Below are 45,802 nucleotides of genomic sequence, written 5' to 3' on the forward strand. Positions count from 1 at the left end.
CCGGCATCCGCGAGCTACTTTCAGTATTGAATGAGAAAAATACAAGAACAGGTGGCGAAAAACGATTCGTTTTTCGCCACCTGTTCTATTTTAGGGACTTATTGGACAGCCGCATCCGAATAGAAGGTGAGATTGATTTGATTACAAACGTAAAGTCTTTTTTAGGATTTCTGGGCGAAGGTTTCGAACGTTATTTTCTCCGGCCAATCCCATCGTTAAATCAAAGTCTGCTAACATGTTTTGCAATACTTCCTTAACTCCAGCTTGTCCAGCTACTGCTAAACCGTACATTGCTGGACGGCCAATGAGCACTGCTTTTGCCCCTAATGCGATTGCTTTCATAATATTTGAACCACGTCTAATTCCGCTATCCATCAAAACAGGGATTCGATCGTCGATGACTTCACAAATTTGAGGCAAAACATCGAGTGCTCCAACAGCGCCATCCACTTGCCGGCCGCCATGATTGGATACAATAATGCCATCGACTTCTCTTTCAAGCGCCAATTTTGCATCGTCTGGGTGCATAATGCCTTTTAAAAAAATTGGTAGCTTTGTATGCTTTTTTAGAGACTCGATGTCCTCCCATGTGAGTCCCGTGTTCCCGAAAATTTTCGTCCATTGCATAATTGCCGCTGTTGGATCTTCTTCGGGAGGAGTTGCTATTTTGGAACGGAAGGCTGGGCCTGAAAAGTAATTTCCCAACCCTTCACAGATAAGGAAAGGCAAATATGCATTTTTCAGGTTGTATTCTCGCCAGGCCATCATCGCTGTATCTAACGTAACAACGATAGCTGAATAGCCTGCTGCTTCAGCACGCTTTAAAAAGCTAACTGTAATATCTTTATCACGGCCCCAGTATAATTGAAATCAACGCGGGGAATCACCTGTCGCTTCAGCTATTTTCTCCATTGGCAAGGTGGAGGCGGAACTGGCGATGAAAGGAATGCCCATCTTGGCAGCTGCTTTAGCGGACGCAGTCTCTCCATGCTTATGGATGATCGACTGAACGCCAATTGGAGCAAGCAGAACAGGGAACGGATAAGTTTGTCCGTAAAGTTCAATGGACAAATTCCGCTCATCTACATTTCGCAACATACGGGGAATAATGCCCCATTTGTTGAAGGCGATTTGGTTGTTTTCCATCGCCTTTCCGCTCCCGGCTGCTCCGGCAATGTAATAAAAAGGACTGTCTTGTAGCTTTTTTCGTGCCGCTTCTTCCTACTCTTCAAAATGGACGGTCAGGCGATTTGGATTCGGGTTGATCATGTTCATATAAATTTGATACTGCACTTCGCTACCGATATTTCTCTTTCCCCTTTCTTATACGTTATCTGATAGAAAAGTGGATTCTGAGATGAACAGACCTCATCATTTAACAGTCGATCACGTTCAAATGATAGTCGTCTTATTAAATGTATTGCAACACTTGTCGGAATGTTGAGTAATAAAAAGCAATTCAAGTTCTATGCAAATCGCGGATGTAGTTGGCAGCAAGATGTTTATTAAAGAGATAATGGAGATGGTTTCGTATAAAGCTCTACGATTGCTCGATTTTACTTCAAAAAATCCCCCTCCATGAAAAATGAAAGGAGGGGGAGGTACATTTATTATCATGCCATTTCCAACATCTGCTTTTCAGATTCTTGCTCCAACAAATCAATTGTCGTTTCGCGGATTAGTTCTGGAAGTATGCCAAAGGAATATGGCTTATACACTCGCTCTGTCCATTTGTGGCCGTCTTTACCGTATACGCCCATATTGATGGAAGGGATGTTGAGGTTTTTAATCGTGTTGAACGGGATCGTGTAAATATTGTCCCATTCCGGCAAGTTGTTCAGAAGCGGCGCCAATTGTTCATCCGTCTCATGGATGGAAAGGAAACTGCCATCTGCCAAGTACGGGAAGAATTTTTTGATTTCAAATTGCTCGCCTGTCGCTTCGCCCATTTTTTTCAGCACTTTCGCCAAAGCTGATTGAATTTTCACGTCCCTCGCATCATCAGCTTTCAAATAGTTGTGCGGCAAAAATGGGGGAGCGAAAAACAGAATGACGCGTGCCTTCTTCTCGGGATCAGCTTCTTGCAGTGCGTTGACGATAGAGAAACAGACTTCTCGCAAATCGCCAGAGCCTTTTTCCGCCAATGTTTTTTGAATAATTGATTCGACATGGACACCATGCTTGTTTAAATACAAAATATAATCTTCATAGGAAGTCACTTCGATGTCCCAAGACAGTTTCCGCTTCGGTAAGTTCGTGAATTCGATATATTCCTCAAATTGCTTTTGCAAATAAATTTCCGCTTCTTCGCAAACAGTTTTTGCCTCTTGCAACATCATTTCCAACACTTGCTCAGGTGTTTTTTCATAAATGAAGAAGTTAAAATACAAATGGCTGCTAATTGCTGTCTGCACCGTGTATAGCTCCTTTGTGTCACGTTGGTACAGGCAAGTTGGGGGCAGCACTAATTCATTTGGTATTTTCTCTGCCAAAGCATATCGATTATGAATTCGTTCCGTTAATTTTGCCGCAATAAAGTTCGGATCGATGCCGGCAAGCGTATCACCGACATGCACTTCCTTCCCGTATATATGGAAACAAGGAAGAATTTTTCCTGCGGCACCCGTGTAAATATATCGATGTGGATCTCCGTCATACAATGGTGTAATAAAATCGGTATTGATCGCGGTAATAAACTTTAAGCCATGCTCAAATTGTAGCCGGTTCAGTTCAGACAGAGCACCAATCATGCCACGGTGTTCACTTTCTTCATCCCCATTGCAAAGAAGCAGCACATTGCCTTCAAGCTGTTCTCGATGTTCCGAAAAATATAGGATATTTACTATGTGAACAGCAGCCCCGCTTTTCATATCAACCGAGCCTCTTCCGAACATCCATTCACCGGAAAGTGCCTCTTTTTGAATTTCAGGATCACTGTCATAATCGCAGAAAAATGCTTCCATCGCGTCTGGAGAAAAAGCATGTTCTTTTAATGGGCCGAAGTCTTCAACGGCGACCGTATCGATATGCGAATGATACAAAACCGTTTGATTCGACTGGCGTCCGCCTTCAACGAAAGCAAAAACATTTTGCCTGCCAATCGGATCCCCTTCAATCTTTTGGAGATAGAGATGGTCCGGATGTTGCTTAAAGTAAGGGAATGAACTGAGAATTTGGTAAATCTCCTGTACAATCCTGACCTCACCTATTGTCCCATTGATGCTGTTCATACTAACCAAATGGCGAGTCAACAACTCGACCTGCTCATACGTTTTCATTGTTTTCAGTTGATTGTACATATCTCTTGCCTCCTTAATAGATTCATTTTTTACGTTCGACTGGGTACAGATTTGTAAAATAATCATTCGTTATTTCTTTCACTTTTCCGCTTAAGAACAAGACGGCAATTACGTTCGGAATGACGACGGCAGCTAAGAGCAAATCAAGGAATTGCCAAATGAATTGAAGCCCTCCAATTGCTCCGACGATGATAGCCGCAATATAAATGAAACGGACTACTTTGCATACCGCCGTTCCAAATAAAAATTCAGCTTGCTTTTCACCGTAAAAAACGATAACCACAATGGTTGTAATGACAAATAGAAAAAGTGTTGCAGATACAATCATGCCAGCTATCGTTGAACCGAAAATAGGGACAAATGCTTCTGTTACCATCATGGACGCATTATCCGGTGAAATCGTTTTCCATACGCCTGACGTCAATACTACAAGTGCTGTAATCGTACAAACGACTAATGTATCGACAATTACTTCAAACACACCCCAGAACCCTTGTTTTGCCGGGTGATTTGTTATGGCCGCAGAGTGGGCGATCGGGGCAGTTCCCATTCCTGCCTCATTGGAATAAAGACCTCTTGCCAGCCCCCAACGGATAGCAGCTGCCACACCAGCTCCCGCGAAACCGCCAGCAGCAGAAATCGGTCGGAAAGCATGTTCAAAAATGAGCATAAATGCATTCGGCACTTCTTTGAAATTCACAGTGACGACAATTAATGCAGCTACAATATAAATGACAACCATGAACGGGATCAGCCTCTCAGAAACTTTACCAATTGATTTGATGCCTCCGTATGTAATTAAAATGACGAGGAGGGCAACGATTAAGCCCGTCACAACAGGCGGCAGACCGAATGAGCCTTTCATTGTCATAGCAATGGAATTGGATTGCACCATCATACTGGCAGCAACCTCGACCATTAGTGCAAAAGATAGGAATACAGCAACCTTTTTCCAGCCAAGCCCTTTCTTAATGTAATACATCGGGCCGCCGACATATTCGCCTTGATGATTCTTCTCCCGATAATGAATCCCCAACACAACTTCCGAATATTTCGTTCCGATGCCAATTAAGGCGACGAGCCACATCCAAAAAATTGCCCCTGGACCTCCTAATGCAATTGCAACCGGAACACCTACAATGTTTGCGGCTCCCATCGTGGACGCAAGTGCGCTTGTCGTTGCCTGAAAGGGCGTTAATGTTCCATCTCCCTCAGTTTTCGAAAAAATCTTTCCGAATGTTTGCTTCAAAATATGTGGAAAGTACCGAAATTGAAAAAAACTAAGACGAATTGTTAAAAAGACTCCACCGCCGATCAAAATCGCAATGATCGGTATTCCCCAAATGAAGTCAGATGCTTCTGCAATAAATTTCGTGAACCCATCCATTTCCCCTCGCAACCTTTCTACTTTCTATTTCTATAGAGAAAGCGCTTTCACTACATTCAATATTATTCCGTATAGTGGAATAAATTCTACATAGTGAAATACTATATTTCTCATTTTAATTCTGAACATTAGTTACTGTCAATCACTTTTTCTTTTGAAGCATCAGATAATTGAGAGTAGGGGAGAGGTTCGGTATCTGATACAATATAAAGAGACAGGAGGAGAAACGAAATGATTCAATCGATAGATCGGGCTATGCTTATTATAGAAGCCATGTCGGATTCAAAAAAGGAGAAATGGCTCGTTGCCGAACTGGCGGAGAAAACGGGATTGCCAATCAGTACGGTGTATCGATTGCTGCAATCATTGGAAGCACATGATCTTGTCACACAGCACCAACATACAAAACATTATGAGTTAGGTTATAAGTGGGTAGAGATCGGCTTGAAAAAATACGAGAAGCTTGACGTGCGCCAGGTTGCAAAGCCGATTTTAGAAGCGCTGGCCCGAGAAGTGGAAGAAACCGTTTACTTGAATGCGCCAAAAGATGAAGCATCAATCATTATTGATCGCATCGACAGTCCACGCAATGTCCGCATTATCGATAGCATTGGAGAACGCATACCGATGCATATCGGAGCTGCAAATAAATCGATGTTGGCCTATACACCGTTGAGGGAAACAGAGGCGTTGCTGCAGCAATTGATTCAGGACGATGAAGAACGGACTGCACTGTTGCAACAGCTGCGAGGCATTAAACGAAAAGGTTTTGCAATTAGCAGAGGGGAAAAGACGAAAGGGACTCTAGCAGTTGGGGCTCCGATCATCGACTTTGAAGGAAAAGTGTTAGCCGCTATTAGTATTGAGGCATTGGAAACACAAACGACTGAAGACCAACTAAATTTGTTTATCGACAAAGTGACGGCAGCGGCAGATCAAATTTCTTCTGCTATGGGACAAACTCATGAAGAAGATGCTCATTGAATGTAGAATGTAGGAAGAGTTCGATTACTATATTCAGCTTGTTGACAAACGCTCGCATACTGCGTTGGGGCCAGCAGGACGCTGGTCATGCAACCGTTGCTGCAGGATGCAGCGGACTTAGGTTGCCTTTCCTTCGCTCGTCCCCTCATGAACCTAAATTCTATTCGGGTCTTCGCTCGACTTCACGCGGGCCTGCACGATGCAGGTCATGCAGTCGTTGCGACAGGACGTCGCGCACTTAGTCTGCCTTCCACGTGACAAGCGTTTTCAAGCCAAGCTGGGCAAACACTTATCTCATGACTACAAACCTTAAAAGGACTGTAGTCAAAGAAAAGATACTTTGTCTACAGTCTGTACTATATTTTGCACTTCGTAGGTTGTCTTCCAAATGGCAATTCATTTCAATCAAAGCTAAAGAAATTGTTTGTTACGCTAACATAAATAGACTGTGAGCAATTCCAAAAATGCCTAAGAATTTCCTGCAGACTGAGACGACTATCAAAAGGGAACACAATAATAACGCAACCTCTTTGCAAAAGGATTGCTGCATGTTCTCGACTATTTATAGATTCATCTTAAAAAGCTTGTCTTTTTTAGATGATGTGTGATAGCGGGAGCGAACTTCGGAAAAGGTTCGTTCCTTTTTTCATTTTTTCTTTATTGGTTTTAACGGAATACCGTATTTTTTACTATTCTCAATTCCTTGTTTAGCCAACTTCTTTGCTTCGTCTTTTCTCATGATAGATTCTCCTTCTACTGTTTTTTTATAAATGCATGGGCAATTCTCAAAGAATCTAAACATACCGGTTCTCTCTTCCTCATATACATAGATTAATCAATAGTTAGAAGTTATTGAATAATTCGATTCCTTATGATAGGTTAGTTTGGGAGGGATATTGAATGCAAAAAGGACTGTTACTATTGTTATTGTTTGCTTTTTTGTCGGGTTGTCAATCCAATCAAACATTTTCAACATATGAAGAAGCTCTGGAGTTTGGTTTAACAGAAGAAGGCATTACAAAAAATGAAATTGTTGATGAATTTAAACTTAATGAGGAAAAATTTATTATTTATGTTGTTCCCAATGCTGAAGGCGATGCAATTAGAATTGCGAATATTAGCCTGGAAAATAATGATTATATATGGAAGCCAGCAGGGTCTAAGGTTAGCTTGGTAATTAGAAATTCCAATCCTACGGAAACACTTTCTGTAGAGGGGGAGATTGAATCTATATCTGGAAAGAACTTCATTGTTAACCTTGGCACTTATAAAGATAAAAACGAAATTATTAAGAACGAAGACGGAGAAGTAGTTAATCCGAAATTCGATGAAAACAGAAAAATATACTACCAAATTAAAGAATACTAAAGAAACAGTCAAAAAAAGTATTCAATACTCGTTCTTTCTAAGGTTAAATATGTAACAATCAATAAAAATATTTTCAAAAAGGGAGGAAGGTTTAGTGAGTAAGTTTTTCAGTATTATTACCGCTTCAATACTTGGGGTTATTCTCATTTTAATGCCTTTCGAAACTATATCTAATGCAACATCATTGGGAAATGACGTTGTTTTGGATAGAAACGAAGCATTCGTTGATCCAGCTTCCGGTGATTTGATAATTCCATTAAAACTAACAGACAGTGGATTTGTTGTTATGTCACAAGAAGAATATTTAGCGGAGCGGGATAATCAGCCAAGGGAAGAAGTCGTTGAGGATATTGAAACTACTTCAGAAATTAATCCTATGGATTATAGGGAATATTGGAGATATAGTCCTTCTTCCAAAAGTGTAGTAACAGGTGCTAGAAAAAAAGTTAGTGCTGATATTAACTGTACAACTGTCACATGTAGTGTTGGAAAAGGGATAAATACAACTGTATCTCACAGTTTCAATGTTACAGCTACGGCAGAGAAAGACGCGATTAAAGCTGGCGCTGGGTATACTTGGGTTTCGTCTGCTGGCCAAGTTAATACTTATGCGTTTAACCTTAAAAAAGGTGATAAAGGATATATAGCTTTTGATCCAAAATACAATAAAACAACCGGAACTTTAAGGAAATATTCAAATTGGGATGGCAATACCGTATTAGCAAGTAAAACTGGTATTGGTTATTCAGTAAAAAAAGTTGGAAGCGAGGCTGACGGTACTTACCTTTTTGTATATACTAAATAACTTTTTAAAAGTAAGCCTGTAAACGTAGATTATAAGCGTTTACAGGCTTTTTAATTTGTAATAGTATAGAGAATTACTATGTTACCGGTACTTATATTTGTCTAAGAGCTAACGGTAGCAGATACTGCAAATAGGATAGTCGTTTTTAGTGTTCTTAAATCAGTTTGTCAATTGCTTCATTAAATTTGCCATTTCGATAGCCGAAGTGCCGGCATCCCATCCTTTATTGCCTGCTTTTGTGCCCGCCCTTTCGACAGCTTGTTCAATTGAATCAGTCGTCAGTACGCCAAATATGACAGGAATACCTTCTGTCATATTAATGGCGGAAATCCCTTTGGATACTTCATTGCAAACGTAATCGAAATGAGGTGTTGATCCTCTAATGACCGTTCCTAATGTAATGACCGCGTCATACTTTTTAGAGGCTGCCATCTGTTTTGCGACGAGCGGTATTTCAAACGCTCCGGGCACCCATGCGGTTTCGATGTCTTGTTCATTGACACCGTGACGGCGCAATGCATCTTCAGCACCGCTCAACAGTTTTCCAGTGATGAACTCATTGAAACGTGATACAACGATACCTATTTTCAAATCACTTCCGATTAAATGTCCTTCATACGTGATTGCCATGTCAATTTTCCTCCTCATATCGTCAAAAGATGTCCTAATTTCTCTTTTTTCGTTTCCATATACTTTCGATTTTCATTGCCAGCAGGCAATTCAATAGGCACTCGTTTTGTGACGGTGATGCCATAGGCGGCAAGCTCATCAATTTTTCGGGGATTGTTTGTCAATAAATGAATGGCAGACACTTGTAAATCCCGCAAAATATGTGCGCTAATGAAATACTCCCGTAAATCGTCTTTGAATCCTAACGCTTCGTTGGCTTCCACTGTGTCCAAACCTGTTTCTTGCAGTTTGTAGGCTTTTAATTTATTCACAAGCCCGATGCCACGGCCTTCTTGCCTCATATATAGCAAAATTCCTTCTCCTGCAGTTTCGATTTCAGATAGTGCTGCGTGAAGTTGCGGACCGCAATCGCATCTACAGGAACCGAATACATCTCCAGTCATGCATTCGGAATGGATTCTGACGAGAGGGGAATCCGCTTCAGCCGGATTGCCTTTTACAAGTGCAATATGTTCTCGACCAGTCAATTTTTCCGTGAAAGCAATCGCTTTAAAATGGCCGAATGATGTAGGCATATCAGTCTCGACAACCCGTTCTACTAACGACTCATTCTTTTTCCGGTAGGCGATTATTTCTTCGATTGTCAATATGACAAGGCCCAATCTGTTCGCGATCCCCTTTAATTGATCGCCTCGCGCCATCGTTCCATCTTCATTCATAATTTCACAAATGACGCCTGCACGTTTGGCTCCTGATAGAATAGCAAGATCTACAGCTGCTTCCGTATGGCCAGGTCGAGTTAGTACACCGCCTCGTTGAGCGATCAGCGGGAAAATATGCCCAGGCCTTCTGAAGTCAGAAGGGGATGCGTCTGACTCAAGCATTTTCAGTATCGTTTCAGATCGTTCAAATGCAGAAATCCCGGTATGTGAATGGGCGTGGTCAATGCTCACTGTAAAAGCTGTTCCATGCGTATCCGTATTATTTGCGACCATCGGAGCCAAACCAAGCTGTTTTCCTAATTCTTCTTCGATTGGAACACAAATTAGGCCACGTCCTTCACTTGCCATGAAATTAATCATTTCAGGTGTTGCAAATTCAGCGAGTGCGATAAAATCTCCTTCATTTTCCCGGTCTTCATTATCAACGACAATGATCGGCTTGCCTTTTTTTAACTCACCGATCGCTTTATCCACGGTTGTATACATATCATCTCATCCTTCCAATTCATTACGCCTCTGCGTAGTACTGTCCGGATCTTATCGTGGTTCTTTGATAGCCCGGCACATACGCCGGAGGCTTTTTGGGATTATCGTTTGTAAAAGCTATAGCATTGTAGAATCATATTAAAAAGCCACTTGAGGCAAGCTTGTCGATCGTCAATCCGTCTCCTGAATGATACTGATTCTTTTTAAAAAGCAGTTGTTCCATATACTTCACTAAGATGTCGCATTCGACATTCACTTTGGATCCCATTTGCTTTCGTGCAATGACTGAATCTTTCTGAGTAACAGGAATTAACGAGATTGAGAATCGATCATCCTTCACGTCGAATACTGTCAATGATGTACCGTCAACAGTGATGGATCCTTTGTTCATTACAAATCGCAATAAATTTTGTTCGATTTGGATATCCATATAAAGCGCGTTCGCAGATTGCCGTTTTGCAGTAATTTTGCCAGTGCCGTCAACATGTCCAGTGACGAAATGTCCGCCGAAACGACCATTCGCGGCGATTGCACGTTCCAAATTCACTTCGTTTCCTAATGTTAATTCTGAAAGAGCAGTCGCAAAGTATGTTTCGGGCATGACATCTGCGACGAAATAGGAATCAGTAAAGTAGGCGACTGTCAAGCATACGCCGTTTACCGCGATGCTGTCTCCTTTTGCTGTCTCCGTCAGCACTTCATTGCAATAGATGGACAATTGCATAGAGTTGCGTGCACGCTTAACTTCTTTCACGGTGCCGGTTTCTTCTACGATTCCTGTAAACAATAAGTAGGCACCTCCTTTGCAAAAACAGCGTGCAGACGTATGTCTTCGCCTATCTGTTTTGTATTAAAGATGTGTAGTTTTTCTGATTGTGCAATGAGTGGTCTGCTATCGTTTTCGAAGAGGGTAGGACCGTTGCCGATCAACTTCGGAGCAATATATACATAGAGCTCATTGGCAAGCTGTTGTTCTATGAAGCTTGAATGGACGTGGCTGCCGCCTTCGACTAAAAGCTTCATAATACCCATCTTCGCAAGACGTCTGAGCACCTCTTCTAAAAAATTGGCATGCTCATTGATCGTTTCTACACGAACAAGTGGGAAATCCCGAAACGATTCGATGCCTTCAGCACGATCGAGTGTAAATAATATTGTTTCCGCCGCACGATCCGTAACGACATTTGCGGTTTTCGGTGTTCTGAGACGCCGATCTAAAATAATTCGAATTGGATTCTTTCCACCATGGGGCAAACGGGTGGTGAGGAAAGGATTATCTTGAAGAATGGTTTGTACGCCAACTAAAATCGCATCATGGGTATGGCGGAGGTAATGGACATCTGTTCGCGCTTGTTCAGACGTAATCCATTTGCTATCCCCTTGTTGCGTAGCCAAACGACCATCGAGTGTGGCGGCGGCTTTCAACGTAACGTACGGTTTTTGTTGTTGAATAAAATGAAAATATGCCCTGTTTACAAAATCTGCCTCTTTAGTTTGGATCGTTGATACTTCAATACCTGCAGCTTTAAGAAGCCCGATTCCTTTGCCGCTGACGGCAGGATTCGGATCAATGGACGCAACAAATACACGGCGGATTCCACTCGCGATGATCGCATCTGTGCATGGCGGCGTTTTTCCTGTATGGGCACACGGCTCCAAGGTGACATAGAGGTCTGCGCCTTTTGCCAGTTCGCCTGCCATTCGCAGTGCGTGCACTTCGGCATGAGGGGTCCCAGCTTTCACATGCATGCCGGTTCCTACAATTTGTCCATTCTTAACACAAACAGCCCCGACAATTGGATTCGGTGATGTTTGTCCTTCTGCACTTTGAGAGAGGTCGAGTGCAAGCTTCATATAGTCATCATGGTCCATCGCATTTCCCCCTTTCAATTATGAAAGGGCAGATTATAGGCATAAGCAGCAACCGATACAAAAACTTCTCCCATCCAGACTGTAACTGTCGGTGCTGGAGTTTCACCAGCTCCACCGCCTTCTTTTGGAAGGTCGGGTCACGGACTGACGAGCTTCGTGCTCGATCACCGCCGGTAAGGAATTTCACCTTGCCCCGAAGAATTGTACAATTGTGCCGATATCAACGTAGCATAAAGAGTGAAAGTTTGTCCACCAGGAAAAACCTCGGGCGTTTCAATATTACATTTTTCAGTAATGAAAGATATTGTTTTTTCATTACAAAAGATGAACCCTTCCTCCATTGGGAAGAAGGGAACTTAATTGGGAAAGGAGTTTTTGTAAATGGTAATCCATCCCCATTATCAATTGATGACAACGCCTGCACTTGCATATCCAGCTAATGTCGTTGCTACAGCGAGTCCGCTTGCTGTGATAGAAAATACCATTAACAAACGTGTTTGAGACGTAACGGGAATATTGAGTCCAGTCGTAATTCCTCTCGCAATAGCACCAAGGGATATTAAGCCTCCGAGGGAAGGTGTCAATGTTACGGTTGCGCCTGATATTGGACTGAAAATATTATTTGTTGTTGATTGATACAATTGTGCTTGGACGGAGATGGATCCCAATGCTAATGATAAACCTACTGTAACGCTAAAATACGCTGAAATCGATGTGATGATTCCGTCTCTAGGCATCGAAAAAGCAAAGTTCGTTAAAGGCCCGGCTGCTGTACCTGTAAGATCGATCGTTGCTCCTAAAACACTCAATGTAGGAGCGGAATTGCCAAATCCAATTAACCCACCTGTGCCTGCTGCTCCACCGACAAGTGTAGTTAAAGATACCGGAATCCCGGATGCAAAAGGGATCACTGTTCCTGCAGCCGTTGCTCCGGTAGGTCCAGTCGGCCCTATTTCTCCTTGAATGCCCTGTGCTCCCGTAGCCCCGGTAGGTCCCGGTTCACCTTGTATACCTTGTGCACCAGTCGGCCCAGTCGGTCCAGTTACTCCTTGTATTCCTTGAGCTCCGGTAGGCCCAGTCGGTCCAGTTACTCCTTGTATTCCTTGAGCTCCGGTAGGCCCAGTCGGTCCAGTTACTCCTTGAATACCTTGTACTCCAGTCGGCCCAGTCGGTCCCGGTTCACCTTGAATACCTTGTGCACCGGTAGCCCCAGTAGGTCCAATCGGCCCGGGTTCACCTTGTATTCCTTGTGCACCGGTCGGCCCAGTCGGTCCCGGTTCACCTTGAATGCCTTGAGCTCCGGTAGGCCCAGTCGGTCCAGTTACTCCTTGAATACCTTGTACTCCAGTCGGCCCAGTTGGTCCCGGTTCACCTTGTATTCCTTGTGCACCAGTCGGCCCAGTCGGTCCCGGTTCACCTTGTATTCCTTGTGCACCGGTCGGCCCAGTCGGTCCAGTTACTCCTTGAATACCTTGTATTCCAGTAGGCCCAGTCGGTCCCGGTTCACCTTGAATGCCCTGTGCTCCCGTAGCCCCGGTAGGTCCCGGTTCACCTTGTATACCTTGTGCACCAGTCGGCCCAGTCGGTCCCGGTTCACCTTGTATACCTTGTGCACCGGTCGGCCCAGTTGGTCCCGGTTCGCCTTGAATACCTTGTGCACCGGTAGCCCCAGTAGGTCCAATCGGCCCGGGTTCACCTTGTATTCCTTGTGCACCGGTAGGCCCAGTTGGTCCCGGTTCGCCTTGAATGCCTTGTGCTCCGGTCGGCCCAGTCGGTCCAGTTACTCCTTGAATACCTTGTACTCCAGTCGGCCCAGTTGGTCCCGGTTCACCTTGTATTCCTTGTGCACCAGTCGGCCCAGTAGGTCCCGGTTCACCTTGTATTCCTTGTGCACCGGTAGGCCCAGTCGGTCCGGTTACTCCTTGAATACCTTGTATTCCTTGTGCTCCCGTGGCTCCAGTAGCTCCAGGTATCCCTTGAGGTCCGAGTGGTCCAGTAGCCCCGGTAGGTCCAGGTGGTCCAGGTGGGCCAGGTGGACCGGTAGGGCAAGGACTGCAAGGGTTATGCGGAGTTAAGCAACTCCTGCAAGGAAAGTTTCTATTTACCATATTCTCACTCCTTCTCTATTCATTCATAGCAGCAGTATTATTTTATTCGGAAAGTTTTTGATTGCTTGTACTGCTGTTCTATAAAGGAAAAATGCACAGAAAGAGAATAAAATAGTATCAGCTTGTTGACAAATGCTCGCATACTGTATTGAGGCCAGCAGGACGCTGGTCATGCAACCGTTGCTGTAGGATGCAGCGGACTTTGGTTGCCTTTCCTTAGAAGCAATGTTTTATCATCTAATCTAATCGTTTTTTGAAATATTCTTCGTTAAATAGCACACTTGGATGGTCGGGAGCGATTTCTCTCGCTTTTATATGGTGTGCGTATGACTTGTCAAGCTGTCCTAATTGGTCATAACAATAGCAAAGCTCGATATGCGGCACATAAGTCCAAGAAGATTCATTCACAAAGCCCATAGTCTTAGGTTTTTTTAATGAAAATATTAATTCAAGCCAGAAAATAGCGAGTGGAAGTTGAGATTGTTCAATGAAGTATCTTGCTATTTCACAACAGGTTTCCGCCCTTGGTGTATCGTATTCGAAGGTTTGGAATAAATAATGGAGTCTTCTCACTTGGTCAAGCTCTTTATAGCAATGAGATAAATGTAAGCATGCAGTAATATTGTCTTCAATCCAGCCTCCTTTTTCTAAAAGGAAGGACTCGTAATACTTGATTGCTTCTTCTGTCCTACCGTTGTACATCAATTCATTTGCAAAATAAAAAGTGTCCCTATGTGTAAACGGAGTCTTAGACTCTATCATTTTTAAATATATTTTTAAGTTCCGAGAAGAGTGTGGTTTTATTTTTTTATGCAATATTGGTATGTCGCTTTCCAATGCCTCGCCGTACACGATTAAAAACTCATGCACCTTTCCTGACCATTGGAACCGTGCGTCATTTTTGACGATCCTGTTTCTTTTTAAACTATGTGTAACCTGTCCGTTCTCATTAAATGACAAATGGTAAGGCATGGAAACTCTATTGATTGTTCCATCCAATTGCTTCTTCAAGGTTAAAAATGACTCTTTATCTTCCAATACGTCATCCGCATCCAGCCACATAATATACTCTTTTGTTGCAAGTGAAAATGAATAATTACGGGCAGCCGCAAAGTCATCCGCCCATTCATAATGAAATAGATTATCCGTGAATTTTTTAGCAATTTCTGTCGTCCGGTCTATTGAGCCGGTGTCTACAATAATAATTTCATCCACAACATCGCAAACGGAGAGCAAGCATCTTTCAAGCACATCCTCTTCGTCTCGGACGATCATGCACAAACTAATTTCCAATTTTTTATCACACCCTTCGTTAACAGTCGCCATAGTATACGGCTGGATATCAAAGGGGGAGTAGACATAGATACAATTTCGGGAATTAAAAGATAGGAAGGGAAAGGTTTTTTCTCTCCAAGGGAGAAGATGATCGTAACATCATTATTTGACTATACGGGGAAGGGGATTATTTCTTGGGAAATATATTACAGCGAATTGAGTGGAAAGAGAGAACGGAAAAATTAAATGATTTATTGCAAAAGAATGTTCTTTCCATCGAGGCGTTAGAACAAGGATTCGAAGCTGAAGTGATGAAGTTGCAAAACAGTGATGAGGAGTTTGTGATTAAGATTTGGAATAAAAGTGCTAACCCGAATATTGGCTATCAATATTTTTTATTAAAAGCACTTTTAGAAAGAGGTATACCAGTTCCTAAAGTTTTTGGATGGGGATGGAACAAAGAAGGGCAACAAGTTCTATTAACTTCGTTTGACGGAACACAGCTTACATCTTTTACTGAAAACAGTATGAAGGAAATCGGAAAAATATTATCTACTATTCACCTTATCGATGCCCAAGGGGAATTTCAGTTTCCAACACCTGACTTCATCAGACATTTCTTTCCGGACATTCATCGCCATAAGGATCTCGAAGCTATATTAAAGACAATAATGAGCGCTGTGAAAATGAGGCATGATTGTTTGATCCATGGCGACTTTCATCTTCAGAACATTGTGGAGGAAGGTGATCGGTTTACAGTCATAGATTGGACGAATGGGCAATTAGGAGATTCTCGTTATGATTTTGCATGGTCCAGGATGTTAACCAAATTGTATCTATCCGAATCACTATCTGTTAATTTCTCCATGTCATATTTAGAAAAGCATCCTATTCAAATGGAGGAAATAAAAAACTTTGAAGCAATTGCCATTTTAAGATGGTTGTTATTGCATAGAAATGGCGGTGTCCCTATTGGAAATGACACAGTCGAAAGGGTGTCAGCTCTTATTAGCGGCAATTCTATTTTGAAAGATCATTCGGTAGATGAAATACAAATTTTTTGGTAGGGGAAGTGGTCTCAAAGTTTTTGCAATTATTCTTTTATCGGCCTTTATTTTTTTGACCCCTGTTGAACACCCAATATAGTCGATGCATAGTCTATAGAGCGAGTGTTTTTTACAGGAGGTATGTGGATGAATTTTGAATCGTTTACCGGTAGAGTGATGGAAATGAATGATTTTTCGGTACAAATGAATAATACTGGGTCTGGCTGCTATAAAATGTTTACAGTAGCAGATCGGGAAGGTGCAGTCGTCAATTTTGTCATTGAGCCGGGAACGTATTTTGTTGATCATGTATTGGTGAAGGTCGGTGATATTGTAACCGGCTATTATGATGCAGATGCACCTACGCCTTTCATTTACCCGCCTCAATATCGTGCAATTGTAATGGCGAAAGAGAAATCCGGACAATTTGTGAAAGTGGATCATTTCAACCGTCAGCTAGTAAGCAGCGATGGCACATTAAAATTAAATCTGACCCGAAGTACTCCGATTCTTCTTGAGAACGGGCAGTCCTTTTCGGGCAGACCAGAAAATCGTGAGTTAGTTGTCGTGTATAGCAACACAACGCGCAGTATGCCTGCTCAAACAACACCCCATAAAGTAATTGTGCTTTGCTAACCAATCCAAGAAAATGTCCCGTTTTCTTAAAACAGGGCATTTTTTCGTTGGATGAAAATTGTCGAGTTCGTTAGTAGTGGCAGCGATATGTATGACAATGCATTTTCCTATCTTCTCCTCTGAAAGTAGCATCGCCATTTGGAACGCGCATGGTAAATCTGATATATATGGTAGCGGCAATAAAAGAGCAGGAGAAGAAACACATTAAAAGTTTCTTCTCCTGCTTATCTACTTATTTTGAAATGAATACGGTCTTTTTGGAACTGTCGTATTTTGCAATCGGGCCAAATGCTTCATTCACAAGCTGAAGGGGAACCATCGTTTGACCATTCAATAATTGTGGCGCTACTTTGAAATTACTTGCTTTGTTATTGATTGTGTAGTTGTTCTTATTCAATGTAAAGACGATGTTGTCATTGCTTTTTTTGATTGTTACTGTATTGCCTTTCTTCGCTACTTTAGTTGACGGATCGATTGTTTCAAAAACAAGACGTACAGGAACCATCACTTCGCCGTCTTTTATAGCAGGCGGTTGTTTGGTAGCGATCCACTCACCATCTACCATTATATTGATGACACCTAAATCGGGAATGAGAGCATCGAATGTAATTCCTTGCCCGAAATGGGTTGCACGTAAATCAGAAATTGCTTGCAATGACTCTGCACGTTGCTGGAGAATGCCGTTAATTTTTGATGATTTTTGTTCAAGAATTGCATTGTCGGTTTTTTCTTTTGTAGCCTCAATATCCTGTTTCGCTTTTGTAATTGTGTTTTGCAGCTTTTTTTGTTCTTTCGCAAAAATAGAATCCCATTGTTTTCTAGCTTGTTTCTGCGTTAATTTTCCTCGTCTATAATCTGCCATAACACTGCTTAAAGCAGTTGAGCTGCTTTCCATTCGTAGAGCTGACATTGGGCTGCTAAGGGCTGTTTCGCTTACCGCAATGCGATACGAATTCATTGGACTGCTTAATCCGGTTTGATTGACGGCCATCCGATAGCTGTTCATTGGGCTGCTTAATGCAGTTGGGTTTACAGCGCTTCTATATTTGGACATATGGCTGCTGAGAGCAGTTGGATTGATGCTCTGTGCATATTTGCTCATCGGGCTGCTAAGCGAAGTTGCGCTTACTGCGCTTTTATATTCCCTCAGTTTCGATGCATGTTCCTTAGAACCTGCATATTGGGCCTCCAATTTGGCGATATCTTCTTTTAGTTGCTGTTCCAACTTATTTAAATCTTGTTTCGTTTGGTTAATAAAACGGTCCAATGAAGCTTGCTCTGCATTTTTATATTTCTCATAGTCGTTGACCGTTTTTGTATGATACTTTTCGTAATTTGCCGAGGATTTCTTTTCGAAATTGACATACTCATTACGAATTTGATCCATAAAACTTTTGCTTGCGGCAAATACTTGCGTTGTAGATCCTACAAATAGAATAAAGAGCAGCATCGTGCTTACAATAAATTTTTTACCTCTCATCATCGTACCCCTTTCAATGATCAAGTTCTCCTATGCTACTAATTTAATCCAATTTCAGTAATTTTCGAATATGTAGGAAGTACTGATTATCTAAATAAGAGTTTAGTCACTGAAAAATGTGATGAATGATGAAATTTCATCTGCTAACTAAGGTATAGTCTTTACTAATGGATTATACTAAATTTACAAACAGGTTGAAGTGCATGGAAGGGGGATTTAGTTGAAAAAGAGTATAAGGGTATTATTCCTTTGTTTTATATTATTTTTTTCAAACAGCGTGTTGAACAAAGCTGCATTATCACGTGTATTAGAGATAGGTCAGGATGAAGAAAATACGTGTTACCAAATGGCACTCAATAAAAAGTATTTTGTCAACGTTGCGGTGACAACGCTTTGGTCAGAGCCCAATAAACTGAGGAAAGTGGACGGTCCATCAACGACTGATCCAGTAAATATTTTGAAATGGAAAAAAGACATGTCCCATGAGCAAAAGCTATGGCTGCTTGGCAAGATCGATTCTCAAGCATTATATGGTGATGAAGTGACAATAGTAGAGAGTAAAGGAGATTGGTATAAAATTGCTGTCAAAGATCAAGGTAGCCCTAAAAATAGCAAAGGATATCCCGGATGGGTGCCGAAATCTCATATTGCCGAGCAATCTATGAACTATGAGGGCTGTTCGATAGCGATTGTCGCTGTTCAGAAAACCAACTTATATCATACAGCTTCAGTGAAAGATCCATTTTTGGAAATAAGCTTTAATACGATATTGCCTATTACGAAAGAAGGGAAGCAATGGGTGATCGTGCAAACTCCAAAGGATGGGGAGAAATATATGAAAACGGCGGATGTGAAAGTGGCGAAGAGCTTTGAAAGCATTCCAAAGCCCGAACAACAAGACTTGCTTGAGACGGGGAAGATGTTTTTAGGGCTGTCCTACTTATGGGCGGGTACTTCTGGATATGGTTTTGATTGCTCGGGATTTACATATAGTATTTACAAACAGCATGGCATTTTACTGCCGAGAGACTCTACTGCCCAAGCGCAATCTGGAATTTCTATTAGAAAGAAGGATTTGCAGCCGGGAGATTTGCTGTTTTTTGCCTATAATAAAGGAAAAGGGAATGTGCACCATGTTGCTATGTATATTGGCGGTGGAAAAATGATCCATTCCCCAAATTATTCACGGTCAATCGAAATCATTTCAGTGAATGTCGAACCATATAAATCGGAGTTTTCGGGAGCTAAGCGGTATTTGCAGTAAAAGGAGAAGAAACGATTTTGCGTTTCTTCTCCTTTCCTATTATTTGGACTTTCCGGCAATGATGTCAAAAATGATATTTGCGTGATCCGTGTTGTCTAAAAGCCCAGCAAAAAGCTCGCTTGATGGACCGAAAGCATAGACAGGAACATCTTCTCCAGTATGGCCGCCAGTCGTCCAACCTGTGTAGGAGCGCTTGTCAATGAGACGTTTAAGTTCAGTTTCGATATCGGCAGCTTTTTCACCAGCGGCAGCTATCGCATCAATTTCTTCCGCCGTTAGAGGCATAAGGTCCTGATCGATATAACGAAGCAATGCTGTTTCCGCATCTGTTCCATTCGCAATTTCTTCAGCAATGAAGGCAGGCGTCCTTTTTACAGCCTTGATCACATTTGTATCCCAAATTCCTGAGCCGTCCGCACCGATAGAAAATCCGCCAGTTGAATGGTCCGCAGTCGCAACAACTAACGTATGCTTGTCCTCTTTTGCAAATTCGATCGCTGCGCGGAATGCTTTTTCAAAGTCTTCCATTTCACTCATAGAACCGATAACATCATTGGCATGGCCAGCCCAATCAATTTGACTGCCTTCAACCATTAGGAAAAAGCCGTTGTCGTTTTTGCTGAGTCGCTCAATTGCTGCGATCGTCATCTCTTCAAGAGAAGGCGTCACTTCTGTACGGTCAATCATTTTCGGCATGCCGCCATCTGCGAATAAGCCTACTATTTTATCATTTTCATCATTCAGAAGCTCATTTTTCGATGTGACATAGCTGTAGCCATCGTTTTTGAAAGCTTCCGCAAGATTAACGTCAGAACGTACAAAGTTTGATTTTCCTCCACCTAATAAAACGTCAATGGAGTGGTTGCCGTTTATGCGCAAATTATAGTAATCATCAGCGATGGCATCCATATTTTTACGGCTCTCGTTATGTGCGCCAAACGCTGCCGGCGTTGCATGTGTTATTTCTGATGTTGCGACAAGACCGGTAGATTTACCCGCTTCTTTCGCCGCCTCTAACACTGTTTTTACATTTTCTTTTTCTTTATTGACAGCGATGGCATTATTATAGGTTTTTATTCCAGAGGACATCGCAGTCGCTGAAGCTGCAGAATCCGTAATCGTCGATTCTGGATCATCTGGATACGTCATTTGTTGTCCTACAAGGTATTTGTCGAACTCAGTTAACTCGATTTCAGGAGTAGTTGGATCATCTTTTAAATAACGGTACGCGGACGTATAGGAAGTGCCCATTCCATCCCCAATTAGGAAAATAACGTTTTTTATTTCCTGCTCCTTATTCACCTCATCGGCTTTTACTTTCTGATAAGAACTAGTTGTTAGCGCGCCACCTATTATGACGGTCGAAGCTAATGCAATCGGCAGCACTTTTTTGAAGCCTTTCTTTTTCAATAACATTGTATAACCTCCTCTTTTTTCTACATCTACAATTGTAGAAGGAGATTATTAATCTTATATGAACGACATGTAAAGGATTGTTAATCCTTTCAGCTTGTTGACAAACGCTCGCATACGCGAATCGAACGGCGAAGGGTTTGATTTGCCGTATTGCGCTCTTAGCAGAAATTACGGCACCCCTAGGACGTGGCGTTCTGAGGTAGCCTTCCTTGGCAAGCGTTTTCAAGCCAAGATAGGCAAACACCTCTCTCATGACTACAATCCTTTCATTCAAACAAAAAACCACAATCGACTCGCTAAAGTCGATTATGGCTTTTTGTCGTTACCGCTCTTTCTTTTGTTCATTTCTCTTCTTCGCGGCATTGTCAGCACGTTTAAAGTCTTTAGCATACAGCACTTCCTGTGTATCCTTCAGTCCGTTATTTTTTTCCGTCAATCGTTCATGCGGCTCCTTTTTTTCATTCACAAATAAACACTCCTTTCCATACGTATTCTCAATTCCTTTCCTTTTCTATGGAGTTATAAACATTGAAAGAAAAGCGGAGATTGAAATTATCAGCATGATTTTGAAAAAGAACGAAGATTGTCGTGAACGAGCAGGTCGATTTATCCCATATCTTGGTTAATTCTTCAGAAACTGCAATTGTAGCCGATATTATAGTGGAATAATGAAATGAGGGGGATAAAATGGACACGATTGAGCAATTGGTTTTAAGGGATACGATGAAGAAAAATCATTTAATGGTTATTACGATGGGGATCACTTTGTTTTCTGCATTATTGTTGGCTGCTTTGACCAATAGCGTTGGTCCAACAATATTGTATGGGGTAGATTTGTTAGGCGTAGTTGGTTACTATTTTTTATTCAACCAATTTTTGAAGAAACATAGATGGTATCCGTACGCGGCGATTTTGCATGTGTACACATTAGCGTTAATAGGAAATGTCTTATATGGAGGAAATGTTAAGACGGTATTGATCATCATTTTCTTAGCTATTTTTTCCGCTGTTCAGCTAAATTTGCCTACATTTCTTTTTGGATATACTTACGGTTTTGTTTTGATGGTTGTCAATCGCATTATGAGTGTGGAGGAAATGGTAGAGTCTTTATTTAGCTATTATCTCCTTTTGTACATCCTCTTAGGTGTTATGTTTTTTGTCATTATACGGTTGACGAATGGGCAATTCAAACAAATCGTGGCCTATACAGAAGAATTTGCGGAAGATGCAAAATTGAAGGAGAAAGAAAAAGCGGATTTAGAAGCGAATGTTGCGGAAATTGTAGAGAGCATTTCTTCGATGAATGAGCGCATACAACAAAATATGTCTACACAAGATGAGATGGCGTCTGTAGTTGAAGAAATGGCTGATGGCAGTCAATCGCAGGCGAATCAAATTTCGGACATTGCACAAAATACAATTTCCATGAAAAACAGTATCACATCTTTATTCACCTTGGCGAATGAATTAAAAAAAGAATCTGAAGAAGCAAACGGCATTGCTATCGAAGGGAATCGGCAAATTGATGCTTTATCAGTAGACATGACGGTTTTGAAGAAAGATATAGCCGATTTACATGAGACGTATCTTTCTTTATCCAATAAATTGTTAGAGACAAATGAATTTGCAGCTCTCATTAAAGGAATTACAGAGCAAACGAACTTGCTGGCGCTTAATGCCTCGATAGAAGCCGCAAGAGCTGGAGAAGCAGGTAAAGGGTTTGCGGTTGTTGCAGAAGAGATCCGTAAATTAGCAGAAGTGACGAATCAAACGACAGAAAAAATTACAGCTAATTTGTCTGAATTGAACGTTAGCAATACAGCGGCATTTAAAAAGATGACAGAAAGCAGTCGGAAAATCGAACAAAACGTGCTGACAACACAAGTCGTATCCGAACAGATTATGAAAGTTGCTTGTACGCTGAAGCAGTTAGATGAAGGACTGATTAAATTTACTGCTTCTTCTAATCAGATGATTAAGGAGTCTGTCGAAGTTGAAGATTCCACAAACAATTTTGCCGCAATAGTTGAGGAAACTTCAGCGAATTTGCAAGCGATGAGCAAAATCATCGAAAACTTGAATGCGGACAGTAAATTGGTCGCTCAGGAGATGGAAATGACTGCAAACAAAGTAAATTCATTGTAGGTCATTAAAATATTAGAACGTATTTCCTGAAAGAGGGAATGCAATTGTAGGCAAATTAGATGCGCGATGAAAATTATTGTCCTATAATAATTATAGGATATGAGCCATAGGCTGAAAGGAGCAATATACTATGAGATTTAAAAATATTACTGTAGCAGGAAGTGGCGTCTTAGGAAGCCAAATTGCATATCAAACGGCATTCAAAGGATTTGAAGTTTCCGTTTACGACATTAATGATGATGCTCTGAACACGGCGAAAGAACGAATTTTGAAATTGAAAGAAAACTACAAAGCGGATTTGAACGCAACAGATGAAGATGTCGATTCAGCATTTGAACGTATGTCATTTAACAGCGATCTATCTAAGGCGGTTGAAAAAGCTGATCTCGTCATTGAAGCTATTCCAGAAGTGGTCAACATTAAGACGGATTTCTATGAAAAGTTAGGAAAAGTTGCTCCAGAAAAAACTATTTTTGCTACGAACTCTTCCACTTTATTGCCAAGCCAATTTGCAGAAGCGACTGGCCGTCCTGAGAAATTTTTAGCCCTTCATTTTGCGAATGAAATTTGGAAAAACAATACTGCCGAAGTGATGAAGCACCCGGGTACAGATGAAAGTGTGTTTACAGATGTGATCGAATTTGCAAAAGCGATCGGCATGGTTGCTTTGCCATTGCATAAAGAACAGCCTGGCTATATTTTAAATTCGCTCTTAGTGCCATTTTTAGATGCTGCCCAAACATTATTAGCGAGAGAAATAGCAGATGTCGAGACGATCGACAAAACATGGATGATCGGCACAGGAGCTCCATTAGGACCGTTTGCAATTTTGGATGTTGTAGGAATAACGACTGCTTATAATATTGTTGCGGCAAAAGCTCAAGCTACTGGCAATCCAGAAGCTCAAAAAGTGGCTGATCTTATGAAACGAGAATACATCGATCAAGGTAAATTGGGCAGAGCAACAGGAGAAGGGTTTTATAAATATCCGAACCCATCCTTTGCACAACCTGATTTCTTAAAAGGATAAATAATATTGGAAATCCCGCATGAGATATAGTCTCTATGCGGGATTTTTTTATGTAGCAAACTGTATGTTGGCATCAGCACTGGAAAGAAATGTATTGTGGAAGCTGTATTTGGGCTAGTCTCGATAATGTTTTGTCCAAGTTTTATTGACTCTATCGATGTCGGCAATTGGATGTAGCGCCTAAGGTGTAATGCGAAGGAATACAGTTTAATCTATCGTTCACGTTGTAATGCGATCAGTCTACGCTGTGTTGCGATCGGTTTATGTTGTGTTGTTCGATCTAAGTTGTGGAACATTTGTTGTTTGCTTGCTCTCCCGCGTACTACATGTATTAACCAATATTGCATTTCTTCCCATAAGTCACCTTTCCTCCATTTTTTTGTGAACAATATGTGAATTATGTCAGGAGGGCTTTTAAACTATGTGCTGTTCGACTATGATGATAGAGTAGTAATTGATAACAGTTCTCACTAAGAGTTTCGTAGATGGAGAATGATGGGGAAGGAGTATCCATGGGTAAACGGTTGGCGCCATTGATCGGTGCTGTTTTACTGTTGTGGTCCGTCGCGTTTATGCCTGTAAAGGCGGCAGAGCCATTAGATGATGGCTTGTATGCAGTGGATTATGAGCTGCTGCAGGGAGATCGGGATTCTACGTCAATTGCAAATGATTATTTTGAAAAACCTGCGTTGTTGAAGGTGGATGGCGATGAGCTAATTTTGCAAATGACACTGAATCATAGCAAGTGGGTCCAAGAATTGCAAGAAGCAAGCGGCGACAGTTTTTCTGATGTGCGAGTCGTTGCGGAGGATGACGAAGCGGATACGCGCGTTATTCAGCTGAATGTAAGTGGTGATTTGGCCGAGCCGTTTCCGTTGAAGATGCATGTGGTGATCGATGAGTTAGAGATGCCATATGACCATTCGTACACTGTACGATTGGCAGTTGACGAAAGTTCCTTGAAGGAGACTGACCAGCAATGGGTTGACTCTATTGAGGAAGGCAGTAAAATCTGGTTCTTCATTGCGGTTGCGCTATTTGTCATAGTGGCAATTTTTGTTGCTATACGATTTAGGCGGTCAAAGTAAATAGAAAAGGAGAAATATAGAATGAAGAAAACAGTAATGGTTTTATTCACGGCAATGCTGCTTGTGTTTACAGCGATGCCAGCACTTCCGTCTGCAGCAGCAGAGGCTGAGCAAGAAGCTGTATCATACGAGCTTCCATTTAAAGTATTGCAACAAGAAAGTGACGAAGTGTCAGCAGCAGGCAACTATGTACAAAATCCTGCTCAAGTGAAAGTTGAAGATGGTAAAACTTTCGTCTATATGACGTTGCTAAGCAGCCAATATTGGCAATCACTGAAAGTTCAAGAGGGCGACAAATTTGTTGATGTTGAAGTTGTTAGCGAGGATAAAGAAAAACAAACTCGCCTTGTGAAATTTGAAATAACAGATGTTGAAAAAGCATTGAATGCAAAAATACATATCATCGTGACAGGTATCCCTGGTCTTGGTGAATATGACCATACGTACGATATCCGTTTCCAATTCGACGCGAGCAATGTTCCAACTGAAGAAGAAGGAACAGAAGTTGAGGAAGAAGCACCGGAAACTCCAGAACTACCAGAAACACCAGTAACATCTATTGAAGACGGCGATTATACAATTGATTTTAAAGTATTGCATGAAGAAGAAGAAAAAGAATCATCTATGACACGCTATATCGAAACACCTGCTGCATTGTCTGTCAAAGATGGCAAACAAATCGTTTCTTTCACACTGACAAACAACGAACAAATTACTGAATTCCAAGTTGAACAAGATGGTGAATTTGTTGATGCGAGTGTAGTTAGTGTAGATGAAGAGGCGAATCAACGAACTGTATCTTTTGAAGTAGCTGATTTCTCAAAAATCATGAATGCGAAAGTGACAGTATTCGTTGCTGCAGCGAACCACACTGGCCATTATTCAGTTCGTTTATCATTTGACCAAGATAGCGTTGAACCAGTAGTAGTAGAAACGCCAGAACAACCGGAACAACCAGAACAACCAGAAACACCGGAACAACCCGAGACTCCAGAACAGCCTGAAGAAGAAGTAACTGTATCATTCAAGGATATCGACCAATCATGGGCGAAACCTTACATCGAAGCACTTGCTGAGAAGCAAATCGTGAAAGGTAAAACTGCAGATACATTTGCTCCGAACGACAAAATTACAAGGGCGCAATTCGCGTTAATCATCTCTCGTGCATTGGATCTTGAAAAGCAAGATTTCGAAGGTACATTCTCTGATGTAACAAAAGAGATGGAAGGCTTCGTTTATGAAGTAGAAGCAGCGAACCGTGCAGGAATCATCCAAGGTGATGCTGGAAAGTTCAATCCAAATGCGGCAATCACTCGTCAGCAAATGGTGACAATGATTATCCGTGCGATCGAATATAAAGATGCTTCACTATTGAAAGATGTAGAAACAACTGTTGAGTTCGCGGATGCGGCTCAAATGAACGATTACGCAAAAGAAGCTGTTCAATTGGCAGCTGGCCTGGGCATTATCGATGGTAATGTTGTAAAAGGTGAAAAAGTGTTTGAACCGAAAGCTAGCGCAACTCGTGCGCATGCAGTGAAAATGGTTTATAACATGCTTGAAGCAATCAAATAATTTTTTGCACGAATGCCGGCGTCACGACTATTGTGACAGCCGGCGTTGTGTGTAGAAACGAAGGAGATAGCAATGAAAAAAATATCTTTAAGAGCAATGGCGTTTGCAGTGGTCATGGTGCTTTTCCTTCCAGTAATGATGCCGATGAAAGCGGAAGCCGCAACGTTTGCTGATGGGGAATATTCAGTTCCGTTCACTGTGTTGAAAGATAATAGCAATGAGCAATCCACGACGGCAGACTATATGGTCAGCCCGGCGAAGGTGCAATTAGTAAACGACAAAGCTACAGTTACGGTTACTCTGAAAAATAGTTCTTGGTGGCAATATTTTAAAGTTCAAAATGGCGGCAGCTTCTCGGATGTGCAAGTAGTGAGCGAATCAGGTGATACGCGTGTAGTGCGCTTTACTGTGTCGGATTTGACAAAAGTCGTCAACGCGAAAATACATATCATCGTAACAGGCATTCCAGGTTTTGATTATGACAATAAATATGATATCCGTTTTAATTTCAACACGTCTTCCATCCCAGCTCCTCCAGTGGAAAAGCCAGTGACAACTCCACCACCGGCAAAGGAGACGAAACCGGAAACACCAAAGAAGACGGAAGAGAAACCGGTTCAAAAAACACCAGAAAAGAAATCTGAACAAACGGTTGTAAAAAAGAACGAAAATGCGACGACGAAAGAAAATCAAAAGGTAATTAAAGAATCCGAAAAGGATACAACAGAGCAATCCGATAAGAAATCTGAAGAGCAAGCAGAAGTGAAAACAGAGGCAGACAAGTCGGATGAAGCATCAGAAAGTGAACAGGCAGAAGACGAAGAAGATGCCGTTGTAACTGAAGAGTCAGAGATGTTAGAAGACGAAGCTTTAGAAGAAATTGTCGCCGAAGAAGTGAAGGATGAAGCAGAAGATTCTTCTAATCGCATGACGTTTATAATTATTTTAATCGTTACAGCGGTCGTTGTTGCTGGTATCGTATTTGCTTTTGCGAAGAAACGTGTTCGTAAATAAGGGAGTTGTACAGAAATGAGAAAAGCGATCGGCCTATTCGGATTGTTATGTAGTATTATGCTTGCAGGCTGTTCCGAAGGTCAGGAGGATGTGCAAATCGGCGAACAGGATAGCGATCGAGTCGTTGCAACGACCGTCGCTTTGACGGAAATTATGGATGCGCTTGAAATTGATTTGGTCGGTGTCCCTTCGAGCTATAAAGATTTGCCTAAACGATATGAAAATGCGAAGGAAGTAGGCAATCCGATGAGCCCTGACATGGAAATGCTGTTGTCGTTGAAGCCGACAGAAATTTATTCGGTGACGACGCTGAAATACGATTTGCAAGAAATGTTTGACGAGCGTGGAATCGACATGACGTATGCCAACTTAGAGAGCGTTGACGCGATGCTCGATGAAATATTGAAGATCGGCGAAAAATACGATCGAATGGAACAAGCGGAATTGATTGTAGCTCAATTCGAAGAGAAAGCAGCTGAAATTGAAAAGGCAGTTGAAGGGAAAGAGAAGCCTTCTGTATTGATTCTGATGGGGATTCCAGGAAGCTATTTAGTCGCGACTGAGCATTCCTATATCGGCGATCTTGTGAAGAGAGCTGGCGGGGTGAATGTCATTACAGGCGAGGATGTTGAATTTATTTCTTCCAACACGGAACATTTGCAACAAACGAATCCAGATATCATTTTACGGGCAGCACACGGTATGCCGGAGCAAGTGGTGGATATGTTCGATGAGGAGTTCCGTTCAAATGATATATGGAAGCATTTCAATGCCGTAAAAAACGGACGTGTCTATGATTTGGAAGAGGAGCTTTTCGGCACGACGGGCAACTTAGCAGCGGCAGAAGCATTGGATGTTCTTTTGACAATGCTGTATGAAGAGAATTGAAGGCGGGTAATGGCATGTTTGGAATCAATCGAAAAATGCTCAGTTTCATAGTCGTCATTCTTTTACTCGCGATTGTCTTCGTGCAATCCGCCTTGACCGGCAGCATTCAGGTGACACCAATCGAATTGATTCACGGACTGCTGACGGGAACGAATGAGGACGTTGCAATTATAAAAGACTTGCGAATACCACGAATTTTGATTGCGGTATTTGCAGGAGCCGCTCTATCTGTTGCAGGTGTACTTTTGCAGGCAGTTATGCGAAATCCATTGGCAGACCCAGGGATTATTGGCGTTTCTGCAGGCGCAAGCTTCATGTCTGTACTTATCATTGCTCTATTCCCTACGTTCTTTTTCTTCGTACCGCTATTTGCATTTATTGGCGGTGCTTTGGCGTTTTTCTTAGTCTATTCCTTATCATGGAAGTCCGGGTTGAATCCGCTTCGTATGATTTTGATCGGTATCGCGGTCAACGCGCTTTTTACCGGCTTAGGCCAAGCAATCGGATTTAGTGGCAGCGGCATTACACAGTCAATGAGCCAAGTGACGACTTCAACGTTATCCATGAAAAAATGGAGCGATGTCGAAGTAATCGCCCTTTATGGAACGATTGGCATTCTATTATCCTTTTTCGTTTATAAATGGTGCAACTATTTATCGTTGGAAGATCGAACTGCAAAAAGCCTCGGTGTCAATGTGAACTTGGCGCGATTCGTCATTTCATTGATTGCTGTTCTGTTGGCTTCTGTAGCGACGGCGATTGCTGGTATGTTCGCTTTCGTAGGATTATTAGTCCCCCATATTGGTAGAACACTTGTCGGCAATGACCATAAAGTGCTCATCCCATTTTCTGCATTGGCAGGCGCTTTATTAATACTGCTTGCAGATACACTTGGAAGGACATTCATTGCGCCGAATGAAATTCCGGCTTCCATCATTATGGCAGTAATCGGCGGGCCATTCCTCATATTTTTGCTAAGAAAGAGTGATCGTATCTATGGACATTAAAGAAGTCACATTTTCATATGACAAGAAGAGGAATACATTGCATGGCATCGATAGCTCAATTGATACTGGGAAAGTGACGACAATCATTGGACCGAACGGCTGCGGGAAATCAACCTTGTTAGGTGTTTTATCGAATCACTATAAGCCGAAAAGCGGAAACGTGCTGTTAGACGGCAAGTCATTGGCCGATTTTAAGCCGAAAGAATTAGCGAAAAAGTTGGCTGTCGTCCACCAGCAAAACAATGCACCTTCCGATATGACGGTCGAAAAGTTAACAGCTTATGGAAGAATTCCGTATAAAAATCTTTTCTCTTCCACATCAACAGATGACGAAGAAGCAATCGAATGGGCTTTGGCAAGCACTAACTTGCTTGAGAAGCGCCACATACCGATAGATAGCCTATCCGGCGGACAAATGCAACGCGTCTGGATCGCCATGGCGCTAACCCAGCAAACCCCATACTTATTCTTAGACGAACCAACGACATACTTGGATATATTTTACCAATACGAATTGTTGGAGCTCGTCCGCAATTTGAATAAACAACATGGCATCTCCATCGTCATGGTACTTCACGATATTAACCAAGCGATTAAATATAGCGATGTCATCATCGCTATGAAAGACGGCAGAATCGCCGCCAAAGGAAAACCGCAAGACGTTATAACAGCAGAAATGATTAAAGAAATTTACGGTGTAAACGTCGTTGTTAAACACGACCCCGAAGCCGGCATGTATATCGTGCCAGTCGGAATTTAACCATGCGAAAGCCTCCCATTGTGGAGGTTTTTTTATTTTGTTGGAAAACAGTGCCTGTGTTTTCTACATTGCGTTGCGAATGGACTATGTTGTGATATGGCGGGCGCCATTACGTTTCGTTGCAAGCCGTTTATATAGCGTTTTTACATACATGGTTGCCACTGGTTTGCGGCTTCCTTCCCTTACGTTATTTACCGTTTGCACAGATCCGATCTAGTCATAATTCCTATTTTCTCAATATAATCCCAAAATAATACATACTTATCGGTCTATTTAGTATTGATAAATAATATTGACAACTCAAAATAGATGGTTTAATGTGTTTGAAGAATACTGTATACAGTAGACGAAAATTGGGGTGGAAGATTTGGCGGAAATTATCGTTAAGCGAACGACTTTAAAAGAACAAGTTTATGAGTATTTAAAGAATGCGATAACATTGGGGGAAATTAAGCCGGGGGAGCGCCTGATCGAAGAGAAAATATCTGAAACATTGAATGTCAGTCGCAGTCCGATCCGAGAAGCGGTTCGGTTATTGGAAAAGGATGGTCTGTTAGAGGTAAATGCTTCGGGTGGTGTTACAGTTGCGAATCCAACGATTGAGGATTATCGAAATTTATATGAAATTCGGGTAGAAATGGAGTCCCTATCCGCTTTTTATGCCGCAAGACGTCGGAAAATTGATGAAATTGTACTGATGGAAAAATCCATCAGGGACATGGAAAAGGAGATTTCCGCAAATAATGTAAAGGGATTGCTTAGCGTTAACCTTAATTTTCATGAGATGGTTGTAAGAGCAAGCCATAATCCATTTTTAGTATCGATGACTTTACAACTGAGAGGAATAAACAGCTTTTATAGAAAAGCAATTTTAGAAGGCAATCCTCAATATATGCGTGGTGCATTACAAGACCATAAAAAAATTTACATGGCAATTGTAAACCAAGATGAACAAGAAGCGAAAAATTGCATGAAAGCGCATATTGAACATGATTACCAATCCTTTATGAAAGTGGTTGCGAATCAGTAAGGGGGAATGAAAATGAGCAATAGAAAGCCGTTGGAAGGCGTTAGGGTGTTAGAGTTAGGGAATTTAGTTGCCGCCCCATTTGCAGGAAAGCTTTTTTCGGAATTTGGGGCAGAAGTAATTAAAGTGGAGGAACCGAAAAATGGGGATCCTTTACGAAATTGGCGAGTTATGCATGAAGATACTTCCGTTTGGTGGTATGTGCAAAGCAGAAATAAGAAGTCGATTACGATTAATCTCCGAGATTCTGAAGGACAAGACATCGTGAAGTCACTAGTTGAAAAGGCGGATGTCGTAATTGAAAATTTCAAGCCGGGGACTTTAGAGAGATGGGGCCTCGGTTATGAAGAAATGAAAAACGTGAATCCAAGCATTATTTTAACGAGAATTTCAGGCTATGGACAAAGTGGTCCTTATAAAGAAAAACCAGGATTTGGAAGTGTGGCGGAAGCGATCGGCGGGCTCAGATACTTGACTGGTTATCCGGACCGCCCGCCCGTACGTGTCGGCATTGCAATCGGTGACATGATTGCGGGTCTATATGCGGTTATTGGAACGCTAATGGCATTAAGAGCACGTGACCATCACCCTTCAAGAGAAGGCCAAGTCGTCGATGTAGCACTCTATGAATCTGTGTTTAGTTTATTAGAAGGGATACTTCCTGAATATGATTTGACGGGACAAATAAGGGAGAGGACAGGCAGTACATTGCCTGGCATAGCCCCTTCCAACACATATAAATGCGCAGATGGAAAACATATTGTAATCGGGGGCAATGGTGATCGGATTTTTCAGCGTCTAATGGTGGCGATTGGTAGAGGTGATATTGCAGATGACCCGAAGTACTCGACAAACCAAGGCCGTGCGGATCATGTAGATTTCATCGATAACGCAATAGAGGAATGGACTTTACAGCATCCAATGCATGAAGTGCAAAAAATATTGGACGAAGCTTCCGTTCCGGTCGGTCCAATTTACGGAATTCACGACATTATAGAAGACGAGCATTATCAAGCCCGTGATATGCTCCGGAAAGTTGAATTGCCAAATGGTGAACAATTAATGGTGCCTGGCATCGTGCCGAAGCTTTCGGAAACGCCAGGAGATATTGAATGGAACGGTCCTTCTCTTGGAGCACATAATGAGGAGATTTATAAAGGTTTTCTCGGTTTAGGATCGGATGAAATTAACAAGCTAAGAGAGAAGGGGGTGATTTAATGTCTGCTGTCACGATAATAGACGTTAGCCCCCGGGATGGTTTGCAAAACGATCCAAAATGGACGAGCACAGAAGATAAGGTCGCATTAATAGAGAAACTTGTACGTTCGGGCATAAAGAAAGTGGAAGCTACATCGTTCGTTCACCCGAAAAAGGTTCCGCAAATGGCAGATGCAAAAGAATTATTGGAATCCATTGCACATTTTGACGGCATAGAAGCGATCGCGTTGATCCCTAATATGAAAGGGTACGAGCGGGCGAGAGGGCATCGATTGTCGGAAGTGAATTATGTTAGTGCAGCAACTGAAACTTTTAACGAAAAAAATATTGGTATGTCGATCTCCCAAAATATGTCGCAATTTAAAGAGTTGGTGAAAGAAGCGAAAAAGGATGGCATTAAAACTTGTTTTTCAGTTGCAGTTAGCTTCGGCTGCCCGTATGAAGGCAATGTTAAGGAAGATTATGTCATTGAAATTGTACAACAAGCGTTAGAGGCTGGCGCTGATCGGATAGGCATCGCCGATACGATTGGCATTGCGATACCAAACCAAGTTGAGCAGTTGATGGCAAAAGTGCTTGAGACCGCAGGCGAAACGCCAGTTGCAATTCATTTACATGATACGAGAGGGTTAGGATTATCGAATGCGTATATGGCTTATCGGACTGGCATTAGAATATTTGAAACGTCCGCTAGTGGTATCGGCGGGTGTCCTTTCGCCCCAGGTGCTGCAGGAAATCTAGCAACAGAGGACCTATGTTATTTATTTGAAAGAATGAAAGTGCAAACAGGTATTCATTTCAATCATCTATTGGAAGCAGCGGATTTTGCTGCTAGTTTATCAACAAAAACACCATTAGGGCGTATTCGACATGTTGAAAAAATTAGAGAAAAGGGGAATGCAGTATGAAAAAGTGGTTTGCAATGTTTGTAGTTGCCTTAATGGCTACGATGGTTCTATCCGCTTGCGGCGAAGCGGATGGAGAAACAGGAGGCAGTAGCTCTGCTGATGGCGACGACTATGAAAAGGTTACGATTCGTCTTGCGTATAACTTGCCGCAAGATCATCATGTTGCAGTCGGCATTGAAAATTTTGCTAAGGAAATTAAAGAAAAGTCAGGCGGTAATGTCAATATTCAAGTATATCCCGCAGGGCAGCTATTAAGTGATAAAGATATGAACCAATCAATCCTATCGGGCGGCGTTGAAATGGGTGTGAACTCATCGACTCTCTGGGCTTCAACAGTGCCGGCAATGGGGATTTTTGACGTGCCGTATGTGTTCAATGATTATTCTGCGGTAGGTGAAGCAGTTAACGGAGAGTTTGGCGATAAGCTTCGTGGTGCTATGGAGGAGAAAGGTGCCAAAGTGTTAATGTTTGCTGATTATGGCTACGTTCAATTTGCGAATAACAAACGTCAATTGAAATCACCGGAAGATTTCAAAGGATTGAAAATTAGAAGTATTGGTGATTTACCATCTGAATTGATCCAAGCATACGGAGCTTCTCCTGTATTTATGGGAGGCGGCGAAGTGTATATGGCCTTACAGCGTAACACAGTCGATGGAGCAACTTCTGGCACAACTGCGATGCTGCAACGAAAATATGAAGAGGTTACCAAATATTTGACGATTAATAACTATGCATATTTAGAGTTCTTATTGGCCGTCAATAAAGATTTTTATGATAAGCTCCCTGAAAAAACTCAAAAATTGATCGAGGAAGTTGCTGCTGATACGGAAAAGTGGATTCGTGAGCAAGCAGAGAAAGAGGATGCTGAATCTGCAAAAGCGTTAGAGGAGAAAGGGATGGATGTATACGTAGTGCCTCAAGAAGATTTGGAAGAATGGATAGAAGCAGCTGCTCCTGTCCGGGATGTATTTGTTAAAAATGCTGGAGAATTAGGTCAGGAATTATTGGATATGGTCGATAAGAAATAAATATTCAGCTCGTTGTCTAAATGCTCGTATACTGCAGCTCGAATGATGATGGGTTCGATTTGCCTTGAATTTTGCGTCTTTTGTGGAAAGTTAGGCAGGCTATCGCCCACGTAGACTGCCTTCTACGTGATAAGCGTTTTCGAGAGATAAGCAAACAATTATAACTACAAACATTAAAATGACTGAAGACGAACTGAAAAGGTACGCTGTCTTCAGTCTGAACGATTTTCAAGTAAAGGGGGAACCGATCGTGAAAAAGGTCTATCATTTTGCGGATCTGCTCGTACGATGGGGAGCATATATTGCCGGCGTACTCATATTGATTACGACATTTATGACTTTCTATGAAGTCGTATCAAGATCCTTTTTCGACAAACCTACTTCCTGGGCAACTGAATTATCGATTTATGCGATTATCGGCAGCTGTTTTTTAGGAAGTGCCTATGCGGTTCGGACCTATTCGCATATTACGGTAGATTTATTGATTAATAACGTGAATGATCGTATGAAAACAATCTTGGCCTATCTTTCCAATTCTTTAGGCTTGCTATTTAGTGTTATTTTTACGATTTATAGTTATTTACATGTGATCAAAACATTCAAGTTGAATGTAACATCTGCATCATTATTGAGGATTCCGATGTACATACCTGAGTCCTTGCTTGTCGCAGGGGGAGTACTGCTCTGCATTGCGTTTATTTTACAATTAATCGATGGCGGCGTTCATAAAGGAGGAGAGCATCTATGAATATCTTCTTTACTGGAGGACTTGGCGTTCTTCTCCTCATAGGCTTGCCCGTTGCATTTGCACTAAGTTTATTGGCAGTGGCGGGTATGTATTTTTTCAATGGTGGTACGTTTGCATTTATGCAAATCCCGATCATTTCCTATAAGTCCTTGGACGACTTCTCCTTAACCGCTTTGCCGATGTATGTTCTAATGAGCCAAGTTTTAGTCATTAGCGGCGTTGGAAGAGATTTGTATGATATGGCAAGCAAGTGGTTTAGACATTTTCCAGGCGGTCTGGCAATTGCTACAATTTTTTGTTGTACGGTATTTTCCGCAATATCAGGTTCAAGTGTGGCAACTGCAGTTACAGTAGGTGCTGTTGCATTACCGGAGATGGTAAAGCGCGGCTACAACAAGCGCCACGTATTAGGGCTGTTAGCTGCTGGAGGGACTTTAGGAATCTTAATACCTCCCAGTATTCCAATGATTATATATGGGTCGGTTACTGGAGAGTCTGTTGGGAAACTGTTTATCGCCGGAGTTATCCCTGGGGCAATTTTGACAATTGCATTCATGCTGTTTTCAGCTTACCAAACTCGGCATATTAAAGATAAGCCTGCAACTTGGAGAGAAAGGTTCTCGGCTTCCAAACAAGCTATTTGGGGCCTGTTGCTACCAATCGTTATTATTGGCGGTATTTATTCAGGAAAATTTACCCCAACGGAAGCTGCGGCAGTAGGCGTTGTGTTTAGCTTTGCAATCGCAATATTTGTCTACCGTAATTTGACATTTTCAGCTTTGAAAAAGATTTTAGTAGAAACCGTAAAAACGAATGCAATGATTTTGCTCATTATTGTAGGGGCAATGCTGTTAGGCTACATTATGACAATCTTGCAAATTCCACAAAGTGTCGTAAACGTAGCGACATCACAAGACATTTCGCCATGGATCATTTTTATTTTGATCAATATTGTGTTGCTTATCTTGGGAATGTTCTTGGAAACTGTTTCTATATTAGTAATTACATTGCCGATTCTATATCCAATAATAATGGCTTTAGGCTTCGACCCAATCTGGTTCGCCATCATTATGGTTATTAATATGGAATTGGCACTGATTTCGCCTCCAGTTGGTTTAAACCTATTTGTACTAAAAGGGTTGGACAAGCGTAATTCAATTAATGAAATTGTGAGAGGCGTTATTCCTTACGCTGTTATTATGATCGTTTTCATAGTCGTCCTCTCCTTCTTCCCAGAGATTGCGACAGTACTTGTCGACAATGTAGAGTAAACGAACAGTTCCACGAGGAGAAATCCTTAGTGGAACTTTTTTATGCGGATTTGAAGTTGCAAATTGTTTTGACAGTTATACGGAGTGTTATGCCGTCGTTCCGTTTCGGTGCACACGCTTTATATTCCGTTGCGTACGTTGTAATGCGTCGTAGTTACGTTTCATAGTAGATAGTACTAAAAAATGACACTCTACACTTGCCCTTTACGTTAACGTAAATGATATAGTCAAGATAAACGGATGAAGGGGTGGTGAAGCTGAAGACGATTGCGGAGATGGCGAAGATGTTTGGTGTATCGACTCGGACAATCCGCTATTATGAAGAGATCGGCTTGCTTGAACCGGAACGGACGGAGAATAATCAGCGGCTGTATTCGAGTGCAGAGTTGGCGAAGCTAAAGTTGATTTTTCGGGGGAAACGGTACGGTTTTTCGCTTGATGAAATTAAAGAGATGGTACTTTTATTCAACAAAGATCGGACGGGGCGAAGGCAGTTGGAACGGACGATTGAATATGGGGAGCGTCGATTGAGTGAAATTGAAGCGAAGATTAATGAATTGCAAGAAATGAAAATTGAAATGGAACAGTTGCTTGTTGATTTTAAGGAAAAGTACGATCAATTGGACAGAAACTAAATTAGAAGTGGTGTTTCACTAAATAGGTAAAAGTGCATTAGTGCAGGGGATCAATAAAAAGGCAGGATGCCTATTTATTTCATGGTAAAGCCATATAACGTAAAAAGGTATTGAATTCAATCGTCTGAATGAATACGAGATTGTGTCTTGAGATGAAAGGAATAAGCGGAACAGATTGTTTATTCATTGGAAGGAAACATTTTTGTTGGTAAGGATAATGATCAATTATTGAAGTCTTGGTAGAGGTAGTTCAAGGAGAAATGTCTGTTTAATAAACTGAAAAGTCAAATTAATGAAAGGGGAATGAATGGATGAATAGTTCACAGTTATTGGCACGTAATGCACGTAAATATCCGAATCGGGAAGCCGTAGTTTGTATGGGGAAACGGACAACGTATAAAGAGTTGGATCAATTAGTGAACCGGCTCGCCCATGCACTGATCGGGGAAGGGATTCAGAAAGGTTCGAAAGTGGCGCTGTTTCTGCCGAATGTCGAGGAGTTTGTCATCTCCTATTTTGCTGTCCAACGGATCGGCGCTGTCGTTGTTCCAATTAATGTGAAGCTGACTACTGAAGAGTTAGAGTACATTTTGGACCATTCCGATGCGGATGCACTCATTGCACATGAGATAGTGTTTGATACAGTAAAACAGTTGCAAGCTCCTTCTTTATTAATCAAAACAGGAAAGCCACAGGACAATTTCCTTAGCTTCGAGTCTTTAATTGACAACGCAGAGGATGCCTCGTTTCCTTGCTTGTTGAAGGAAGACGATGAATCAACGATTTTGTATACATCAGGAACGACCGGCAAGCCGAAGGGGGTCCTGTTTAGCTATCGAAATATATTAACGGTCGCTACGATGATTGCAGTCGAAATGGAAGTGAAGCCGGAGAGTCGCATGTTGCTTATGATGCCGCTTAGCCATTCTGCGCCGCTGCATTTATTCTTAATGGCTGGCATACTTGTCGGTTCGACACTTGTGCTCACACCTACTTTCACTCCTGATCTATTGATTGAAACGGTAGAAAAAGAGAAGACGACGCACTTTTTTGGTGCGCCTGTTGCGTATTTACTCACTGCAGGCAATTCACGGTTGAAAACGGCGGATCTCTCATCCATGAAATGGTGGATTTACGGCGGTGCACCGCTTTCCGCGAATGAAGTACGGATGGTAAAACAGGCTTTCCGAACCGATAATATTTGCTGTGTGTACGGTTTAACAGAAGCGGGACCAAGCGGATCATTGCTGTTGGCAGAAGAGCATGATGCAAAAGCTGGCAGTATTGGCAAGCGGGCTCCGCTTCATACAGAACTTCGAATCGTTGACGATCAAGGTGAAGACGTTCAACCTGGAGAGGTTGGGGAAATTGTCCTTTGGGGTGAAGGCAATATGATTGGCTACTATAAGGATGACGAGGCGACAAAAGAAACATTCATAGGAGAATGGCTGAAGACAGGTGACTTAGGCAGATTTGATGAAGATGGCTACATTTGGATTGTCGATCGTAAGAAGGATTTGATCATTTCAGGTGGGGTCAATGTTTATCCGAAAGAGATTGAGGAAGTCATTTTGCAATTCCCTAATGTGACAGAAGTGGCAGTTGTCGGTGTGCCGCACGTGGAATGGGGCGAGACAGTTAAAGCTGTATTTGCGGCAAAATCGCCAATTGATGTAGATGAATTGAAAGACTATCTATCTGCGCATTTGGCGAAATTCAAAGTTCCTCGTTTATATGAGCAAGTAGATGCGCTGCCGAGAAACGCATCGGGCAAAATACTAAAACAGCCTTTGCGGGAAGGAGTGGCGGTGAAATGAAGGTACTGCAAGAGAGAAAGATTGAAGGGAAACGGAATTTCTTTGAAAATGATGAGACATTGCAATTCATTTTAGAGAATCATTTGGATGACGATTTCCTTCAATATGCTAAACGGGAATTGCATCGCTTTGGGGAAGCTTGCGCGAACGAAATCGATGAACGGGCGAAGCATACCGACCGTGAAGGAGAGCCGAGGCTCATACGTTACAATAAATTCGGAGAGGAAACATCTGAAGTATGGGTCAATGAAGGCTACTGGAAAACTGTAGAAGAAACTTATAGGACTGGGATTGTCGGCTATGTCCATAAAGAAATTCCCGAACTATCTCGCAAAGGGAATTACACATACAGTTTTGCTCAAGGGTATATTTTGTCGCAAACGGAGCCGGGATTTTATTGCCCAGTTACTTTAACACAAGCGACTGCATATCTATTGGATCATTACGCAAATGACGATGTCAAGCAGCTGTTTTTAGACAATGTTTGTTCCACGGGAGAAGTTCCGTTGTATGAAGGGGCAACATTTTTGACGGAGAGGCAAGGTGGCTCGGATGTTGGTGCAAATGTCGTAAAAGCAGTGAAAGACGGCGATCATTATCGTCTATACGGGGAGAAATATTTTGCGTCAAATGCAGGCATGGCAGGTGTTGCAATGGTATTGGCGAGAAGGGAAGGAGCGCCTGATGGTTCCAAAGGCTTGACGTTGTTCGCCGTCCCGTGGCGCAAGGAATCCGGTGAGGTGAACGGTTTACGCATCCGTAGATTGAAGGATAAGTTAGGCGTCCGAGCTGTGCCATCTGGTGAAATCGAATTCGATGGAGCTGTCGCTTATGTCGTCGGAGATCCTGCAAAAGGATTTTATTATATGATGGAAGCGCTTAACCTATCCCGAATATGCAATGCTGTGGCATCGATAGGCATTATGCGGCGTGCTTTCATAGAGGCGAAAGAATATGCGGAGCGTCGCAATGCATTCGGACAAAGGCTCACCAATTATCCAATGGTACAGGACACTTTAGGAAAGATGGCGGCTAAGCTTCATGTTGAAACTGCGGCGATCTTTGATTTTATTAAGCTTTACGAGCGAGTTACGGATGGTGAAGCGACAGATCGGGAAAAAGTGCTGAACCGTCTTTTCATTGCAATTATGAAAAAGGAATCCGCCGAGCAGGCAATTCATTTTGCGCACGAGGCAATTGAAATGCATGGCGGGAACGGCTATATCGAAGACTTCGTCACGCCGAGACTGTTGCGCGATGCCCAAGTGCTCACTGTTTGGGAAGGAACCGCAAATATTTTAGGGTTAGAGCTCATCCGCCTTGTGAATAAATTCGAAGCACATAAGCTGTTTGTCGATGAAATGCGAAAACGGCTCGTCATCATTCAGGAAAATGAAATGAAAGCGGCCATTAAGGCAGAGCTGGAAAAGCTTTCTGCAGATTTAGTTGCGTTTGCGGGTTATGATCAAGCATTGCAAACATTCGAAGCGAAAGCTTTCATGAAACGCATGTCCGATTTATATGAGAGTATCGTTGCGTTGGAATGGGCGGCTCAGCATGGTGGAAAATATGCAAAAATAGCTGAGGTGTTCATTGAAGAAACATGGAAGTTAAGAAGGACTGGGGATAGAATGAAGACTGTCAGTTATTTTACAGAAATCGTGTAGGAAACGGTCAAAGTTTGTTAAAGACCTCCTCATAGCGCTATCGCAATGAGGAGGTCTGATTTTATTTCCCTAAATAATGATCAACGATTGCAACAAAGGCTTTTGCAGTGTTCAATAGAGCACGTTCATCAATGTCAAACTTTGGATGGTGATGAGGGAAGTGGGTGTCGCTGTTTTCATTTCTTGAGCCTACTTTGAAATACGTTCCCGGTTTTTCAAGCAGAAAGTAAGCGAAATCTTCTGCTCCCATCGATGGCTGCAATTCAATAATGTTTTCTTTGCTAAAATGGTTTTCGAAGATCGTTCGAACTTGATCGGTTTCTATCTCATGGTTATAGAGGGCAGGGTAACCATGCAAATAATCAATTGTTGCCTTAGCTCCAAATGCTTCGGTAATACCCTTTGTAATCGTATAAATGTTTTCCTTTACTTGTTGACGGACATCTTCATCGAATGTACGTACAGTTCCTTCAAGCTTAGCAGTATCTGCGATAATATTAAAAGCACTGCCTGCTTGAAAAACGCCGATTGTGAGAACAGCCGATTGTAATGGATTCACTTGCCTGCTAACGACTTTTTGCAGAGCACTGACAAGATCGCTGCCAACGACAATCGCATCGACACTGTCATGCGGCTTAGCGCCGTGTCCGCCTTTTCCTTGGATTGTAATGGAGAATTTATCGACAGCTGCCATTTTGAAAGCAGAACCAACTGCATAATGGCCGACCGGTGTATCAGATGCCAAATGGGCGCCGAATACAAAGTCGACATCTTGCAGTACGCCATCTTCTATCATGAATTTTGCCCCGCCAGGCGGTTTTTCCTCCGCATGCTGGAAAAGGAAAATAACGGTGCCTGCAATGGATTTTTGAAATTGGCTAAGTGCTTGTGCAGTTCCTAACAGGGCAGCAGTATGGCCGTCATGTCCACAAGCATGCATAACATTCGGCCGAGTTGATTTATAGGGGACATCTTTTTCATCTGCAATCGGAAGCGCGTCAAAATCAGCTCGCAATGCAATTGTCTTTCCAGGCTTGCTGCCTTTCAAAATCCCGATCAGCCCATTTCCACCAATGTCCGACTTCACCTCCAAGCCAAAGCTCAATAGTTTCTCTTTTATGAAAGCGGCGGTCTCCGTTTCTTCAAACGAAAGCTCTGGATGCTGATGCAAATACCTTCTCCATTCGATCACTTTACTAGAATGTTGCTCTAACTCATTAAAAATCTGTTCAATTACCATACCGATCCCCCATTTCTACTAATCTTTTTTGAATGAATAATAGCTGTCTGCCTACTGCTTCTTCAAGTACGATTTAAAATCCTCTGATCTACAAAAGATTGTTCGTCTACATAGATCAAAATTCCATGAAACGATCTAAGCATTTCAAAAAGAATGTAATTTTCCTTATTTTATGACTGTAATACCGATATGTCAACTCGGAATTATAATAATTCAACCTAATAAGTTGAGTAGAGTAGTAAGCCCCCCCATTACCTGCTAATTGCAAAGGGCGGTTGGGCAAGGCGGCAAACGGTTACTGTTAAACAAAAATCCCGCAGCCATTTGAGGCGAACGGGATTTTTATTGTTATTCAACTTTAAATTTCTTAATTTCTTCTTTCAATTGATCAGCCAAGTCGTTCAATGACGCTGAAGTGCTAACCATTTCTTGCATAGCTGCAAGTTGTTCTTCCATAGATGCCGCAATATTTTGCGTATGTTCAGATGAATTTTCCAACGATTGGACTGTGTCATGTGTAGATGCTAATATTTCTTCTGAACCAGCTGAAATTTCTTGGATCGTAGCGGAAACGTCTTGGACGCTTGCGCTAATTTGCTGGATGCGGCTTGAGATATTTTTGAATGAATTCCCGGCTTCATTTACAATGACGGTTTCACGTTCGACATCTTCAAACACTTTTTCCATTGCTTGGACAGATTGTTCCGCATCACTTTGGATTTCTTGAATGATCGTGCTAATTTGATTGGCAGAACGAGCGGATTGTTCGGCCAAGTTCCGAACTTCGCTTGCAACAACACTAAATCCTTTTCCAGCTTCGCCTGCTCGGGCGGCTTCAATAGCAGCATTCAAGGCTAACAAGTTGATTTGATCGGAAATATCGGTAATCATGCCAATAATTTTCGTAACGTCATTCGAACGTGTATGCATGACTTGCGTGACTTTCATAGATGCTTGTACAGATTGGTTAATTGTATGAATGCCTTCGATTGAATCTTGGATCAAATCGCTTCCTTCATGTGCTGCTTTGGAAACGTCTGACGTGTCCTCCGAGAGCTTTGATGCAGAATCAGCAATCTGTTGGATGCCTGTTGTTATTTGTTCAAGAGCAAGTAGGTTTTGAGCTGCAGCCTCAGAAAGTGCTTCGCTCGTTGCTGATACTTCTTGCGTAGCAATTGTCGATTGGTTTGCGACCTTCGCCATTTGGTCAGCACTCTCCGACATTTCAGATGACGATGCTACTACATTATCGGAGGTTTTATTTACTTGCTGGATCATATGTTGAAGCTCGTTTTTCATTAAATTAAAGCTATGGGCTAACCGGCCGATCTCATCCCTGCTTTTGATCGTAATGGACTTCGTCAAATCACCTTTCCCGACTTCCTCTGTTATTTGGATGAGTTGAGTTAGCGGCTTCGAAATCTTTCTTGCAACGTATGAAGGAATCACAATGCTAATCAACATACCGATGATAACGGTTGCAAGAGAGATAATGACAACATTTCTTTTAATGTCAGTAATAAATTTTGCGTCTTGATCGATACCGATCAGTGCCTCGGTTCCTTCAATTGGCATAAACATCGATTTGTGTACGCCTAAATCATTTGAATAGATATCACTAAATAATGGTTTTTCCGATTGCAAAGCCTTGTTTTGTTCTGCTGTAAGCGCTTGCGGAACTAAATAATCAGTAGAGTCGGACATGGCTAAGAGCATATCTTCTCCATCAACTTTAGTGACGATATAAATGTTTTCAAATCCACTCTTCTGTTTTGCCGAATTCAAAATATTCAACAATTGAAGATGTGCAGATTTGTCTGAATAGGCACGGTTAATAACGCGTGCAGGCAACTTGCCCGATAGTTCATCCATCGTTGTAGTTAGGGAATCTTCAAATTGCGGTATAACGTTTTTTTCTACGATATCCATCGCTTGAAAATAAAACAATGCGCTGAAGAGTGTGGCAATTATGTAAATCGGTATGAGCGTAGCCCAAATGATCTTCTTGCGTATAGATCCCTTTTGCTTAAACATCATAGTACCTCCTAATCATTTAGAATAAGGGAGAAATAGAACTTGTGAAACTTTTGTTTTATGTTAGAAAGTTCTTATTACCTATGATACAAAGAAATTGATGGAAATGCTATATGAATCTATTAAAAACTAATTTTGGTAACAGTCAGATTTTATGGAATCCGTTATGCTATAATGAATGGAAATTTAGATAAAGAAGGTTTTCATTTTGGAAGTCGGGTTATTTATTCTACTTATATTCACGGCATCACTTTTGCAAACGAGTACGGGATTCGGATTTTCAATAGTAGCTACACCGTTTTTGCTCCTGCTATTTGATGCAAGAGATGCGATTCAATTGAATTTAATTTTATCGTTATTCATTTCACTGACCTTATTTAAAAATATTCGAAGTGACATCGATCGAGGTGTTTTAAAGAGATTTATTAGTGGAAGTGTTATCGGTTTGCCGATTGGTATGATGGTATTTTCATTTTCAAATATCGACTATTTAAAAATAGCGATTGGCATATTAATCCTGCTTTTGACAGTATTGTTGCTTCTAAAATTTCGGATTGGGCAGACGAGAGGCCGCGACCGCATAGTGGGGGCAATTTCAGGTTCCTTGACAACGAGTATCGGCATGCCAGGACCCCCATTGCTGCTCTATTTTTCCGGTACTGAAACAGAAAAGGCAAAACTCCGGGGAACAACATTAGCGTATTATTTATTCATTTACTTCTTCAGTTTAGTTGTACAAATTTTTGCAGCGGGCACATCAAACAAAGTATGGTTGTATGCATTATGTGCTTTGCCGATCGTACTGTTGGGGCAATTGGCAGGTCAATATCTTTTTTCACGGATCAATCAAAAAATGTTTCAGTTGTTTACATACGCCATTCTGCTATTTACTGGCGCTTACTTGCTTTTCAACACCTAACAATCAACAGGACTAGCACATAGAAGAGAGCGATAAAATACAATATTGACGTTTCATAACTCGCTTGTGCTTCTGTTAGAAAGGACCGTTAGTCCAAGCGATGTGAAAACAATAAAGGAAAGAAGTAGGATTGGTGGCATGGTCCACCATATTGTATGGACAAATAAATTCTTTCCTTTTTTGATTGTTAACAAAAAAGCAATTATATCGCTGTAAGTATGATTGGTTAAAAGTGATTGTTGCTTGGGAAATATTGTACTCACTACGGCAAGGAGTAGTTGTAGCATATTCCCCTTACTTTTTCGTCTTATCGATTCGATGATATTCTGAAATTTGGACGACACGCACTTTACTTGTATTCAATTCATGATAAATGCCGCGGCTATCGCGAAATGAAATATATTGATCGCGTTCGCTTTGCACAATTTTCTCCGCGCTTTCGAATGAATCGGTATGGATAAATCGGCGAATATAATGCTCTTCATCGAAAAAGTACGTAATTTTGAATTCTGACATTTTTGCTCCTCCATTCAAGCGGTTTTTATAACGTCCATACTATTTCACTTTGTCCAACAATGCAATTTACATTCCGCGATGTTTTGCGTTGGCATTTGCACTCTAACAAGTTATAAGCTGCTTCAAACAAAAACACCCATGCAATGATGATTGCGCGGTTCAGCTTGTTGACAAACGCATGTATACTGCGAATCGAACTGCGAAGGGTTCAATTTGCCATATTTACGAGCCCTTTATGGAAATTAAGGCACTGAGGACATCGCGAACTTAGACTGCCTTCCACGTGGCAAGCATTTTCAAGCCAAGCCGGACAAACATCTTTACAATGACTAAAATCCTTAAAAAGAATGAAGGGGCTGTCCAGAAAGTCAGTGTAAACTGATTTTCTGTGATAGTCCCTTTCTGGTTGGAGAATAAATGGGGAACCCCTGACAACCGTCGCTTTCCGTTCCAGGCGCACGCTTTCCGGGGGGCGGGCGGTGAGCC

The 45,802-nt window shown here is 41.9% G+C and carries 38 protein-coding genes, 1 pseudogene and 1 riboswitch; of the genes and pseudogenes, 24 read left to right on the plus strand and 15 right to left on the minus strand.

Annotation, left to right across the window (positions count from 1 at the left end; translation table 11 throughout):
* Positions 1 to 141: 141 nt before the first annotated feature.
* From WFH04_RS13010 to WFH04_RS13020, 3 genes and pseudogenes are all read right to left on the minus strand, one after another.
* Positions 142 to 1,200: pseudogene (locus tag WFH04_RS13010) on the minus strand (alpha-hydroxy-acid oxidizing protein); the annotation flags it as partial.
* Between the two features lie 413 nt (positions 1,201 to 1,613).
* Positions 1,614 to 3,299 carry a M20/M25/M40 family metallo-hydrolase gene (locus WFH04_RS13015; protein ID WP_336824487.1) on the minus strand — a complete coding sequence of 562 codons (1,686 nt, stop codon included), beginning with the start codon at positions 3,297 to 3,299 and terminating at the stop codon, positions 1,614 to 1,616.
* 22 nt (positions 3,300 to 3,321) lie between these two features.
* Positions 3,322 to 4,686, minus strand: a complete 1,365-nt coding sequence (locus tag WFH04_RS13020) for an alanine/glycine:cation symporter family protein (protein WP_336824488.1) — start codon at positions 4,684 to 4,686, stop codon at positions 3,322 to 3,324.
* A gap of 231 nt (positions 4,687 to 4,917) precedes the next feature.
* Here WFH04_RS13020 and WFH04_RS13025 point away from each other — a divergent pair, with 231 nt between their 5' ends.
* From WFH04_RS13025 to WFH04_RS13035, 3 genes are all read left to right on the plus strand, one after another.
* On the plus strand, positions 4,918 to 5,670 hold the full coding sequence (locus WFH04_RS13025; protein ID WP_336824489.1) for an IclR family transcriptional regulator: 753 nt from the start codon (positions 4,918 to 4,920) through the stop codon (positions 5,668 to 5,670).
* A gap of 900 nt (positions 5,671 to 6,570) precedes the next feature.
* A complete protein-coding gene (locus WFH04_RS13030; RefSeq protein ID WP_336824490.1) occupies positions 6,571 to 7,038 on the plus strand; it encodes a hypothetical protein in 468 nt (155 codons plus the stop codon).
* 94 nt (positions 7,039 to 7,132) lie between these two features.
* On the plus strand, positions 7,133 to 7,843 hold the full coding sequence (locus tag WFH04_RS13035) for a DUF6060 domain-containing protein (protein WP_336824491.1): 711 nt from the start codon (positions 7,133 to 7,135) through the stop codon (positions 7,841 to 7,843).
* A gap of 159 nt (positions 7,844 to 8,002) precedes the next feature.
* Here the strand turns inward: WFH04_RS13035 and ribH are convergent, their stop codons facing one another.
* The 6 genes from ribH to WFH04_RS13065 form a co-directional block, all read right to left on the minus strand.
* Entirely contained in the window at positions 8,003 to 8,473 is a 471-nt protein-coding gene (ribH, locus tag WFH04_RS13040) for a 6,7-dimethyl-8-ribityllumazine synthase (protein WP_336824492.1), read from the minus strand.
* A 14-nt stretch (positions 8,474 to 8,487) separates the two neighbouring features.
* A complete protein-coding gene (locus WFH04_RS13045; RefSeq protein WP_336824493.1) occupies positions 8,488 to 9,681 on the minus strand; it encodes a bifunctional 3,4-dihydroxy-2-butanone-4-phosphate synthase/GTP cyclohydrolase II in 1,194 nt (397 codons plus the stop codon).
* 133 nt (positions 9,682 to 9,814) lie between these two features.
* Entirely contained in the window at positions 9,815 to 10,468 is a 654-nt protein-coding gene (gene ribE, locus WFH04_RS13050) for a riboflavin synthase (protein WP_336824494.1), read from the minus strand.
* Positions 10,450 to 11,553, minus strand: a complete 1,104-nt coding sequence (ribD, locus tag WFH04_RS13055) for a bifunctional diaminohydroxyphosphoribosylaminopyrimidine deaminase/5-amino-6-(5-phosphoribosylamino)uracil reductase RibD (RefSeq protein WP_336824495.1) — start codon at positions 11,551 to 11,553, stop codon at positions 10,450 to 10,452. Before ribD ends, ribE begins: the two co-directional genes overlap by 19 nt.
* Before the next feature lie 58 nt (positions 11,554 to 11,611).
* Positions 11,612 to 11,758, minus strand: a riboswitch (FMN riboswitch).
* A gap of 196 nt (positions 11,759 to 11,954) precedes the next feature.
* Positions 11,955 to 13,661 carry an exosporium glycoprotein BclB-related protein gene (locus tag WFH04_RS13060; protein WP_336824496.1) on the minus strand — a complete coding sequence of 569 codons (1,707 nt, stop codon included), beginning with the start codon at positions 13,659 to 13,661 and terminating at the stop codon, positions 11,955 to 11,957.
* A 237-nt stretch (positions 13,662 to 13,898) separates the two neighbouring features.
* Complete coding sequence (locus WFH04_RS13065) at positions 13,899 to 14,954, minus strand: glycosyltransferase (protein WP_336824497.1); 1,056 nt, start codon at positions 14,952 to 14,954, stop codon at positions 13,899 to 13,901.
* 176 nt (positions 14,955 to 15,130) lie between these two features.
* On the opposite strand from WFH04_RS13065, the gene WFH04_RS13070 reads away from it, so the two are divergent.
* Together WFH04_RS13070 and WFH04_RS13075 are read left to right on the plus strand one after the other, a co-directional pair.
* Positions 15,131 to 16,003 carry a phosphotransferase family protein gene (locus tag WFH04_RS13070; RefSeq protein WP_336824498.1) on the plus strand — a complete coding sequence of 291 codons (873 nt, stop codon included), beginning with the start codon at positions 15,131 to 15,133 and terminating at the stop codon, positions 16,001 to 16,003.
* Positions 16,004 to 16,129: 126 nt separating this feature from the next.
* Positions 16,130 to 16,618, plus strand: coding sequence for a hypothetical protein (locus WFH04_RS13075; protein WP_336824499.1), 489 nt, complete (start codon positions 16,130 to 16,132; stop codon positions 16,616 to 16,618).
* A gap of 232 nt (positions 16,619 to 16,850) precedes the next feature.
* Here WFH04_RS13075 and WFH04_RS13080 read toward each other — a convergent pair whose 3' ends face one another.
* Complete coding sequence (locus WFH04_RS13080; protein ID WP_336824500.1) at positions 16,851 to 18,098, minus strand: copper amine oxidase N-terminal domain-containing protein; 1,248 nt, start codon at positions 18,096 to 18,098, stop codon at positions 16,851 to 16,853.
* Positions 18,099 to 18,318: 220 nt separating this feature from the next.
* Between WFH04_RS13080 and WFH04_RS13085 the strand changes: the two genes are divergently transcribed.
* Positions 18,319 to 19,362: an NlpC/P60 family protein gene (locus WFH04_RS13085; protein ID WP_336824501.1), complete on the plus strand. Its 1,044-nt coding sequence runs from the start codon at positions 18,319 to 18,321 to the stop codon at positions 19,360 to 19,362.
* A gap of 39 nt (positions 19,363 to 19,401) precedes the next feature.
* Here the strand turns inward: WFH04_RS13085 and WFH04_RS13090 are convergent, their stop codons facing one another.
* Both WFH04_RS13090 and WFH04_RS13095 read right to left on the minus strand, forming a co-directional pair.
* On the minus strand, positions 19,402 to 20,778 hold the full coding sequence (locus WFH04_RS13090) for an alkaline phosphatase (RefSeq protein WP_336824502.1): 1,377 nt from the start codon (positions 20,776 to 20,778) through the stop codon (positions 19,402 to 19,404).
* Between the two features lie 322 nt (positions 20,779 to 21,100).
* Positions 21,101 to 21,244 (minus strand): YfhE family protein, encoded by a 144-nt coding sequence (locus WFH04_RS13095; RefSeq protein ID WP_336824503.1) that lies wholly within the window; start codon positions 21,242 to 21,244, stop codon positions 21,101 to 21,103.
* A 221-nt stretch (positions 21,245 to 21,465) separates the two neighbouring features.
* On the opposite strand from WFH04_RS13095, the gene WFH04_RS13100 reads away from it, so the two are divergent.
* From WFH04_RS13100 to WFH04_RS13180, 17 genes are all read left to right on the plus strand, one after another.
* Positions 21,466 to 22,923 (plus strand): methyl-accepting chemotaxis protein, encoded by a 1,458-nt coding sequence (locus tag WFH04_RS13100; RefSeq protein WP_336824504.1) that lies wholly within the window; start codon positions 21,466 to 21,468, stop codon positions 22,921 to 22,923.
* 130 nt (positions 22,924 to 23,053) lie between these two features.
* Positions 23,054 to 23,953 carry a 3-hydroxyacyl-CoA dehydrogenase gene (locus tag WFH04_RS13105; RefSeq protein ID WP_336824505.1) on the plus strand — a complete coding sequence of 300 codons (900 nt, stop codon included), beginning with the start codon at positions 23,054 to 23,056 and terminating at the stop codon, positions 23,951 to 23,953.
* Between the two features lie 485 nt (positions 23,954 to 24,438).
* A complete protein-coding gene (locus WFH04_RS13110) occupies positions 24,439 to 25,041 on the plus strand; it encodes an NEAT domain-containing protein (protein WP_336824506.1) in 603 nt (200 codons plus the stop codon).
* Positions 25,042 to 25,062: 21 nt separating this feature from the next.
* Positions 25,063 to 26,616, plus strand: coding sequence for an NEAT domain-containing protein (locus WFH04_RS13115; protein WP_336824507.1), 1,554 nt, complete (start codon positions 25,063 to 25,065; stop codon positions 26,614 to 26,616).
* 72 nt (positions 26,617 to 26,688) lie between these two features.
* Positions 26,689 to 27,630, plus strand: a complete 942-nt coding sequence (locus tag WFH04_RS13120) for an NEAT domain-containing protein (protein WP_336824508.1) — start codon at positions 26,689 to 26,691, stop codon at positions 27,628 to 27,630.
* Positions 27,631 to 27,645: 15 nt separating this feature from the next.
* Positions 27,646 to 28,518 (plus strand): heme ABC transporter substrate-binding protein IsdE, encoded by an 873-nt coding sequence (gene isdE, locus WFH04_RS13125; protein WP_336824509.1) that lies wholly within the window; start codon positions 27,646 to 27,648, stop codon positions 28,516 to 28,518.
* A gap of 23 nt (positions 28,519 to 28,541) precedes the next feature.
* On the plus strand, positions 28,542 to 29,525 hold the full coding sequence (locus tag WFH04_RS13130; RefSeq protein WP_336824523.1) for a FecCD family ABC transporter permease: 984 nt from the start codon (positions 28,542 to 28,544) through the stop codon (positions 29,523 to 29,525).
* Positions 29,515 to 30,285, plus strand: a complete 771-nt coding sequence (locus WFH04_RS13135) for an ABC transporter ATP-binding protein (protein WP_336824510.1) — start codon at positions 29,515 to 29,517, stop codon at positions 30,283 to 30,285. Before WFH04_RS13130 ends, WFH04_RS13135 begins: the two co-directional genes overlap by 11 nt.
* Positions 30,286 to 30,643: 358 nt before the next feature.
* Positions 30,644 to 31,315, plus strand: coding sequence for a GntR family transcriptional regulator (locus WFH04_RS13140; RefSeq protein ID WP_336824511.1), 672 nt, complete (start codon positions 30,644 to 30,646; stop codon positions 31,313 to 31,315).
* Between the two features lie 12 nt (positions 31,316 to 31,327).
* Positions 31,328 to 32,530 carry a CaiB/BaiF CoA transferase family protein gene (locus WFH04_RS13145; protein ID WP_336824512.1) on the plus strand — a complete coding sequence of 401 codons (1,203 nt, stop codon included), beginning with the start codon at positions 31,328 to 31,330 and terminating at the stop codon, positions 32,528 to 32,530.
* Positions 32,530 to 33,438 (plus strand): hydroxymethylglutaryl-CoA lyase, encoded by a 909-nt coding sequence (locus WFH04_RS13150; RefSeq protein WP_336824513.1) that lies wholly within the window; start codon positions 32,530 to 32,532, stop codon positions 33,436 to 33,438. Before WFH04_RS13145 ends, WFH04_RS13150 begins: the two co-directional genes overlap by 1 nt.
* The gene (locus WFH04_RS13155; RefSeq protein WP_336824514.1) at positions 33,435 to 34,469 is read left to right on the plus strand and encodes a TRAP transporter substrate-binding protein; all 1,035 of its coding nucleotides are present in this window, start codon (positions 33,435 to 33,437) and stop codon (positions 34,467 to 34,469) included. Before WFH04_RS13150 ends, WFH04_RS13155 begins: the two co-directional genes overlap by 4 nt.
* A 250-nt stretch (positions 34,470 to 34,719) precedes the next feature.
* Positions 34,720 to 35,217 carry a TRAP transporter small permease gene (locus WFH04_RS13160; RefSeq protein ID WP_336824515.1) on the plus strand — a complete coding sequence of 166 codons (498 nt, stop codon included), beginning with the start codon at positions 34,720 to 34,722 and terminating at the stop codon, positions 35,215 to 35,217.
* Positions 35,214 to 36,488: a TRAP transporter large permease gene (locus WFH04_RS13165; protein WP_336824516.1), complete on the plus strand. Its 1,275-nt coding sequence runs from the start codon at positions 35,214 to 35,216 to the stop codon at positions 36,486 to 36,488. Before WFH04_RS13160 ends, WFH04_RS13165 begins: the two co-directional genes overlap by 4 nt.
* Positions 36,489 to 36,745: 257 nt before the next feature.
* Positions 36,746 to 37,123 carry a MerR family transcriptional regulator gene (locus WFH04_RS13170; protein ID WP_336824524.1) on the plus strand — a complete coding sequence of 126 codons (378 nt, stop codon included), beginning with the start codon at positions 36,746 to 36,748 and terminating at the stop codon, positions 37,121 to 37,123.
* A 311-nt stretch (positions 37,124 to 37,434) separates the two neighbouring features.
* Positions 37,435 to 38,940: a class I adenylate-forming enzyme family protein gene (locus WFH04_RS13175; protein ID WP_336824517.1), complete on the plus strand. Its 1,506-nt coding sequence runs from the start codon at positions 37,435 to 37,437 to the stop codon at positions 38,938 to 38,940.
* Positions 38,937 to 40,607, plus strand: a complete 1,671-nt coding sequence (locus tag WFH04_RS13180; protein ID WP_336824518.1) for an acyl-CoA dehydrogenase family protein — start codon at positions 38,937 to 38,939, stop codon at positions 40,605 to 40,607. Before WFH04_RS13175 ends, WFH04_RS13180 begins: the two co-directional genes overlap by 4 nt.
* 61 nt (positions 40,608 to 40,668) lie before the next feature.
* Here WFH04_RS13180 and WFH04_RS13185 read toward each other — a convergent pair whose 3' ends face one another.
* Both WFH04_RS13185 and WFH04_RS13190 read right to left on the minus strand, forming a co-directional pair.
* A complete protein-coding gene (locus WFH04_RS13185) occupies positions 40,669 to 41,847 on the minus strand; it encodes a M20 metallopeptidase family protein (protein ID WP_336824519.1) in 1,179 nt (392 codons plus the stop codon).
* A 348-nt stretch (positions 41,848 to 42,195) separates the two neighbouring features.
* Positions 42,196 to 43,881: a methyl-accepting chemotaxis protein gene (locus tag WFH04_RS13190; RefSeq protein ID WP_336824520.1), complete on the minus strand. Its 1,686-nt coding sequence runs from the start codon at positions 43,879 to 43,881 to the stop codon at positions 42,196 to 42,198.
* A 208-nt stretch (positions 43,882 to 44,089) separates the two neighbouring features.
* Between WFH04_RS13190 and WFH04_RS13195 the strand changes: the two genes are divergently transcribed.
* Positions 44,090 to 44,800 carry a sulfite exporter TauE/SafE family protein gene (locus WFH04_RS13195; RefSeq protein WP_336824521.1) on the plus strand — a complete coding sequence of 237 codons (711 nt, stop codon included), beginning with the start codon at positions 44,090 to 44,092 and terminating at the stop codon, positions 44,798 to 44,800.
* Positions 44,801 to 45,094: 294 nt separating this feature from the next.
* Here WFH04_RS13195 and WFH04_RS13200 read toward each other — a convergent pair whose 3' ends face one another.
* Positions 45,095 to 45,316 carry a hypothetical protein gene (locus tag WFH04_RS13200; RefSeq protein ID WP_336824522.1) on the minus strand — a complete coding sequence of 74 codons (222 nt, stop codon included), beginning with the start codon at positions 45,314 to 45,316 and terminating at the stop codon, positions 45,095 to 45,097.
* Positions 45,317 to 45,802: the final 486 nt, after the last annotated feature.

This window comes from Sporosarcina sp. USHLN248 (assembly GCF_037144575.1).
In the GTDB taxonomy this organism is placed as follows: Bacteria; Bacillota; Bacilli; order Bacillales_A; family Planococcaceae; genus Sporosarcina; species Sporosarcina contaminans.

What these genes read in the sequence shown, in the direction of transcription:
- WFH04_RS13015 (WP_336824487.1), bottom strand. Translation starts at nt 3,299, where the DNA reads ATGTACAATCAACTGAAAACAATGAAAACGTATGAGCAGGTCGAGTTG.
- WFH04_RS13020 (WP_336824488.1), bottom strand. Translation starts at nt 4,686, where the DNA reads ATGGATGGGTTCACGAAATTTATTGCAGAAGCATCTGACTTCATTTGG.
- WFH04_RS13025 (WP_336824489.1), top strand. Translation starts at nt 4,918, where the DNA reads ATGATTCAATCGATAGATCGGGCTATGCTTATTATAGAAGCCATGTCG.
- WFH04_RS13030 (WP_336824490.1), top strand. Translation starts at nt 6,571, where the DNA reads ATGCAAAAAGGACTGTTACTATTGTTATTGTTTGCTTTTTTGTCGGGT.
- ribH (WP_336824492.1), bottom strand. Translation starts at nt 8,473, where the DNA reads ATGGCAATCACGTATGAAGGACATTTAATCGGAAGTGATTTGAAAATA.
- WFH04_RS13045 (WP_336824493.1), bottom strand. Translation starts at nt 9,681, where the DNA reads ATGTATACAACCGTGGATAAAGCGATCGGTGAGTTAAAAAAAGGCAAG.
- ribD (WP_336824495.1), bottom strand. Translation starts at nt 11,553, where the DNA reads ATGGACCATGATGACTATATGAAGCTTGCACTCGACCTCTCTCAAAGT.
- WFH04_RS13060 (WP_336824496.1), bottom strand. Translation starts at nt 13,661, where the DNA reads ATGGTAAATAGAAACTTTCCTTGCAGGAGTTGCTTAACTCCGCATAAC.
- WFH04_RS13075 (WP_336824499.1), top strand. Translation starts at nt 16,130, where the DNA reads ATGAATTTTGAATCGTTTACCGGTAGAGTGATGGAAATGAATGATTTT.
- WFH04_RS13080 (WP_336824500.1), bottom strand. Translation starts at nt 18,098, where the DNA reads ATGAGAGGTAAAAAATTTATTGTAAGCACGATGCTGCTCTTTATTCTA.
- WFH04_RS13090 (WP_336824502.1), bottom strand. Translation starts at nt 20,778, where the DNA reads ATGTTATTGAAAAAGAAAGGCTTCAAAAAAGTGCTGCCGATTGCATTA.
- WFH04_RS13100 (WP_336824504.1), top strand. Translation starts at nt 21,466, where the DNA reads ATGGACACGATTGAGCAATTGGTTTTAAGGGATACGATGAAGAAAAAT.
- WFH04_RS13105 (WP_336824505.1), top strand. Translation starts at nt 23,054, where the DNA reads ATGAGATTTAAAAATATTACTGTAGCAGGAAGTGGCGTCTTAGGAAGC.
- WFH04_RS13110 (WP_336824506.1), top strand. Translation starts at nt 24,439, where the DNA reads ATGGAGAATGATGGGGAAGGAGTATCCATGGGTAAACGGTTGGCGCCA.
- WFH04_RS13115 (WP_336824507.1), top strand. Translation starts at nt 25,063, where the DNA reads ATGAAGAAAACAGTAATGGTTTTATTCACGGCAATGCTGCTTGTGTTT.
- WFH04_RS13120 (WP_336824508.1), top strand. Translation starts at nt 26,689, where the DNA reads ATGAAAAAAATATCTTTAAGAGCAATGGCGTTTGCAGTGGTCATGGTG.
- isdE (WP_336824509.1), top strand. Translation starts at nt 27,646, where the DNA reads ATGAGAAAAGCGATCGGCCTATTCGGATTGTTATGTAGTATTATGCTT.
- WFH04_RS13135 (WP_336824510.1), top strand. Translation starts at nt 29,515, where the DNA reads ATGGACATTAAAGAAGTCACATTTTCATATGACAAGAAGAGGAATACA.
- WFH04_RS13145 (WP_336824512.1), top strand. Translation starts at nt 31,328, where the DNA reads ATGAGCAATAGAAAGCCGTTGGAAGGCGTTAGGGTGTTAGAGTTAGGG.
- WFH04_RS13150 (WP_336824513.1), top strand. Translation starts at nt 32,530, where the DNA reads ATGTCTGCTGTCACGATAATAGACGTTAGCCCCCGGGATGGTTTGCAA.
- WFH04_RS13155 (WP_336824514.1), top strand. Translation starts at nt 33,435, where the DNA reads ATGAAAAAGTGGTTTGCAATGTTTGTAGTTGCCTTAATGGCTACGATG.
- WFH04_RS13165 (WP_336824516.1), top strand. Translation starts at nt 35,214, where the DNA reads ATGAATATCTTCTTTACTGGAGGACTTGGCGTTCTTCTCCTCATAGGC.
- WFH04_RS13175 (WP_336824517.1), top strand. Translation starts at nt 37,435, where the DNA reads ATGAATAGTTCACAGTTATTGGCACGTAATGCACGTAAATATCCGAAT.
- WFH04_RS13180 (WP_336824518.1), top strand. Translation starts at nt 38,937, where the DNA reads ATGAAGGTACTGCAAGAGAGAAAGATTGAAGGGAAACGGAATTTCTTT.
- WFH04_RS13185 (WP_336824519.1), bottom strand. Translation starts at nt 41,847, where the DNA reads ATGGTAATTGAACAGATTTTTAATGAGTTAGAGCAACATTCTAGTAAA.
- WFH04_RS13190 (WP_336824520.1), bottom strand. Translation starts at nt 43,881, where the DNA reads ATGTTTAAGCAAAAGGGATCTATACGCAAGAAGATCATTTGGGCTACG.
- WFH04_RS13200 (WP_336824522.1), bottom strand. Translation starts at nt 45,316, where the DNA reads ATGTCAGAATTCAAAATTACGTACTTTTTCGATGAAGAGCATTATATT.